This window comes from Paracidovorax konjaci, assembly GCF_900112675.1.
Lineage (GTDB): Bacteria > Pseudomonadota > Gammaproteobacteria > Burkholderiales > Burkholderiaceae_C > Paracidovorax > Paracidovorax konjaci.
Map to the genome: position 1 here is coordinate 171,532 of NZ_FOMQ01000002.1, position 57,038 is coordinate 228,569.

The window sequence follows — 57,038 nt, forward strand, 5'->3', positions numbered from 1 at the left end:
CCCTGCGCCACGGAGGCGCGCGGCGTGTCCGGCTGCAGGCTGCTGGGCTCATAGGCCACGCGGCCCTTGGGCACCTGCATCTGCATGTGCCCGTCGCGCTGCATGTTGTGGAAGGGGCACTTCGGCGCGTTGACCGGGATCTGCACGAAGTTCGGGCTGCCCAGCCGGGAGAGCTGCGTGTCGAGGTACGAGAACAGCCGGCCCTGCAGCAGCGGATCGTTGGAGAAGTCGATGCCCGGCGGCAGGTTGGCGGGGCAATAGGCCACCTGCTCGGTCTCGGCGAAGAAGTTGTCGGGCCAGCGGTTGAGCACCATGCGACCGATGGTCTTGAGCGGCACCAGTTCTTCGGGCACGAGCTTGGTGGCGTCGAGGTGGTCGAACGGGAAGCGCGAGGCCTCCTCCTCGGTGAAGAGCTGCACGGCCAGGTCCCACTCGGGGAAGTTGCCCGACTGGATGGCCTCGAACAGGTCGCGCCGGTGGAAATCGTTGTCGGCGCTCTGCAGCTTCAGTGCCTCGTCCCAGACGGTCGACTGGATGCCCAGGCGCGGGCGCCAGTGGAACTTCACGAAGGTGCTTTCGCCCTTCGCGTTCACCAGCCGGAAGGAGTGCACGCCGAAGCCTTCGATGGTGCGCAGGCTCCGCGGAATAGTGCGGTCGCTCATGGCCCACATGATCATGTGCAGGCTCTCGGGCATCAGCGAGATGAAATCCCAGAACGTGTCGTGTGCGCTCGCGGCCTGCGGGAAGGCACGGTCGGGCTCCATCTTCACGGCGTGGACGAGGTCGGGGAACTTCATCGCGTCCTGGATGAAGAACACCGGGATGTTGTTGCCCACGAGGTCCCAGTTGCCTTCGTCGGTGTAGAACTTCACCGCGAAGCCGCGCACGTCGCGCGGGGTGTCCACCGAGCCGGCACCGCCGGCCACGGTGGAGAAGCGGCAGAACACGGGCGTCTGTTTGCCCACCTCGGTGAGGATGCGCGCCGTCGTGTGCTGCTCCAGGCTCTCGGTCAATTCGAAGAAGCCGTGCGCAGCGCTGCCCCGCGCATGCACGATGCGTTCAGGGATGCGCTCGTGGTCGAAATGCGTGATCTTCTCGCGCAGGATGAAGTCTTCCAGCAGCGTCGGGCCGCGCACCGTGGGCCGCAGCGAATTCTGGTTGTCCGCGACGGGAATGCCCTGCTGCGTGGTGAGCACCGGGTGGTCGCCGCCCGCCTGCTGCTGCAATTCGCCCCCCTGTCCGCGCGTGCTGTCGCCGGCCGACGCGGCGGATGTGGGCCATGGCATCCGGGAAGCGCCGGAGTCGTCTTTGCGGGGAGAAGGGGCCGTGGAATTCTTGGGCATGGGAGATCCTTGTGGGCGCTCGTGGGGTGGTCGCCGTTGTGGGGAACAGGGATCTTTTCCCGCAGCCTGTATCGGATCTGTAGGACAAGCGCGCTTTGCCGGACCCGCTGCCGCGCACGGTACGCCGCCCTGCAAACACTGGCGCGTGGACGCGCTGTCGGCTGACAGTCCTGCTGCCGAGCGCTCGGGATACTGGCTGCGCATGCAGGCAGACCGTGCTGGCGGGGCCTGCAAGGCGGCCCGCGCAGCAGCAACCCGGCAGCGCACTTTTCCTACCCCATCGCCCACTACACAATGATCCGAATCAAGCTCCAGCTCGAATTGGAGTACCTGGTGAACGAAGGTCCGGGCGCGGACTTCGTCTTCAACATCCACGCTGCGCAGACTGCGAGCCAGAACGTCCTGGACGAGAGCCTGCAGATCAGCCAGCCTGCCGCCGTGCCGCAATTGCACACGGACGTCGCCACCGGAACGCGCTGCCTGCGGCTGCATGCCGACCCCGGCCCGCTCACCGTGGCCTATGCCGCCACGATCGACATGGACCACCACACCGCCGATCCGGCGCGCATTCCCGAAGTGCCGGTGCGCGAACTGCCGCCCGAAGCGGTGGCCTACATCCTGCCGAGCCGCTATTGCCAGTCGGACCGGCTCATCACGCTCGCCACGCGCGAGTTCGGCCACCTGTGGCAGGGCTACAGCCGTGTGCAGGCCATCTGCGACTGGGTGCGTGGCCATGTGGCTTTCCGCTCCAACACGTCCAATTCCGCCACCTCCGCCATCGACACCTTCGTGGAGCGCGTCGGCGTATGCCGGGATTTCGCGCACCTCATGATCGCGCTGTGCCGCGCGCTGAATATTCCTGCGCGCATCGCCACCGGCACCGACTACGGCGCCGACCCTGCGCTGGGCCCGCCGGATTTCCATGCCTATGTGGAAGCGTTCCTCGGCGACCGCTGGTATGTCTTCGACCCGTCGGGCACGGCCATCCCCATGGGCATGGTGCGGCTCGCCACGGGCCGCGATGCCGCCGACGTGGCCTTCGCGACGATCTTCGGCAGCGTGCAGTCGCAGGCGCCCAAGATCCGCGCGTGGGCGGTGCAGGATCCGGCGCGCGGGTTCGAACTGCCCCACCATTCCTCGCTCGCCCTGTCGACCGACGCGCCGCGCGGACACGGGCAGGGCGCCCCGGTGGCGCCCGTGCGCAACGGGCGCCGCACGGGAGTGTCGGGCCGCACGTCGGCCGCCATGGCCCTCTGAATCGCCGGAGGGGGCGCACCGGCCCCTCTCTGCGGTTCTGCAGATAAAAAGTGCTCCATGCCGCCGTATCCATTCAATAGTTTGCTATAAATAAGATAGCAATTGAATGCGCCAGCGGCCGGCGGTGGCGCAGGACTTTCAGCCTGCCTTGCGGAAGGTCAGGTTCACGCGGGCCGCGCCCCAGTCCGGGTGCTCTCCCTGCGGCACCGGCATCACGCCGTGGAAGCGCAGGCGGTCCACACCGCCCCATACCACCACATCGCCGTGCCGCAGCGCCACGCGCGCTGCCGGGCCTGCACGCTCGAATCCGCCCCAGAGAAACACCGCGTCCAGCCCGAGCGATACCGAGACGATGGGCGCCTGCAGATCCCTTTCGTCACGGTCCTGGTGCAGGGACAGGCGGGCGCCCGGCGCATAGCGGTTGATGAGGCAGGCGTCGGGCCGGAAGCCGTCGAATCCGGCGGCGGCCGCTGCGTCGTGGGCGAGCTGCTCGAAGCGCGCTGGCATGGCGGGCCACGGCTTCCCGCTGGCGGGGTCGTGGCGTGCATAGCGGTAGCCGCGCCGGTCGCTCACCCAGCCCAGCGCGCCGCAGCTGGTGGTGCCGACCGACATCGCACGGCCTCCCGGCGTCTCCATGTGCCGCCACGGCGCCGCTTGCGCGACGGCCAGCACGTCGGCCCGCAGGGCCTGCGCCTGCGGCCGCGCGAAGCCGCGCAGCAGCACCGCGCCGGGGCCGAGCGGCAGCCGCCCGGCGGGAGCAGCGGGGTCGTCGTCGGTGTCGAACAAATCGGGGGGCATGGCGGTGCGGAGGGCGGCAGTCTTCCACATGGCGCCATCGCCGGGGTCCTGCAAGGGTTCGTCGGCCCTGGCATGCTCTGCGGTGCCCTTTTTGAGGAGAATTTCCATGACCACCGCTTCGCCTTCCGCCGCCGCACCGCTCAAGATCGATTTCGTCTCCGATGTGTCCTGCCCCTGGTGCGCCATCGGCCTGCAGTCGCTGGACCGTGCGCTGCAGGCGCTGGGCGACACCGTCCAGGCCACGGTGCATTTCCAGCCCTTCGAACTCAACCCGCAGATGGGCCCGGGCGGGCAGGACATCGGCGAACACCTGGCCGAGAAATACGGCGCATCGCTCGAGCAGACCGCCCAGACGCAGCGCGCCATCGCCGAACGGGGCGCCGCACTCGGATTCACCTTCAACATGGACCGCCGCAGCCGCATCTACAACACCTTCGATGCGCACCGCCTGCTGCACTGGGCGGCCGAGGAGGGCAGCCCGGCGGCGCAATCGGCGCTCAAGCTGGCGCTCTTCCGCGCTTACTTCACCGAAGGCAACGACCCGGGCGACCGCCCGCTGCTGGCGCGCCTGGCGGCCGAAGCGGGCCTGGACGCCGGCCGCGCAGCGCAGGTGCTGGAATCGGGCGAATACGCCGATGCGGTGCGCGAGCGCGAAGCCTTCTACCAGCAGCACGGCATCCACTCGGTGCCGGCGGTCATCGTCAACGATCGCCACCTGATCCAGGGCGGCCAGCCTCCGGAAGTGTTCGAGCAGGCCCTGCGCAAGATCGCGGCGCAGGAGTGATGTGTGCCAGGCAACTGCCCCGGGGCAGTTGTCTGGAGGGGCGAAGCTGCGGCATTGGGGCGCCGGCCGGGGTGCCGACTGCTCGGCGGAAGGCCGAGGCCACTTAAGACTCCCCTAAGTCGGCTTTGGCACATTGGGGGCTCAGCAGCCGTTGTCTCTTCTCCCTCCCTCCTCCACGAAAGGCTGCTTTTCACCCGCTTCGGCGGGTATTTTTTTGCCTGCCGTTTCCGGAGCGGGGGGCATGGGCCCCCCGGGGCCGGGCCGCAAAGCCAGTGCGGGTGTGGGGAGGTGGGCCGGGAGCCCCGTCGCCACGGGGCTCTCGGATCGGATCATTTGCGCACGGGAATCGGCGTGGCGCGGTCCACCGGCACGGCCGTCACGCTGTTCTGCGGCGAGCCCTCGATGAGTTTGTCGGAATAGGTGAGGTAGACCAGCGTGTTGCGCTGCACGTCCACCATGCGCACGATGCGCAGCCGCTTGAACAGGAGCGACATGCGTTCGCTGAACACTTCCTCCTGGGGCTTCAGCGGCTGGGGGACGCTGATCGGGCCGACCTGCCGGCAGGCGATGGAGGCCTCGGCCCGGTCTTCCGCCAGGCCCAGCGTGCCCTTGATGCCGCCCTTGCGGGCCCGCGACACGTAGCAGGTCACGCCTGCGACGGCGGGGTCGTCATACGCCTCCACGATGATGTCGTGGTCGCGGCCGATCCACTGGAAGGCCGTATCGACGGTGCCGATCTTCTGGCCGTCCGCCCACGCGAGCACGGCAGCCCCCGCCAGCGCGCATGCGATGGCGGGGCGGGCGAAGCGCCTCGCGCTGCGCGCCACCGTCATGCCGCGGCCCCGTCGCCTTCGGCGCAGCGCCTGGCCAGGTGGGCGAGCGCTTCTTCCACCTGGTCCACGAGCACCAGGCAGAGGTCGCCGGGCTGCAGGCGGTCGAGTGCCGCATCGATCGCCACGAATTCGCCTCGGATCTCGTCGATGTATTTCGTGCGTGCGGCGTTGGAGAGCCCCTCGCGCAGCAGCGACATCACCTCGCCGTCGGCGCGGCCGCGCTGGGCTGCGTCCTGGTAGAGGATCACGTCGTCGAACGCAGCGCCCAGGATGACGGTCTGTTCGCGGATGTCCTCGTCGCGCCGGTCGCCGGCACCGCTGATCACCACGCTGCGCCGGTTGCCGGGCAGTGCGTCCACGGCGGCCACCAGCGCGCGCATGGCGTCGGGGTTGTGGCCGTAATCGGCGATCACCGTCGCGCCGCGGAAATCCATCACGTTGAAGCGGCCGGGCGCGTTGTCGCTGTCGTTCACGAAGCCCGAGAGCCCGCGGCGGATGGTCTGCCACGGCAGGCCCGCGCCCCAGGCGGCCGCCACGGCGGCCATCACGTTCTCGACCTGGAAGCCGATGCGGCCATTGCGCGTGATGGGGACGTCGCGCAGGTGCACCGTCTCGCGCCAGGAGCCTTCGGCCGCAACGATGGAGTCACCGTCCACGTACACCGAGCGGTGCCCCTGCGCGCGGTGCGTGGCCATCACGGGGTGGTGGCGGTCGCTCGCGAAATAGATCACCTTGCCGGGGCTGGAAGCGGCCATGGCGGCGACGATCGGGTCGGCGGCGTTCAGCACCGCATAGCCGTCCGGCGAGACGTTCTGCACGATGACGCGCTTGAGCACGGCCAGTTCTTCCACCGTGCTGATGTAGTTCAGGCCCAGGTGGTCGCCCGCGCCGATGTTGGTGACCACCGCCACCGAGCAGCGGTCGAAGCCCAGCCCTTCGCGCAGGATGCCCCCGCGCGCGGTCTCGAACACGGCGGCGTCCACCTCGGGATGCAGCAGCACGTTGCGCGCGCTGCGCGGGCCCGAGCAGTCGCCGCTGTCGATCTGGCGTCCGTTCACGTAGACACCGTCGGTATTGGTCATCCCCACGCGCAGGCCCTGCGCGGAGAACAGGTGCGCGATCAGGCGCGCGGTGGTGGTCTTGCCGTTGGTGCCGGTGACGGCCACCACGGGAATGCGCCCGTCCTGGCCGTTGGCGAACAGCCGGTCCACCATGGCCTGGCCCACGTTGCGCGGCTTGCCGTAGCTGGGCGAGAGGTGCATGCGCAGCCCGGGCGCGGCGTTCACTTCGACGAAGCCGCCGCCCTGCTCTTCGAGCGGACGCAGCACCGTCTCGGCCACCATGTCCACGCCGCAGATGTGCAGGCCCACCATCTGCGCGGCGGCCACGGCGCGTGCCGCCACGTCGGGATGCACGTCGTCGGTCACGTCGGTGGCGGTGCCGCCGGTGGAGAGGTTCGCGTTGTTGCGCAGGATCACGCGCTGGCCCTTGGCCGGCACGGAGTCGGGCGTGAGGCCCTGTGCCGCGAGCCGCGCCACGGCGATGTCGTCCAGCCGGATCTTGGTGAGCGAGGTGGCGTGGCCTTCGCCGCGCCGTGGATCGAGGTTGACTAGGTACACCAGCTCGCGCACGGTGCGCTCGCCGTCGCCCAGCACCTGGGGCGGCTCGCGCCGCGCGGCGGCCACCAACTGGTCGCCCACCACGAGCAGGCGGAAGTCGTGGCCGGGCAGGAAGCGCTCGACCATCACGGTGCCGTATTCGGCCGCGGTGCGGAAGGCCTCGTCGAGCTGGGCGCGTTCGGTGATGTTCACCGTCACGCCCTTGCCCTGGTTGCCGTCCTGCGGCTTCACGACCACCGGCAGGCCCACCTTGAGGGCCACTTCCCAGGCTTCGTCCAGGGTCTCGACCGGCTTGCCGAGCGGCACCGGCACGCCGGCCGCATGCAGCAGGCGTTTGGTGAGGTCCTTGTCCTGTGCGATGGACTCGGCCACCGCGCTGGTCGAATCGACCTCGGCCGCCTGGATGCGGCGCTGCCTGGAGCCCCAGCCGAACTGCACGAGGCTGCCGCGCGTGAGGCGGCGAAACGGGATGCCCCGCGCCACCGCCGCATCGACGATGGAGCCCGTGCTCGGGCCCAGGCGCTCGTCCTCGTCGGTCTCGCGCAGCCGGGCGATGGCGGCGTCGGCATCGAAGGGGCCGTGCTGCAGCGCCGCCTCGATCAGCGCCTGCGCGTCGGCGAAGGCCTGCCGGCCCACGGCTTCCTCGGTGTACTCGACCACCACCTGGTAGACGCCGGGGTCGGGGGTGGCCGACGTGCGGCTGAAGCTCACGGGGCAGCCGGCCTGCGCCTGCAGCGCCAGCGCGGCGGACTGCAGCACGTGCGCCAGCGAAATGTCGCTGTCGCCGCCTTCGGGGTGCAGCACGCCCACGGCCGGGAACAGGGCGCGCAGGCGGGCTTCGAAGCCGGCGATCTGGCCCATCGCGCGTTCGTTCTCGGCGCAGGTCACGATGGCCTCGATGGAGGTGTGGCGGCTCCAGAGATTGGGGCCGCGCAAAGCACGGATGCGGGATACGTCCATGGGGAAAATGCTCTCTTGGTTCTTCTCGGTCGGAAGGCGGGCGGCGGGCGTTCAGGCGCCGGTCAGGGCCGTGGCGTGTGCGGGCGGGCAGGGCGGCTCGGGCTCGAAGGTCTTGATGCCGGCACCGATGAGGTCCGGCGCGACGTCCAGTGCCCAGGCCGTGGCCACGATGGCCAGCAGCGTGTCGGGGTCGGTCTGCACCGCCTGGCGGCCGAAGGTGAGGTCGGCCAGCGGCGCCAGCACGTGCTCGGCCGAACCGGTGGCCAGCACCACGCGGCCGTTCTTCACGAACACCGCCCGGCCGCCGTCCTGGGCGCGGTGCTCGGCGATGGCCGGCAGCGTGCCGTCCTGCGCGTAGAGCACAACGGCGCCGTCGGAGAGCGGGGCCAGCTCCAGCACCTGCGGCTCGGCGGCATTGAGCACCGCTGCGCCGCCGGGCAGCACCACGTCCACCTGCGTGCGCAGCACCTTGTACATCTGGTCCTGGTCCTGCACGTCGAACTCGGCCAGGTCGTCCTTGCCGTCCATGTCGGTGACCACGCCCACCTGGCAGCGGTCGTACGCGAGGCCGTCGCGCAGGATGGTGCGCGCATCGTTCTCGATCACGGCGGCCTGCACCATCTGGTTCATGAGCAGTCGGTGCGCCGCTTCCCAGTGGGCGCTGTCGGTGGTGTCCACGCAGCGGCGGTCGAGGAACAGCCCCTCGCGGCAGGCCAGGCCCGTGTGCCGGCCGCCCAGGTGCATGAGCCATCCCACCACGCGGGCGATGGTGGAGGTGCCGCGCGTGCCGGCCACGCCCACCAGCGGGATGCGGCCGATGGTGCCCTCCGGCGCATCGTCCGCCGCGGGGAAGAGGTGCTCGGCGATCGCCTGGCCCACGGGGCGGGGCGCGCCGATGGCGGGCTTCAGGTGCATCAGCAGGCCGGGGCCGGCGTTCACCTCGACGATCGCGCCGCCCTGCTCCTGCAGCGGCCGGGCGATGTCCTGCGCCACGAGGTCGATGCCGGCGATGTCCAGCCCCACGACCTTGGCCGCCAGCGCGGCCGTGTGGGCCACGTCGGGGTGCACTTCGTCCGTGCAGTCCACGGCCACGTTGCCGTTGCGCTGCACCACGACCTGCCGCCCGGCCTCGGGCACGGAGTCGGCCGCGAGGTCCTGGCGCTTCAGCTCGAGCAGGACGGCGGGGTTGTCAGCCACCTCGATCAATTCGAGCGGGTACTCTTCCTCGTAGCCCCGGCGCGGGTCCGAATTGAGCTGTGCGTCGATGAGTTCCTGCACGGTGGAGCGGCCGTTGCCGGTGATGCTCACCACCTCGCCGCGCGCGGCGGCCACCACGCGGCCTCCGACCACCAGCAGCCGGTGCTCGTCGCCGGGGATGAAGCGCTCCACGATCACGTCGCTGCCCTCGGGATAGGCGGCGTGGTAGGCGGCTTCGATGTCTTCCTTCTTGCGCAGGTCCAGCGTCACGCCGCGGCCGTGGTTGCCGTCCGAAGGCTTCACCACCACGGGCAGGCCGATGTCCTGGGCAGCCTCCCAGGCCTCTTCGGGGCTGTTCACGATCTGGCCCTCGGGCACCGGCACGCCGCACGACTGCAGCAGGCTCTTGGTGAGGTCCTTGTCGCTCGCGATGCCTTCGGCGATGGCGCTCGTGAACTCGCTCTCGGCGGTCCAGATGCGGCGCTGCGAGGCGCCGTAGCCCAGTTGCACGAGGTTGCCGTCGTTGAGGCGGATGTGGGGGATGCCGCGATCGGTGGCGGCGGTCACGATGCAGGCGGTGCTGGGGCCGAGGTACTGGTCGTCCACTTCGGTGCGCACGCGGGCCACGGCCGCGGCGACGTCGAAGGGCTGGTCGTTGATGGCCGCCATGATGAGGCGGTGGCCCTGGTCCAGCGCCACGCGGGCCACGCGCTCGTCGCGGGCGCGGAACACCATGCGGTACACGCCGCGCTGGCTCGTGCTGCGCGTCTGCCCGAAGCCCGTCGGCATGCCCGAGAGGTTGAGCAGCTCGATCACGATGTGCTCCAGCACGTGGCCGCACCAAGTGCCGCTCTCCAGCCGCTGCAGGAAACCGCCGCGCTCGCCCACGCCGCAGTGGTGTTCGATGAGGGCCGGCAGCCAGCGCGTGAGTCGCTCGTTGAAGCCGGGAAGTGCGTTGGACGGGTGGTCTTCCAGCGCGCCGAGGTCCAGCCAGACTTCGAGCACCGGGCGGTACGTCCAGATGTTGGGTCCGCGCAGGTAGTTGATGCGCAGCAGTTGGATGTCGGGGAATGTCGTCGCCATGGGTTGCAGCGTAAAGGAAACGGGACCGGCAGGGCCGAGCGGAAGGGACAGTCGGGGGATTGTGCGCCAGCTTCGGGCGCTCAACTGCCGGGCTGTCCCGCGGGGTGGGAGGTGTCAGCGGAGAGCACCGCCGCTGCGTTAGACGCCGATGCCGACCGGCTGCCCGATGCTTCGGGGACAATGCCTGCCAGCACACGGGCGGGCTTCCCGGGCCACCCGGGACGGAACCACGAACCAAAATGCAAAATCACCATTCTGTGGACGCCTTCGGTGTCTTGACGGCCCCTGCCGGGGACGAACTGCGGGCGGAACTCGCTCCCGACGAAAACGTAACAGCGGCGCTGGAGGTTGACCTGAGCGCCTCCCTGCGGTTCACCAGCGGCCTGCTGGCGCTGACCGACCGGAGGCTGCTCTCCCGCGAGTCCGGCGGCCCGCTGCAGCAATGGGCACTGGCCCCGGGCCTGGCGCTGCGGTTGCTCGACCATGGCGGCGTCGGCACGCTCGAGCTGCACGATTCCGAGCGGCGCCTCGCGCTCTGGCGGTTCACGCTCGGCGCCGATCCGCAGGCCCTGCGGCTCGTGCAGAAGTTCGAGCAGCAGCTCGCCCGCCTCGAGCGCCCCGGCGCGCAAGGTACGGCCCCGGAGGGCGACGAAGAACCGCGCTGCCCCACCTGCCATGCCGTCCTGCCGCCCGACAGCGACGAATGCCCGGCCTGCGCCCGCACGCAGGCCCCGCCCACCTCCACCTGGGTGCTGCTGCGGCTGTGGCGCTTCGCGCGGCCGTACCGCAAGCAACTCGCGACCGGCTTCGCGCTCACGCTGGCCTCCACGGCCGCGACGCTGGTTCCGCCCTACCTCACGATCCCGCTGATGGATGACATCCTCATCCCCTACCAGAACGGCCAGCAGATTCCGGTGCACCTCGTGGCGCTGTACCTGGGCGGGTTGCTGCTATCGGCGCTGCTGGCCTGGGGGCTGGGCTGGGCGCGCACCTACATCCTCGCGCTGGTGTCGGAACGCATCGGCGCCGACCTGCGCACCACCACCTACGAGCACCTGCTGCGGCTCTCGCTCGACTACTTCGGCGGCAAGCGCACGGGCGACCTGATGGCGCGCATCGGCTCGGAAACGGACCGCATCAACGTTTTCCTTTCGCTGCATGCGCTCGACTTCATGACCGACGTGCTCATGATCCTCATGACCGCGGGCATCCTGTTCTCGATCAACCCCTGGCTCGCCCTTGTCACGCTGGTGCCGCTGCCGTTCATCGCCTGGCTCATCCACAACGTGCGCGACCGGCTGCGCACCGGCTTCGAGAAGATCGACCGCGTGTGGTCCGAGGTGACCAACGTGCTGGCCGACACCATTCCCGGCATCCGCGTGGTGAAGGCCTTCGCCCAGGAAAAACGCGAAGCCCAGCGCTTCCGCGACGCGAACCAGCACAACCTGGAAGTGAACGACCGGCTCAACAAGACTTGGTCGCTGTTCACGCCCACGGTCTCGCTCATGACCGAGATCGGCCTGCTGGTGGTGTGGGGCTTCGGCATCTGGCTGGTGGCGCACAACCAGATCACGGTGGGCGTGCTGGCGGCCTTCATCGCCTACATCGGCCGTTTCTATACACGGCTCGATTCGATGAGCCGCATCGTTTCCGTCACGCAGAAAGCCGCGGCGGGCGCGAAGCGCATCTTCGACATCCTGGACCACGTGAGCAACGTGCCCGATCCGGTGCAGCCCGTGGAGATGAACCACGTGCGCGGCGCCATCGCCATGCGCAACCTGGGTTTCCGCTACGGCAGCCGCTCGGTCATCAAGGGGCTGAACCTCGACATCCGCCCCGGCGAGATGATCGGCCTCGTGGGCCATAGCGGGTCGGGCAAGAGCACGCTGGTGAACCTCATCAGCCGCTTCTACGACGCGACCGAGGGCTCGATCCAGGTGGACGGCGTGGATGTGCGCCGCCTGCGCGTGGCCGACTACCGCCGCCACATCGGCCTGGTGCTGCAGGAGCCCTTCCTGTTCTTCGGCACCATCGCCGAGAACATCGCCTACGGCAAGCCCGACGCCACGCGCGACGAGATCGTCGCCGCCGCCCGCGCGGCCCATGCGCACGAATTCATCCTGCGCCTGCCGCACGGCTACGACTCGCTGGTGGGCGAGCGCGGGCAGGGCCTCTCCGGCGGGGAGCGCCAGCGCATCAGCATCGCGCGCGCGCTGCTGATCGACCCGCGCATCCTGATCCTCGACGAGGCGACCTCGGCCGTGGACACCGAGACCGAAAAGGAGATCCAGAAGGCGCTCGACAACCTCGTGCAGGGGCGCACCACCATCGCCATTGCCCACCGGCTCTCCACGTTGCGCAAGGCCGACCGCCTCGTGGTCATGGACCGCGGCGAGATCGTCGAGGTCGGCCCGCACGATGCCCTCATGGAAAAGCAGGGCGCCTACTGGCGCCTGTACGAGGCCCAGGCCCGCCGCGCCGAGGAAGACGCCGAGGCGTCGGGCCTCGTCGTGGTCGAAAGCGCGCTGCTGCACCCCTCGCACCCCGCCGGCCAGCAATGACGCCGTTCCTCCGTTCACCTTTCCTGGCCGGCGCCGTGCGCCGCGGATTCCGATGACCCCATCCTTCACCCCTCTCACCCTGGCGCTGGCCCGCAACGCCCACGGCCGGCTCGTGCTCACGCAGGCCGACGGCACGGTGCACGAGGCCGTCCCGGTGCGGGCGTTCCCCATCGCGGCGCCGCATGAAGGCCTCTCGCTCGTCGGGCCGGACGGCCATGAACTGCTGTGGATCGACCGGCTGGAGCAGGTCGATGCGCCGGCCCGCGCGCTGATCGAAGAAGAACTGGCAGCGCGCGAGTTCGTACCCACTATCACGCAGATCACCGCCGTCTCGGGATTCACCACGCCCAGCACCTGGACGGTGGAAACCGACCGGGGCACGGCACGGCTGGTGCTGAAGGCCGAGGAGGACATCCGGCGCCTGGGCAGCCGCAGCGCGCTGCTGATCGCCGCGGCCGACGGCGTGCAGTTCCGCGTGCCGGACGTGGGCGCGCTCGACCGTGCCTCCCGGCGCCTGCTGGAGCGGTTCCTGTAGTGGCCTGGCGCCGCGCTGTCCGCGGCAGCGCGGAATGGCAGAAGATAGGGGTAAACCCTTAAATCGGTGCAAAGGTGAAAAAAGGGCTTAATTCACCCTTCTTTTTGCCGTTATGGATGTACGAGACGGGGTTAGCTCCCCCCGGCCGAACCCCTGCAACCACCGGAACCTGCCATGCAAATGCCACCTGTCGATCGATCGCCGCACTGGCGTCCTCAGGGCGCCGATTTGTACTCCACCGGCGCTTCCGGCGCGGTGCCGGTCCGGCCCGTGAACGGGGTGATGCCGGTGGAATCCACCGACCGCCTGGGCGAGGGCGTCACCATCCGCGAGCCCGAGAAGCCCTCGGACGCCGACCCCTCCAACCGCGACTGGACCGAGGTCAAGAAGAAGGAAGAAGCCGAGGAGCCCAAGGAGCCGCCGCCGGAGCCCATCTACAAGCAGCTCCTGGAGTTCATCCAGTCCATGTGGCGCGCGAGCGGCACGGCCATCGACATGGCGCAGGAGGTGAACAAGAACTCGCTGCAGGAGCGCATGTCGCAGCAGGCCAAGAACGAACCGCTGACCTATTCCGATCCCAAGATCAAGCGCACCGGCGGTTCGTGATGCCGCAGAGTGATTTGCTATAAAAAATATAGCAAACTATTGAATGGATCCGGCGGCATGGAGGGGTTTTTGCCCTGGATGCTGCGGCGTGCCCGCAGCGCCCGTCACTGGGTGGCGGCCGGTGCGGAGGCCGCCGCCGCCGCAGCCGCAGCCCGGGCCTTGTCGCGCTCGGCGCGGTACTTGATCGCGAAGGCCCGCACCTCTTCGTACGACACATAGCCGTCGTGGTCGGTGTCCGCATCGTCGAAGGCCCCAGCCAGCCGCGGGAACAGCGCCACCTCCGAACGGCTGAGCTTGTTGTCGCCGTTGAAATCCAGCATCTTGAATTCGCGCATGGCCTTGATCTCGCCCTTCGAGAGCGGGGCGCTGGCGGCGGAAGCCGGTGCCGAGGCGGGCGCAGCGGCCGCGCGCGGTGAGGCCGTCGCCTGTGCGTGGGCCGGCGCAGCCGCCACCAGGGCGCACAGCACCCCCGCGGAGACCAGCAGGGCCGCCAGGGCCTGGTGCTGGGGGCTGCTCTGCCAGCCCGTCAGTGCCCGAACGTGCGGCTCGCGGCCGGCAGCCGGACGACGGGAGCGTGGCGCAGGGCGGGATGCATCGGCCGTGGAGACGGCATCGGCAGAAAAGGCGGTGGAGGTGCGGGGCAGCAAGGTGTGGCGGATGGCGTCGTACATGCGGGGCATGGTGTCACACATGGGCGCGGCGGCGGCGGTTTGCAATCGGCGCGCGCAGGCTTTCACGCACGGTTGCAGGGGTTTGCACAACTTTGCCCCCTGCCGGCCTGCGCGGGCGTCAACGAACCGGCGCCAGGCCTGCCGCACCGGCGGGGACCGAAGTGCCGGCCGTGGGCCCTGCAGATACCCGCGGCACGTTGGAGATGCCGCTGGTGACGTGGCCGGCCGGCACATGGCGCGCGGCCGAGGTCACGTGGCCCGTTTGGTCGTCGAAGAAGAAATCCGGTTCGAACTCGCGCAGGAAGCCGCCTTTTTCGAGCCCGCCGAGGAACATGGCCTCGTCCACCGCGATGTTCCAGCTCATCAGCGTCTGAATGGCGCGCTCGTGCGCGGGCGCGCTGCGGGCCGTGACCAGCGCGGTGCGGATGCGCATGCCCGTCTCGCTGCCCGCGGCGGCCTGCTGGAGGCGGTGCAGCGCGGCCAGCAGCGGCTTGAACGGGCCGTCGGGCAGCGGCTGCGCCACCTTGTCGGTCTCGTGCCGCTGGAACGCGGCCAATCCTTCGCTCTGGAAGACGCGCTCGGCCTCGTCGGAGAACAGCACCGCGTCGCCGTCGAAGGCGATGCGCACTTCGTTGGGGTTGGCATGGCTCGCCTGCACCGATTCCGTCAGCACGCGCGCGGCCGGGTAGCCCAGCGCCAGCGCCTCGCTCACATCCTTCTCGTTGGCCGAGAGGAACAGGTGCGCGCCCAGCGGGCGCAGGTAGCGGAACGGATCGCGCCCCTGCGTGAACACGCCGCGCTCCAGCGATACCCGGGCGGCCTTGGCCGAGCGGAAGATGCGCATGCCGCTCACCGGGTCGTTGCGCGAGAGCACCACCACCTCCACGCGCTGGTGGCCCGGCTCGTTGAACGCGAGCAGCTTCTTCACGAGCGAGAAGGCCACGCCCGGACGCGCCGGCACGTCCAGCCGGTCGAGCTGCAGCTGCATGTAGGCCTGGGGGTGCTCCGCGTCGAAGAGGCGGTTCTCTTCCTCGAAATCGAACAGGGCGCGCGAGGAGATCGCGACGACGAGCTTGTCTTCCAGCGTGATCGGCATGGTGGTGGGCGCGGCAGGGTACGGTGGCGCGGCGGTGCGTGCGGACGCGCTATTTCACGAACTGGTTGAGCTGGATGATGGGCATTAGCACGGCCAGCACGATGAGCATCACGATCACGCCCATCGCCAGGATGAGCAGCGGCTCCAGCACGGTGGCCAGCTGCATCGCGCGGCGCTGCACTTCGGCCGAGAGCTGCGCTGCGGCGCGCTGCAACATCAGGGGAAGCTGGCCCGTCTGCTCGCCCAGACGCGCGAACATCGACACCAGCCCGGGGAAGCGTTTTTTCTGCGCCAGCGCGGAGGCGAGCGGCGCGCCTTCGCGCACCAGCACCAGCGCATCCAGCGCATCGGCGCGCATGGCCGTGTTGTTCAGCGTTTCGGCGGCGGCCTGCAGGGCCTTCAGGATCGGCACGCCCGCGCCCGCGAGCATCGACAGCGTGCCGGTGAAGCGCGCTGCGTTGTAGCCGCGCGAGAGCCGGCCCACCACGGGCAGGCCCAGCCAGGCCGCATCGAACCGCTCACGCAGGCGGGGCTGCGCCAGCGCCGAGCGCAGCCCGAAGGCCGCCACCACCAGCACGCCCAGCCCGGCCCAGCCGTAATGGCGCACGGCATCCGAGATGGCCATCATCGCCACCGTGAGGAACGGCAGCGCGCGCTTGCCGCCCGCGAACACGGCGGCCACCTGGGGCACCACGTAGCCCACCAGGAAGAGCACGATCACGATGGCCACGGCCGTGACGATCGCGGGATACAGGGCCGCCCCGACGAGCTTGGCTTTCAGCGCCTGGCGCTCCTCCAGGTCGTCGGCCAGCCGCTCCAGCACCAGGCCCAGGTGCCCGCTGGACTCGCCCGCGCCGATCACCGCGCAGTAGATGGAAGAGAACTCGCGCGGATGGGCGGACAGCGCCCGCGCGAAGGTCGAGCCCGCATTCACCTCGGCGCGCAGCGTGGCCAGCAGGTGGCGCTGGCGGTCGTCGTCCGACTCTTCGGCCAGCGCGGTGAGCGCACGCTCCAGCGGCAGCCCCGAGGACACCAGCCCCGCGAGCTGACGCGTCCAGATGGCGAGGCGCGTGGCGCCGAACACCGGCCGCGTGAAAAGCCGCTGCCCCAACGACACGTTGCCATCGACCGCCACGCCCGTGCCGGCGCCCAGCGCCTCCACGGCCAGCGGCACCAGCGCCTGGGCCCGCAGCAGGCTGCGCGCGGCCTTGGCGTTGTCGGCTTCGAGGGTGCCTTTGCGGGTCTGCCCCTGCGCGTCGAGGGCTTCGAAGGAAAAGGCGGGCATGCGGAGGCTCGGTCAGGAGAAGGAGTGCGGTCGATCGGGCGGAAGGAAGGGGCCTTGCACGCAGGCGCGGCGGACCCTGGGGCGAGATGGTAGCCGCTGCCGATGTCGGGCCGCCCGCGCTGCCGGTGCGCCTGCCCTGGCGCGCCGTCAGGCGGCGGCGCTGGCCTGCGCGACGATCTCCAGCGAGCGCAGCCGCAGCGCGGGGTCGTACACGTCGCTCACCAGCATGAATTCGTCCGCGCGCGTCGCCTCGGCCAGTTCGTGCAGGCCGCTGCGGACCGTCTCCGGGCCGCCCACCACGCCTGCCGCCAGGAAATCGCCGATGGCGGCGCGCTCCTGCGGCGACAGCGTGGCCGCGTAGCCTTCCACCGGGGGCTGCAGCAGGCCGCGCCGACCGGTCAGGATGCCCAGCACGCGCTGGTAGGTGCTGCTTGCGAGGTATTCGGCCTCGGCATCCGTCGGTGCGGCGATCACGGGCACGCCCACCGCCACGTAGGGCCGCTCGAGCACCGCCGAGGGCCGGAACAGCCGGCGGTACAGATCGAGCGCCGGGTGCAGCAGGCGCGGCGCGAAATGCGAGGCGAAGGCGTAGGGCAGCCCGCGCTCTGCCGCCAACTGCGCGGAGAACAGGCTGGAGCCCAGCAGCCAGATCGGCACCTGCGTGTCTGCACCGGGCACGGCCACGATGCGCTGGCCCGGTTGCGCGGGGCCGAGCAGCCGCTGCAGCTCGGCCACGTCGCGCGGGAAATCCTCTTCCGTTTCCACGCGGTCGCGGCGCAGCGCGCGCATGGTCGGCCCATCGGTGCCGGGCGCGCGGCCCAGGCCCAGGTCGATGCGGCCCGGGTACAGCTCGGCCAGCGTGCCGAACGCCTCGGCCACGACCAGCGGCGCATGGTTGGGCAGCATGATGCCGCCCGAGCCCACGCGGATCGACCGCGTGCCGCCCGCGATGTGCCCCACCAGCACGGCCGTGGCGGAACTGGCGATGCCCGGCATGTTGTGGTGCTCGGCCAGCCAGTAGCGCTGGAATCCCAGCGACTCCACATGCTGCGCCGTGCGCAGCGCCACCTTCAGCGCATCCGCCACGCTGCCGCCCTCGCGCACCGCGACGAGATCGAGCATGGAGAGCGCCGGCCGCCTGCGGGTGCCGTCGCCCGCGGGAGGTGCTGCAAAGGGAGAGGAAGGGGTGGAGGGGCCGTGGGAGGGCGGGATCATCGTCGTCATGCGGTCCATTGTGCGGCGCGTGCCAAAACCGCTGCACGCTTGCGGGCAAGCCGGCCGGCGAGCGGATGGGGCCACCAGCAGGCGCAGCGGCTGGCCTGCCCGGCCGTTCGCGCCGATAATCCGCGCCAGCCCGGCACGGCGGTGTCCGAAGGCGCTTTCGCTTTCTGCCACGGGAGCGCAGCAGGCGCTGCCGGCGCCGTCTTCCCTCATTGTTTCTCGTTTTCTCGTGTGGGGTTGGCGCTCTTCACCCGATCGCCGTGCACAGAGCCGCAGGCTCCGGACCCCGCATCTCCTTTTTCTCTGCTCCCTCTTCCTCGACCATGGGATTTTTCAGCCGACTGTTCCCCGCCCGGGCCGACGGCCGCCCCGTACCGGAAGACTGGACCTCTCTGCCCGACAGCAATGCGAGCGAACTGGTCCTGATGGGCGACGAGGCCCGCAAGCTCGTGGCCGAGATCGACATCGACGACGCCATCGCGAGCCATGAGCGCTGGCTGCCCTGGCTGGAGCAGGTCGTGCTGCACGGCGCGCGCGCAGAACACATGCGGCCCGAAGCCATCCGGGACCCCCTCAATTCCGAACTGGGCCAGTGGCTGGAAGGCCCCGGGCGCGTGGCCCTGGGCCATTACCCCGCGTTCGACATGATGGCCCGCCGCCACCGCTACTTCCACCAGCAGGCCGCGGAGCTGGTCCTGTCGGCCGAAGCCGGGGACGGCGCCCAGGCGCAGCAGGCCTTCAAGGGCTGCCGGCATGCATCGCGCCAGGTCGTGATGCTGCTGCAGGAACTCAAGCGAGGACTGGGGCGCGCGCGGCCATAGAGGCCCTGGCGCAGCGGCCAGGACCTGCGGGCCCGGGAGCTACCCTGTCCACCCTGTCCTTCAACGCTGCTGCTGCTGGCGCATCGGCATGCGGTCGATTTCTGCAAACACCGCCTGCAGATCGACATCGGCGCCTTCGCGCATCTTGACGCCGCCGTCTTTCCCCACGAGGACGAAGGTCGCCGGCCCCCGCGCATCCAGGCCGAGCGCCTGCAGCAAGGCTGCGGTACTTGCGGGTGCCAGCCGCCGATCGTTGCGCATGCCCTGGCCCGCGACCACGGTGAAGAGCGCCATGTCGCGTTCGCGAAACCCTTCGCGCATGGCCGGTTCTTTCAGCGCGGACCGCACGCGGGCGAGCAAAGGATCGCTTTCCCTAGGCACGACGACGATGACGGGGCGGGCGTTCCAGCGCTCGGCGGACAACGGGTTGCTGTCGGCGAGTGCAGCAACGCCTGGCACTGCGAGGCAAACGGCGAGGGCGGTGCGTGCGAGGAGTGCGGGTTTCATGCGGGCAGTGTGGGTGGAGGCCGATGGGCTGCGCGTCGGACATCTTCGCCGGGAGGTAGGCTCTCTAAGGGACAGAATTTGAATTCACGCGCCCGTGGGGCGCGACACAGGACAGCGACGGGTCCGATGACGGCACTCGCGTTTCAATCCACGCGCCCACGTGGGGCGCGACGCCGTCTTTATAACCGCGCGTCGCTCCACTGTTTTTCCCGCACTTTTTGCGAACCCTCAGCGGGTATGGCCTCACCTGCGCGATGGACCCATTTGAAACCTGGAATGCCTTGCCATATCAGGCACTTGCATGAACGCGAACCTCCCTGGGGAAGGACGATCGCTTCCGGTTCGCACGCAAGCTGGAATGGCGTTCGTTCTTGGCGACAGCCGAGGAGGTTGAGAAACATGGAGCCCCGCAGCGGCGCATGGCTGCAGAGCGGGGAATTGGCGGCGTGCCCTGTGCTAAAGCACCAGCGGACCGTTCAGATCCAGGACGGGCTTGGCGCCCACGTGCTCCACCCTGCGCTGCCAGTCGTTGCCCAGGTAGTAGAACCGCAGGCTGTCCTGGGCCGGATCGATCGCCTGCAGCAGCCTGGCCTGGAGTGCAGTCCACTGGGCCGCGTCCACTTCGATCTCGAACACCGAGAACTGCACGCGTTGACCGAAATCCAGGCAGGCCTTGGCGATGTGCCGCAAACGTCTGGCGCCGGCCTTGTCTTGGGAGCGGACATCGTAGCTGACGAGGACCATCATGGTGCGGAGCCTCCTTGGCCGGCGAAGTGCGTGCTCGTCATTTCCACAGGAAGGGCGGATAGGCATCCAGGTCGCCGCGCAGGTGGCGGGCCAGGAGCTGGGCCTGAATGAACGGGAAGAGCCCGATGGGGGCTTTTTCTTCCAGGAAGGCATGCCGCAGTTCTTCGCGCTTGCGTTCCTGGTAGGCCGTGAGCACGGTCTTGCGCGACTCCTCGCGCAGCAGCACGGCGCCGTTGTCCATCGTCTGGAAATCCGCTTCACCGATCTGCCGCAGGTTGATGAGCGACAGGGCCAGGCGGTCGGCCAGCAGGGGACGGAACTCCTCCAGCAGGTCCAGCGCGAGACTCGGGCGGCCCGGCCGGTCGCGGTGCAGAAAGCCCACGGCCGGATCGAGCCCCACGCTTTCAAGGGCCGAGCGGCAGTCGTGCGTGACCAGCGTGTAGAGAAAGGAGAGCAGGGCGTTGACGGCATCCAGCGGCGGGCGGCGGCTGCGCCCCTGGAAGCGCATCGCCGTGCCCGGCACCCGGATCAGGTGGTCGAACACGCCAAAGTACGCCTGCGCCGCCTCGCCCTCGCTGCCGCGCAGCAGATCCACCGATGCCTCCATGGCCAAACGGTCCGTGATGCGGCCGAGCCGAAGGTGCGCGTGCGAAAGCGCCTTCTCGTCGGCCGGCGGCAGCCTGCCGCCGTGGTCGCGCAGGGCGCGGCCCAGCACGGCGCGCTGGTTGTGCAGCTTGCCCTGCAACAGGTTGCGCACGACGGCTGCGCACCGCACCGGGTCGTCGCTCACGCGGTATTGCTGCCGGCGCAGCAGCACGTTGCCGGAAACAGGGCCTTCCACCCGCGCCAAAAATTTGCCGTGGGGGCTGAGGAAGGATGTGGTGATACCCTGCTCCGCGCAGTAACCCAGCAGCGGCGGAGAGACGAGCACGCGGCCGAAGCAGACCAGGCCTTCCAGCATGTGCACGGGCAGCCGTGCGCGCACCGCCTGCTCCACTTCCATGACGATATTGGCGCCATCCTTGTGCAGCCAGGCGCCTTCGGTGGTGACGTAGAGCGTGTTCAGTTGCCGGCGCATGCGGTGGTGTCTCCGTCGGTGGTGGACGGCGGCGCGGCTGACGGGGCCAGATGCCGCGCGAGCCAGTCGTTCACGCTGCTGCCCCGCGCCAACCAGCGGGGCTGGCACAGGTCGATGAGCGAACAGGCGTCGCAGCGCCGGGGTTCGTAGACCGCACCCGGCGTGGTGCCGCTGTCCAGCATGGCCCGGGTGGCTTCGATGGTGTCCAGCGTGATGCGCCGCAGCGTGGCATCGAAGGCCACCTCCTTGCGGCGGCGCGTGGCGCCGTAGAAAAGCGCCCCGGCCGGAACGGGTTGCTCCAGCATGGCCTCCAGGCACAGCGCCTGTGCGCACAGTTGCACCTCGTCCGCCCGATGCGCCTTGGGGCGGCCGCGCTTGTATTCGACGGGCACGGCCTGCTCCTGTTCGTTGCCCGGCGAGTCGTGGAACTCCACCACGTCTGCGATGCCGGCAATGCGCAGCGCCGGATTGGCCAGCGGCATCGCCGTCACCGTGCGCACGCCGCGGCGGCGTTCACCCCGAGGTTGGTCCGCCCGCTCGTGCAGCAGCCGTCCCTCGGCCGTGTGGCGGCTCTCTGCCCACTGCTGCTCCACGTGGATGAGTGCGCACTGGCGCGGGCAGTAGAGGTAGTGCTGCAGGGCGGACAGGGGAAGAAAGTCGTCATCGGCTTCCATGGCTTTCCTGCAGTGGCTGCTGAGGGGGGGCGGGAGGCGCTGCGTCAGAGCCGCTCGTGAACTGCCACGCCCGCCGGAATGGCGGATCGGTCGATCGATACGCGGTAGTCCGAGAAGCGGCGCGGCGCGGCGGCTTCGTCTTCCGGCTGCGCGCGTTAGATCTTCACGGCTTCGAACAGCACGTGTGCCGGCGCGTTGCCCATGGCGCTTTCGTGCTGGAAGACGATGAGCTTGCGTGCAGCCATCTCGCCGCGTGCGGCGGAGCGGTCGTGCTCGAACATGTTGGCCAGCGCATTCCAGAACAGTTCCAGATCCGCGTCAGAGAAGCCCGTGCGTTCCGCCAGCTTGGCGGAGATGAAGCCATGGGCACGGTAGAGGCCGTAGGGAATGATGTGCTTGCGGCCCATGGTGCGGTTGTCGCCGCTCTGGGCTTCGGCCTCTTTCTCGGTGGTGACGGCCATGCGGGTGATGGAAATCTCCAGTGGAACCACCGGATCGATCGACGTGGCGAACGCCATCTGCACAGGGCCGCGCACCTGCCCGGCGTTGACGCCCGTGGTCATCACGGCGCCGAAGGTGCGCACGTCGAAGAAGTTGGCGCACATCCACGCGGTGATCTCGCGGGCCTTGGCTTCGTCCTTGGGCAGCTTCTTGAACTGCTCCTTGGCATCGGGGGGAATGCCCAGTGCCTCCCATGCCTTTTGGTGCTGCTGGTTGAGGATGGCCTTTTCCTGCATGTAGATCGCGTGGCCCGCGGTATCCGCCTTGTCCAGGCCCACGAAGTTACGGATCTTGCGCTTCAGGCACACATCGGTCACGAGGCCCCGGTTGGTTTCGGGATCGAGACGCGGCAGGTTGCCCGCATCCGGGTCGCCGTTGGGATTGCCGTTGGTGATGTCGAACAGGTAGACGAACTCGTAGCGGTGGGCGATGGCGGTCATGCGGGGGCTCCCTCGGTGGTATCTGCGTTGGAATCGTTGGCGGTGGTGTTCTGGTCGGAGCCCGCCTCGCCCTTCACGAAGCGGCTTTGCGACTGGTGGTAGTAGCCGATGGCGAAACGGCCCTGGTCTTCGATGCGCAGGCTGCGCGGGAACTGCTCCGGCAGGCCATCGACGATCTCCCGGATGTCCTTTTCCAGGGTCACGGCCAGGCCCGGCTTGTCCTTGCGCAGCTTGCCCAGGTGGTTCTGCGTGTTGCGCAGCAGCACCGGAAAGACCGATGCGGGCGTGGCCGATGCCGCGCCGTAGTAGCGGTCGCGGATGGTCGCATTGACCTGGCCGCCGAGCGCGCTGCGCTGCACGGCCTCCAGCACGGCGAACAGGCGGCCCAGCCGGTAGCCCGGATTGTTGGATTGCTTGTCGAGACTCACGGGAACCTCCTCCTTGTGGATTGGAATATTGATGCCCAGCCGCCTTTCCCGGGCCAGGATGCCTTTGCAGATCGCCGCGCGCAGGCCCGAGAGATTGCCGTCGGAGCGGATGCGCATGAGGGTGTTCGCCAGCAGGCTGCGCGGATAGGGTCGGCCGCTCAGCACCGATCGCATGAATTCGCCCACCAGGTTGTTGAAGGCGTCGTCCATCTTGGGCATGGCGCCCTCGCGGTTGGGCACCGTCGCCAGCACGACGCGGCGCGCGGCCGGGGCGGTTTTCCAGGGCACAGGGTCCAGCTCGAAATCCTGGGCGTGCTGCGCCAGTCGCCGGGCGAAAGCGCCCAGCGTGCCGGTTTCCCAGAACCGGATGGAAATGCGCGAGGCATTCGGCGCGAGGCCCAGGACGTACATGCGCGTGCCGTCTTTCAATTTCGGGTCCAGCTCGCTCAGAGGGCGGCCTTTGGCCACTTGCGCGAGCACGTCGCGTACGCGAGCGGCCTCCTTAGAGTCGTCGGGCGGAACGTCGAGCAGGGATTCGAACGTCAGCTCGGCTTCCTGGGCCTCGCCGGCATCCTCGGTGTCGGCCCAGAACACCACGCTGGCATCGCCGATCTGGATACGCTGGTGGTTGTGCTCGCTGCGCCGCAGCAGGTGGTTGAGCACGGTGGTGTAGGCGAACGCGGCCTGTTCGGAAACGGGCGCGTTCTCTCCCTGGCTATTGCCGTAGGAGGTGAACGATTCCAGGTTGAACGAGACGATGGAGGCACCCGAGCTTTGTGCGCCGTTCACGCCCTTGACGGCGGGGTGCAGGCGGGCGACGGGCATGCGCTCGCCGGTCACGAGGCATTCCGCCAGTGCGGGCGCGGAGCCGTCGCTGCCTGCCAGCAGGCGGGCACGCGCAGTCTGTGCGGCGGGGCGTTCGTGCAGGTAGGACTTTTCGCCATCGAGGCGGAAGACGATGTTGGCGTCGAGCATCTCTTCCGTGAATGGCGCTGTGGCAAAACGCTCGGGGGTCCAGGTCGAAAGGAAGGCAACAAAGGCCTTGAGCCCTGCATCGTCCGTGTCCACAAGGCATTCCTGGTGCAGCGCCTTGAAGGCTTCGTGTTCCTTGTCCGCGCGCTTGCTGGTCGCGCTGGCGCCCAGCACGTAGCTGGTCTTGTCCCAAAGGAAATTGGATTTGATGCCCACCGTGCGCTTTTCCGGCTGGGGCACGTTCAATGTGCGCGGCAAAGGCTTCTTTCCCGAGGTGTCGCGGATGTCGTTCACGTCCACCACGCGGCCGTCCGGCGCCAACAGGATCTCGTAGCTGATCTTTTCAGGGCTGTAGCCGAAGGGGGAGAGTCCCTCTTCGCCGCGCGCCAGCAGGCGCTGGTAATTGGTGGTGAGGGCCTGCAGGATCATGACTTCACCTCTTCGCTCTGCCATGGCGGCACCTCGATCACACCGCCCACCATCTGTGCGCGGAAGAACCGGGGCGCCATGCCGTGGTCGAAATCGATGTCGTGCAGCGTCCAGCCCAAATCGCGCGGTTCCATGAGGCTTTCATGCACGGGCGGGACCGGGTCACCATCCTCCAGCAGCTCGAAGCTGGCTGGAAACTCCCGCACGCCCATGCAAGGCTGTTGGAAGCACTGGCCTTTGCGCGCGCGGCGGTTGAAGATGTCGAGGTGCTTGCCCACCGAGTCGTCGGGGCCGGCCTTCGGCGTCAGATCGAAATGCGCTTCGATCACATAGGCCACGTCGCGCAGGATGGTCGCCGCGCGTTGCTGGCGGTCTTCATCGACGTAGTTCGCCAGGCCCGCGGGCGTGCGGGCCTTCATGGCCTTGGTCACGCTGGCGGGGGAGAGCTTGCCTCCCACCTCGTTGCGCCGGATGGACTCGAAGCGGATCGGGTGGAGTACGTGGATGCGGTCGACGGACCAGCGCAGGGCGGGCTTCCAATGGATCGCCTCCAGGATGCCGCGTGCGGCGGACGGCGTGATCGCGTCGTACGAGACCCGTTCAACTTTCATTTCAGGTCGAGTAAAGCAGGCACGGTCGCCCCAGATCCTCAATCTCACTCCATAGGCCATGGCCCCTCCATGTATCGGTTTGCGTTCATCTTCTGCCTCTCTCAGTGGCCCTACCAGTTGAGGCGTTCGCCTCGGATGAAAGTAGGGTCGTCCCAGTGCAAGCCAAAGCGCCTGCTGTAGATGTCTGGATTCACTAGCTCCATGAATTGCTGCCCCCACTTTTCCGGCTTCACGGGCGCGATGGCCCCAGCCTTGAACAGCGCATCGAACCCTTGTTGCGGCAACTGCACCACGTATGGCTGCAGCTTGCGCGCCAGACCCACGCTGCCCTCCGCAAACTCCAGATCCTTCAGTGCCTGCCGGGCCACGTCGTCATACGGCACGATCACCGGCATCTGCACGCTGTCGATCATGCGGAACTTCGCCGCCAGGGTTTCCATCGGCAGGTTGTCCGGGCGGCTGGCCTTGAGCAGGCCCATGAGATCGGGTACGTCGAGTTCCTCACTGCCCTTTTGCCAGTACAGCAGCGCGAAATAGCGGGCGATGGCTTCGGGCGAAAGCGGGCTGTCCGCGCACTGGCGCAGCACTTCGCGCGCGGCCTGTGCGTATTGCATCAGCTCGGGCGGCGGTGACCAGTCTTCGTTGGCATTGGCGAACACCAGCACTTCGCTGGCATCGAGGCTTCTGCGGCCTTCACGGTTGCAGCGGCCAGCGGCCTGGGCGATGGAGTCCAGGCCCGCCTCGGCGCGGAGAACGGTGGGAAAGTCCACATCCACACCCGCCTCGATCAGGCTGGTGCTGACGACCCGGCAGGGAACCTTGTCCTTGAGCATCTGCCGCACCTCATTGAGCACCGCACTGCGGTGCTTGGCGCACATCAGCGTGGTGAGGTGCCGCGCCCCCGGCAGGTCGGCCATGGCCTCATAGACGGCCCGCGCATGGCGGCGGTTGTTGACGATGCACAGCACCTGTTCGCGCGAGCGCATGTGGGCGGCCAGCGCCGCGTCGTCCAGCGTGCCGATGTGGCGCACCCGTACCCGCTCCAGTTGTTGGAAGAGCTGCGTGGGCTCCGGCGCCAGCTCGCGCACTCCGGTCAGGCCGCCGTCGAAGGCAGGGGCCTCCAGCGCGGGCTGCGTGGCCGTGCAGAGCACGACGCTGGTGCGGTAGTTGCGGGCCAGTTCGTCGATGGTGGCGACGCAGGGCTTGAGCAGTCTCAGCGGCATGGTCTGCGCCTCGTCCAGCACGACCACGCTGCCGGCGATGTTGTGCAGCTTGCGGCACTGAGACGGCCGCGCGGCGAACAGGCTTTCGAAGAACTGCACGGCCGTCGTGACGACGATGGGCGCGTCCCAGTTCTCCATGGCCAGGCGCAGCTTCTGCGCCGATTGGTATTTCTCCGGGTCGCCCCGGGGCGGCTGGCGCTCGATGAAGGCACTGTGGTGCTCCAGCACGGCGGCTCCTCCGAGCGGGCCGAGTGCCTCGCGGAACACGGCCGCGTTCTGCTCGACGATGCTGGTGAAGGGAATCACGAAGATCACACGCCGCAGCCCGTGGCGGATGGCATGGTCCAGCGCGAAGGCGAGCGAGGCCAGTGTCTTGCCGCCGCCCGTCGGAACCGTGAGCGAAAACAGGCCCGGGTCGCATTCGGCGCGCTGGCGCACCTGGCGCAGGATGTCGGCACGCAAGCGGTTCACGCCGATCTCGGGGTCGCTCCTGGCGGTGAGCCGGGCCAGGTAGCCGTCCAACTGCTCGCGCAGTGCGTGCAGCGACGGATAGGCCCCGCCTGCGGAGCGGTGGTCGGTGCCGCCTTCGGCCTGGAGATAGAAGCGTGCGGTGTCCAGGAAGTCGGCATCCACCAGGCAGGAGAACAGCATGCGGGCCAGGAAGGCGAGCTGGAACGGGTGCCGGTCCGTCGCCTGCTGGCGGTTCTGGCTGAAGGGCTTGAAGCCTGCCGGTGCGCCCAGCCGAGCGGGCAGGGCGATGTCCTGCTCCCATGCCGGGTGCAGCGCTGGCAGGTCTGCAGAAAGTCGGTCCGCCAGCGCAGTGCGCTCTCCTTCGCCGCGTCCATTGGCCAGCCCGGCGTGGTGGCCCGCGATGCCGTAGGCCATCAGCTGCCCCATGTGTCCCAGCCGCTGCCGGGCAATGCGCGCTCCCCAGGTGGAATGGTCCACGCGCAAGGGGCTGCCGCGCAGCCTTGCCTGGAAGGGCTGGGTGTATTTGCCCAGATCGTGCAGCCATCCGATGGCCTGGCCCAGTGCCTGGGCATTGAACACGGCGGCGGACTCGCCCGCCATGCGGCCCACGGCATGCAGGTGGTCGGGCAGTGTCTGCCAGTGGCTTTCGGCCTTCCCGTCCACCGAATGCGCATAGAAGCCTGGGGCGGTGGGCGGTGCCGGCGTGCCGGCAGGGGGCGAGGCCGTGGAATCGGCCGGGGCGCAGGCAAGCCCGCCGTCGGGCGTGTCATCTTTCACAAGGATTCCCTCTCTCTATGGTTTTCTGTTGCACCGTTCTGCCCGGCCGTGCCGGATGCGGTGCTTCGCCGCATTGTGCTCAACGGATGAGCCGGTGTCACCCGTAGCAGGCGCTTCGTGCGGGAATCCCCTGACCCAGGTCATGCCGCCTGCGTCCAGCGTAGGTACCTAAGTCCCGCCTAAGCCTTCTCTAAGCCCGCCCTAAGTCTCGCTCCCCACACTCCCCTCCATGCCACAACCCAACGAAAGGTTTGCCATGAACAAGATCCTCTCCACGCCCCGCCGACTCACCCTGGCCCTCGTGGTCGCTGGCGCCATGGGGGCGACGGGCGCGGGGCTCGTCACCAACCTGCATTCGAGCCATGCGGCGCAGGCGCCCGCACCGGCCATGGGGCCCGTGGCCACGGCAACGGCTTCCCCCGCGCCGGCGCCGGTGGCGGGCGTGGCGATGCCGGATTTCGCGCAGATCACGGCGCGCAACGGGGCGGCGGTGGTCAATATCAGCGTGACGGGCACCACCAAGACTTCGTTCAACGGCGCGGGCGGCAGCGACGACGACGATGACGACACACCCTCCACGCAGCGCCAGCAGCAGCACGGCGCGCAGGGCATGGACCCGGACGATCCATTCTTCGAATTCTTCCGCCGCTTCGGCATGCCCGGCGCGGGTGGGCGTGTGCCCCAGCGCGAGGTGCCGATGCGCGGCGAGGGCTCGGGCTTCATCGTCAGCCACGACGGGCTCATCATGACCAACGCGCACGTGGTGAAGGGCGCGAGCGTGGTCACGGTGAAGCTCACCGACCGCCGCGAGTTCCGCGCCAAGGTGCTGGGCTCCGATCCCAAGACCGACGTGGCGGTGCTGAAGATCGATGCGAAGGACCTGCCCGTGGTGCAGTTGGGCAGCACCAGGAACCTGGCCGTGGGCGAGTGGGTGCTGGCCATCGGTTCGCCCTTCGGCTTCGAGAACAGCGTGACGGCGGGCGTGGTGAGCGCCAAGGGCCGCGCGCTGCCCGACGACAGCTTCGTGCCGTTCATCCAGACCGACGTGGCGGTGAACCCCGGCAATTCGGGCGGCCCGCTGTTCAATGCGCGGGGCGAGGTGGTGGGCATCAATTCGCAGATCTACAGCCGCTCGGGCGGCTACCAGGGCGTGTCGTTCGCGATCCCGATCGAGGTGGCCGCGAAGGTGAAGGACCAGATCGTCGCCACCGGCAAGGCCAGCCATGCGCGGCTCGGCGTGTCGGTGCAGGAGGTGAACCAGGCGTTCGCCGATTCGTTCCAGCTCGACAAGCCCGAGGGTGCGCTGGTCGCGGGCGTGGAACCCGGCGGGCCCGCCGACAAGGCGGGGCTGAAGTCGGGCGACGTGATCCGCCGCATCGACGGCCAGCCCATCGTGGCCTCGGGCGATCTGCCGGCCTTCGTGGGACAGTCCGCCCCTGGCAGCACCGTGCGCATGGACGTGTGGCGCCACGGCAGGCAGGAGGAGATCACGGCCACGCTGGGCGATGCGAGCGACAAGCCCGCGAAGCTGGCGCGCGCCGAGCAGGCGGTGGGCAAGGGGCAACTGGGCCTGTCGCTGCGTCCGCTGCAGCCGCAGGAGCGCAGCGAGGCTGGGGTGAGCGCGGGCCTGGTGGTGGAGGCCGCGCGCGGCCCCGCGGCCCTGGCCGGCGTGGAGCCGGGCGACGTGCTGCTGTCGATCAACGGTTCGCCCGCGCAGAACATGGAGCAGGTGCGCGCCGCGATGGCCAAGGCCGGCAAGTCGGTGGCGCTGCTGATCCAGCGCGACGGCGACAAGATCTTCGTGCCGGTGCCGCTGGGCTGACCCGCCGCGGCGCCTGCGCGCCCCGGAATCCCCCGGCCGGACCGCGGGGCATCGGCCCGCATTGGGCGGGCCCATGCCCCCGCGGTTCGGCCGGCTCCTACGCGGGCCGGGCGGGGGCTGCCGCTATCCTTCGCGGATGCCGACGAGAGACCCCCGCTCCGCTTTCGCTTTCTCTTTCTCTTTCTTTTTATTTTTCTTTTTCTTTTCCTGCGTATCGCTCGCCGGCCCCGCGGTGGCGCTCTCCCGGTCGAGCGCCTGTGCGGGCCGGCGCTGCCATTGCGTTGCCTGAAGGACCATGCCATGCGCCTGTTGCTGGTGGAAGACGACACGATGATCGGCGAGGCCGTGCACGATTTGCTGCGCGCCGAGCACCACGCGGTGGACTGGGTGCGCGACGGCGAGATGGCCGATACGGCGCTGCGCACGCAGACCTACGACGTGGTGCTGCTGGACCTGGGCCTGCCGCGCCGCGACGGCCTCACCGTGCTGCGCGATCTGCGCACGCGCAAGGACCGCACGCCCGTGCTGGTGGCCACGGCGCGCGATGCGGTGGCCGAGCGCGTGCAGGGCCTGGATGCCGGCGCCGACGACTATGTGCTCAAGCCCTACGACCTCGATGAGCTGCTCGCGCGCATCCGCGCCCTGGCACGCCGCGCCGCGGGCCGCGCCGAGCCGGTGTACGAGCACAAGGGCGTGAGCATCGACCCCGCCACGCGCGAGGTGGCCGTGAACGGCGAGCCGGTGGTGCTGTCCGCGCGCGAATGGGCCGTGCTGGAGCCGCTCATCGCGCGGCCGGGCCGCGTGCTCTCGCGCGCGCAGCTCGAAGAAAAGCTCTATGGCTGGAAGGACGAGATCAGCAGCAACGCGGTCGAGGTCTACATCCACGGCCTGCGCAAGAAGCTGGGCGCCGAGCTGGTGCTGAACGTGCGCGGCGTGGGCTACATGGTGCCCAAGGCATGAGCGGCGCGGCCGGTGTCCCCGAACCAGAGGGCGGCGCGCCGGAGGGCGCCGCCGCGGCCCCGCCGCACGCGCCGGGCCGCCGCTGGGACCGCTGGATGGACCGGCTTTCCGCGCGCGCGCCGCATTCGCTGCGTGCGCGGCTGCTGTGCTTCCTGCTGATCGCCATCGCCTGCGCGGCGGTGCTGCAGTTCGGCATCGCCTACCGCTCCGCGCTGGCCGAGTCCGACGCGATCTTCGACTACCACATGCAGCAGATGGCCCTGGCGCTGCGCCCGGGCGTGCCCGCCGTGCCCGAGGGGGCGCCCGGCCCGCTGGTGCACGAGGACGAGAACACCGAATTCGTGGTGCAGATCTGGTCGGCCGACGGGCTGCGCGTGTTCGAGTCGGCCGTGGGCGCGGCGCTGCCGCAGCGCGCGGTGCTGGGGTTCTCGAACGTGCGCGCGCACGGCACGACCTACCGCGTGTTCTCGGTGCAGACGCGCTCGCAGGTGATCCAGGTCGCGCAGGACATGGCCGCGCGCCGCGCGATGGCGCGCGGGCTGGCCTGGGGCACGGCCGGGCCGATCGCACTGCTGGCGCCGCTGCTGGCGCTGGCCGTCTGGTGGGCCGTGAGCGGCTCGCTCGCGCCGGTGGAGCGCGTGCGCCGGCAACTGGCGAAGCGGCAGGCGGACGACCTCTCGCCCGTGACCGCGGGCGCGCTGCCCGACGAGGTGCGGCCGATGGTGGACGAGCTGAACCTGCTGTTCGAGCGCGTGCGCCGCGCCTTCGAGGCGCAGCAGCATTTCGTGGCGGATGCCGCGCACGAACTGCGCTCGCCGCTGGCGGCGCTCAAGCTGCAATTGCAGGGCCTGCAGCGCGCGGGCAGCGAGGAGGCGCGCGCTCTGGCCGCGGTGCGGCTGGCGGCCGGCATCGACCGGGCCACGCGGCTCGTGGAGCAGTTGCTGGCGCTGGCGCGCCAGGAGGCGAGCGCCGCCGCCGGCACGCCGCCCGCGCCCGTGGCGCTGGCCGACCTGGCCCGGCAGGCCGTGGCCGATGCCACCCCGGCCGCGCAGCAGCAGGGCATCGATCTGGGGCTGGCCACGGCCGACGGCGCGCCGGTGAAGGGCTATGCGGAGGCACTGCGCATCCTGTTGCGCAACCTGGTGGACAACGCGGTCAAGTACACGCCGGCGGGCGGCGTGGTGGACGTGCACGTGCGCGCCCTGGCCGGCGCGCAGGGCGCGGGCGCCGTGGAACTGGTGGTGGAAGACAGCGGCCCGGGCATCGGCGAGGACGACCGCGAGCGCGTGCTGGGCCGCTTCTACCGCGCCCCCGCGGCCGAGGGCGCCGCACCGGTGGCGGGCAGCGGCCTGGGGCTGGCCATCGTGCAGTCGATCGCGCGGCTGCATGGCGCCGAGGTGGCGCTGGATGCGTCGCCGCGCCTGGGCGGGCTGCGCGTGGCGGTGCGGTTCGCGGCGGCGCCGCCGCAGGCCCTCGCGGGCGCGCCCGTGCCCGCGCCGGAGGCCGGCGCTTGACGCGCTTCGCGCTCCTCTCGGGCCTCGGGCATGCGGTGTTCGTGGCCGTGGGGTTGCTGATCTACGTGATGGGCACGCGCATCGGCCGCCAGCGCCGCCATCCTTCCGCGGCGGTGGCCTGGGTGCTGGCGATCGTGGCGTTCCCGTATGCGGCGGTGCCGCTGTTCCTGATGTTCGGCTCGCGCAAGTTCGTGCGGCCCGTGCGGCGCACGGTCAGCGTGCTGGCGGCGGAGCCGGTGGAACCGGCCGGGGCGCCGACGCCCGTGCCGGGCCCGGCCTGGGCCACGCGGCTGCTCGCGGGCCTGGAGCTGGCGCCGCCCGTGCGCAACGCGCGCATCGGCTTCCATGGCCAGGGACCGCAGGCACTGGAAGCGCTGCTGGCCACCATCGCGTCGGCGCGCCACAGCCTGGATGTGTGTACCTTCGTGTTCGGCGACGACGCGGTGGGCGAGCGCGTGGCGCAGGCGCTGCGCGACGCCGCAGCCCGGGGCGTGGCCGTGCGGCTGCTGCTGGACGCGGTGGGCAGCCTGGGCATGCCGGCCGGGCTGCGGCGCGCGCTGAAGGACGGCGGCGTGCAGGTGCGCCGCTTCATGCCGCTGCTGCACAACCCGATGCGCGGCCACACCAACCTGCGCAACCACCGCAAGCTGGTGGTGGCCGATGGCGAGCGCCTCTGGAGCGGGGGCCGCAACCTGGCCTGCGAATACTTCATGGACCGGCCGCGCCTGCCGGCCTGGGTAGATCTGAGCTACGAGATCGACGGGCCGCTCGCGCTGCAGGCCGCCGCGCAGTTCGCCGCCGACTGGCAGGCCGCGAGCGGGCGCATGGCGCGTGCCGTGCTGCCGCGCCCGCTGCCGGCCGGCCCGGCGGGCGGCGCCCCGGCGCAGTGGGTGCCCAGCGGGCCGGACCATGCGGACGACACGGTGCATTCGCTGCTGCTGGCCGGCGCCTTCCACGCGCAGGAGAGCATCGTGGCGGTGACGCCGTATTTCGTGCCGGACGATGCGCTGCTCGATGCCTGGTGCCTGGCCTGCCGGCGCGGCGTGCGCGTGCGGCTGCTGGTGCCCGCGCGCTCCAACCACCGGCTGGCCGACTGGGCGCGCGCCCGGGCGCTGCGCGAGCTGGCACAGGCCGGCGCCGAGGTGTGGCTTGCGCCCGGCATGGTGCACGCCAAGGCGGTGGTGATCGACGGCGACCTGGCGCTGTCGGGCTCGCTCAACCTCGATGCGCGCAGCCTGTTCCTCAACTACGAGGCGATGACGGCCTTCTACGGGCCGGCCGAGGTGCAGTGGCTCGCCGGCTGGTGCGATGCGCAGATCGCGCGCGCGCAGCGCTTCCACGCCCGCCGGCCCTCCTGGCTGCGCGACATCGCGGAGGGCATCGTGCGGGCGGTGGGGTTCCAGCTGTGAAGCCGTTTGCTATTGTTTATATAGCAAACTATTCAATGAATACGGCGGCATGAGGGCGATTTATCTTTGAACTGCGTTGCGTGCGGCGCAGGCGGCGCACGCCGATCGCCACGCCCGTGGCGCTGAGCGCCAGGCCCCCCAGGCTGCCTGCGAGCATCAGCGCGTCCCAGAGCGGGCGCCGCTCCAGCAGCGGCGCCCAGTCCCAGCTGTGCAGCAGGGCGAAGAGCCAGCGGCTGGCGCGGCGGTGCGCGTCGAGCCGGCCCAGCACGAGGCCGGTGGCCGGGTCCACGTGCACCCAGGTGGCGTGCGCATCGCCGAACACCGCGCGCAGCACCGGCAGCGGCCGTGCCGGGCCGCCGGTCATGGTGTGTTCTGCGCGGGCGTAGTGGTAGAGGTCGTAGCGCTCGATGCGCTCCACGCGCAGCAGCGGCGCGGCGACGAGCTGCGCGATGGCGGCCTGCAGCGCGCCGGCCTCCAGCACGGCCGGCGCGCCGGTGGCGGCGTCGGCCACGCGCACGGACTGCGGCGACGCCCCGGAGGCCAGCACCAGCGTGCGGCCCGCCGCGCGCACCCAGCGCAGCTCGCGCAGGCCGGGCCCGCCGCCCGCCAGCAGCACGGGCAGCGGTGCGGCGGCAGCCGCGGGCAGCGGCGGCGCGGCGCCCCGGTAGGCCTCGGTGCGCAGGGGCGGGGCGCCGCTGTCGAACAGGCGCCAGGGGTTCATCGACATGAGCCCGCTGAAGATCCACGCGATCGTGGCGGCCGCGAACAGCAGGCCCAGCACGTGGTGCCAGCGCATGGCGCCCGGCGCGTAGGGCGAGCGCGCGCCGCTGCGGTAGCGGCCGCGGAAGCGCCAGCGCAGCAGCCCGGCCACGGTGCCGGCCAGCGCCGCGGCCACGCCCGCGATGGAGAGCGTGTCCACCACGGTGCTCCAGTACGGGTCCAGCGCCGTGCCGCGCAGCGGGTACAGCCAGTGGATCCAGGCGCCCGCGTAGTTCCAGACGCGCTCGGTACGGCTCGCGTCGCGCACCACTTCGCCGGTGGTGCCGGAGACGTAGAGCACGGTGCCGGCCGCGTCCGCCAGCCGTACGCGGTGCAGCGGACGGTGCGCATCGAGCGCGCGCGAGTGGGTGAACGCGTCTTCCTGCACCGTGCCGCCGTACGACGGTTGCGGCGCACCGGGGCCGCTCCATGCCCGGGCGCTCGCCATCGCGCGGGCCTTGTCCACCGCACGCAGCGCCTCGCCCGTGGCGGCATCCACCACGGTGGCGGCGTCGCGGGAAGCGGCGCCCGCGCGCCGCGCCAGGTACACCGGCCGGCCGCCGCTCGCGGCGGCCAGGCGCAGCTCTTCCAGGTCGTGCAGGCCCGCCAGCCCGGAGCGCGCCAGCGCCTCGGCGGGCGGCAGCAGCGCGGCGTCCGCGCGCAGCGGCGGCAGGTGGGCGAGGCGTTCGGCATCGGTGAGCTGCGGGTAGCCCACGTACATCATCACCATGCCGGAGGCGAACCACATCGCGAAGAAGGCGCACATCGCCACGCCCAGCCAGCGGTGGGTGAGGTAGAGGGCGCGGCGGGGCGTGGGGAGGCGTGCCATGGCGGTCTTTCTGCGCCGGTGCCGTGCGGCGCGCGTCAGAACGCGACCTGCAGCGACACGTCCAGCGTGCGCGGCGCGCCCAGGTAGAGCTGGCCGCTGCGCGCCTCCTGCGCGTAGACGCGGTCGGTGGCGTTGCGCAGGCGGCCCGTGAGCGTGGCGTGCGGCGCGAGCTTCCAGGCCAGGCCCAGGTCCAGCAGCGTGGCCGCGCCGGCCCACTGCGTGTTGGCGGCGTCGGCATAGATGCGGCCCACGTGCCGCAGTCCGGCGCTGGCCTGCAGCTGCGGCGACACGGCGTAGGCCAGCCAGAGGTTGGCCACCGTCTCGGGCGTGTTCATGGGCGTGCGGCCCGCGAGCGAGACGCCGCCCTGCACGAAGTTCTCGTAGCGTGCGCGCGTGTGCATCAGGTGGGCCTGCGCCTGCCACCGGTCGGTGAGCCGCAGGCCCGTGGCCAGCTCCAAGCCGCGCGAGGACTGCTCGCCCACCAGCAGCGTGGCGAGCGGGTTCGCCGGGTCCTGCGAGGCGATGTTGCGGCGCGTGATGCGGAACACCGACACCGTGGCCGTGCCGCGGCCCTGCCAGAAGTCGAACTTGCCGCCGGCCTCGGCCTGCCGGCCCGTGGTCAGCTCGCTGTTGTTGCGCACGTCGGCGAACGAGGCGGTGGACAGCGAGCCCGACGGCGGGTCGCCCGCGGTGGCCATCTGCGCGTAGAGGCTCGCGCCCGGCGCCACGTCCCAGACCACGCCGAGCCGGCCCGTGGTGGGGTGGTAGCGGCGCTCGAAGAAGGCGGGGCTGGCGTCGGTCACGGCGCGGCGGTTGGTCACGTCCAGGTCGATGCGTTCGTGCCGCAGCGCGGTCACCAGGTGCACCGTGGGCACGAGGGCGGTGCGGTTCTCGGCGTAGAGCGCCAGCGTGCGCACGCGGTTGTCGCGGTCGGCCCGGAAACCGGGCGCCATGCCGGGGGTGTCGAAGAAGCGGCCGGTGTCGGGCGCGTACGGGTCCACGCTGCCCACCGTGCCCGCCAGGCTATTTGGAAAGCGCGTCTGCCGGTTCACGCTGAAGTCCACGCCGAAGGCCCAGTCGCTGCGCCGCCCGGCGATCTGCCCCTGGGCGGTGCCTTCGGCACGGTTGCCGATGACCTGGTGATCGTGGCGCTGCAGGTAGGTGCCGCTGCGCACGACGCGTGCGTTGGCGGCGTCGAACTGGTAGGTCTCCACGTTGCGGTAGTCGCGCAGCGCGTCGTACGCATAGAGCGTGTTGCGCAGTTGCAGGTTGCCGGCCGCCTGCCATTCGGTCACCGAGCGCAGCCACTGCACGCGGTGGCGGTAGAGGCCGTCGATGCTGTTGTAGTTGGCGAAGCGCGTGCCGGGGTCGATGCGCAGCGCGCCCGTGGCGGGGTTGAGCGCGGGCGTGCCCCAGTAGGGGCTGCGCACGTTGTCCTTCTGCAGTTCGTAGGCCAGCAGGTGCGTGAGGCCGCCGCCCAGGTCGGTGAGCAGCGAGGCCGCGAGCTGCGTGGCGCGCGTGCGCGTGCCGGGTGTCCAGCTGCCGGCATCGCGGTGGCTGAGGTCGATGCGCGCGAAGTGCTGCGGGCCCGGCTGCGCGGCGTCGCCCGCGATGCGGCGGTTGATGCCGGCGGAGGCTTCCTTCAATCCATAGGAGCCGAGCCGCACGCGGCCTTCGGCGAAATCGTGGCGCTCGGGCGTCTTGGTGATGTGGTTGATCGATCCGCCGATCGCGCCCGCGCCGTAGAGGAAGCTCGACGGCCCGCCGATGGCCTCCACGCGTTCGTAGATCCAGCTATCGACCGCCCGCGTAGCGCTGCCGTACTGCACCGTGATGCCGTTGTAGAGCTGCGTGACGGCGTTGCCGTTGAAGCCGCGGTAGCTCGCGGCCATGGAGCCCGGCGCGTTGTGCACCGTGACGCCGGGAATGGCCTGCAGGATCTCGTGCGTGTCCTGCGCGCCGCGCGCCTCGATGGTGGCGCGGTCCACCACGGTCACGGCGGCGGGGGTCTCGCGCGGCGTGAGGCCCAGGCGGCTGCCGGTGGCCACCGGCGTGTCGAGCGGCAGCCGGCCCATCGGCTCGCCATCGGCCGTGCCGGACACGGTGACGGGCGCGAGCGTGGGCGCGGCGGCGGGCTGCGGCGCATCGCCCTGCGCCCAGGCGGCGCACGGCAGCAGGGCCGCGCAGGCCAGGGAGCGCAGCGGCCGGCTGCCTGGCGCGCAGGGGGAGGGATCCTGGGAGGAGAAGAAGGTGAACGATCGGGTCATGGCAGGGCGCGGTGGTCCGGCGCGCGCGCCGCCGTCCCCGCGCGTGCGGCCCGCCGGCTCCCGGTGGCGGCCCTTGGAAGGCGCGCGACGGAAGGCGTGCGGAGCCCTGCGCGCGGCAGAACCCATGCGGCATTCGCGCCCCGGAGGGACGAACGGAAGGAAACCGGGAAAAAGGGAGCGAGGGACGCGAGCCTGCCGGGCGCCGGAGCGGCGCCTCAGGCCCGTGCGCCGTGGGCCGGCGGGCCACGCGCGGGCAGCGGGCCCGCGGTGGCGGCGGCGATGCGCGCCGCCGGGATGGACTGCACCGCATGGCCCAGCGGCAGCGGATGCGGCAGGAAGGCGCCCGCGGCCGGCGGCGGCGGCGCGCCGGGCAGATGGCACAGCGGGCAATCCATGGCGGTGCCGCCCATCTCCACGGGGCCGTCTTCGGTGTGCACGTAGAGCTGGATGGTGCCCATGCTGGAGCACACCAGTTCCATCACGCGCGGGTGCACCATCGGCGAGAGCACGCCCGCCAGCAGCACGCACGCGAAGCAGCCCAGCACCCAGCGGCGCAGCGCACGGGCGGTCGGCTGGAGCAGGGCGTAGGGGAGGGCCACGGGGGTGCTGGGATGCGTGCGCCCTGGATCGGGCGTGCGGATTCTAGGGGATGGCCTGCCCGCGACGATCCGCGCCGGCGAGGAGGGGCTCAGCGCCGTGCAGGGACGTCGGGCCCGAGAAAGCGCTGCATCGCCTTGTCGTAGTGGTGGCGGTTGGCGTGGTAGCCGGTTCCAATGGGCCCGTAGGGTTTGGGCCGGGTGCCGTCCAGGCCGTCCTGGTCGGTCAGCCCCAGCCGAAGCCGCACCAGTCCGGCGGTGGAGAGGCCCACCCCGTGCAGGCGGTCCATGAGGGATTTGCGCGGGGCCGCGGCGTAGTCCAGGCTGATCGCGATGCCGCGTGGCTGCTTGAAGTCGTAGGCATGGGGGGCGTCCTTGACCGCATGGGCCATCTGGGCCCGGCTGAGCAGCATGGGATCGAGCAGTGTCAGCGCGGGCGGCGGCAGGTGCGGTGCGTGGGCCTGCAGCGTGGCGGCGAACATCTGCGCGCTGCCGCCGCCCAGCGAGAGGCCGCAGAGGGGGGATACCTCGACATCGTCCCGGTCGGCGAGGGCCTTGGCGATCATCGCCGCAGCCTCGCACGCCAGGCGGTACACCCGCCCGACCCCGCCTTTCAGCGTCGTGCCGCTCTGCTGCGGTGCTTCGTCCGGCAGCCCGTCGAAATAGATGCCGATCCGGTGCAGCGGCCCGTCGCGCCCCGGCACTTCGATCCGCTCCTGGCGGATGGTCATGTGCGTCTTTTCGGCCAGTCTTGCCAGCCAGTCACGGTCCGATGACGACAGGGCGGCATGCAGCAGCGCGTCCTGCGGCATGTTGAGCACGTGCATCCGGTCGTACTCCGAGAAGACGCCGAAGTCCACGCGCTTCAGGTGTTCGCGCAGCGCGTGCACGACCTCTTCGGTTCCGGCCTGTGCGCCCTGAGGCAGCAGCCTGCAGGCCACTGCCAGCCCCCGGATGTCCTGCTCCGGCAGGGACGCGATCGTGGCGTGGGGGGCGTTTCGCAGGTCGATGCGCTTCGGCAGGGGCTGCGGGGGGGCCTGCGGCGATGGCTGCGGGGAGGTGTCGCCACCCAGCGGCGACGTCCATGGGGATGCGGCATGGCTTTCTTCTTCCGCCAGCCCGCCGTCGAGGCCCAGCAGCAGGCGCGTGTCGGGGTCGAAGAGATCCTGCCAGGCGGCTTCCGCGCCGGCCGTCGCGCGGTAGTCCAGCTGGATGTTGTCACGGCCGATGGCGGGGCCCGATGCGAGCTGGCGGTGGCCCGCGAGCGATGCCGACTGCGAGCGGTAGTCCACCGGGATATCGTCGCGCGCGATGGCCGCCCATGCAGGAGGATTGCCGCTGCCGGAAGTGCCGTGCGCGATGGCCGCATCGAAATCTTCGAGCGGGATCGGCGCTGGATTGCGTCGCACGATCGGCCGTTGGCGTGCCAATGGGCGCGATGGGCTTTCATCCGCGGACGCGGAGGACGCCGTGCTGCCGTCCCGCGGACGCAGCGGCGTTGCGGCTGCCGGGCGCGACGACCGGGCCGCTGGATGCGGGCCGGCAGGGGCCGGCTCTTCACGGGAGTGCCGCTGGCGGGACGATCCACTGGCCTGAGAGCTGAGGGGAGAAGTTGTCATGGGGGGATGTCGGGCGATGGCTTGCAGTCTGCAGGCCTCCGGTGCGCGGAGGGCCGCAGCGGGCGAACCAATGCGCGCCCTGGCGAAGCGGTGGGCCGCCAGCCGCCGGTGGCGCGATGCAGTCAGAGGACGAGGAACGCGCCCGCCGCCACCGCCGTGGGCACCAGCGCACCCAGCAGCAGCCCGCCCGCACCCACCGTCTCGTCGGCGAAGCCGCGCTTGAGCAGCGCCACGCCGGCCGGGTTGGGCGCGTTGGCGATCACCGTCAGGCCGCCGCCGGCCACGGCCCCGGCCACCAGCATGTACTGGCTCTGCGGACCGATGCCCGCGATCAGCGAGCCCAGGTACGTGAGCGCCGCGTTGTCGGTCACCGCCGTGAGGCCCAGCGCGCCGAAGAACAGCGCCAGGGGCTGCAGCCCGGAGACGATGGGCTGCAGCCACCACTGCTGCATGCCCCCCAGCACCACCAGCCCCGCAAGGAAGAAGGCCACGAGCAGCGCCTCCTTGAGGATCAGCGGGCTCTGGTGCTTTCCGTAGGCCTGCGTGAAGCCCAGGAACAGCAGGAACAGCGCGAGGAAGACCACCGGGTGGTGCGCGAACACCACCACGCCGGCCAGCAGCGCGATGTGGATGGCGGCCACCAGCGGCGGCACGGGCGGGTGGTTGTCCGCAGAGGCGCTGCCGCCCCGGGCCGCCGCGCCGCCCTGCGCGGCCTGCAGCAGGTGCGGGCGCAGCATCCAGGTCGCGAAGCTGGCGTTGCACACCACGGCCAGCGCCGCCTTCCAGCCGAAATGCGTGAACATGAACGCGCTGTCCCACTGCCAGGTGGCGGCCACCATCAGCACCGGCGGCGCGGCGTACGCGGTGAGCGTGCCGCCGATGGAGACGTTCACCAGCAGCACGCCGAGCGCCACGTATTTCACGCGTTCGGGAATGGCCGGCCGGAAGGCCACGGGCGCGAGCAGCAGCGCCGCGAGGGTCATCGCCGCGGGCTCGGTGATGAGCGAGCCCAGCAGCGGGACGGCCGCCAGCCCGAGCCAGGCGAGCGCCACCGGCTGCGCCGCCGGCACGCGCCGTGCTACCGCGCCGACGGTGCGGGTCACCGTCTCCAGGATGGGGCGCGACGCGGCCACCACCATCACGACGAACACGAACAGCGGCTCGGTGTAGTTGCGCGACTCGGCATAGGCCAGCGCCGGGGCGCCGCCCTGCAGCAGCGCCAGCGCGGCGATGAGCACCATGGCCCAGAAGCCGAACACCACCTCGACCTCGCCCAGCAGGTGGAAGAGGCCGGCATGGCGTGGGAAGCGGTGGGAGAGCCGCTCGAATTGCTTGACGGAAAAGGTGTGCAGCAGCGCCACGGCGAACAGCGTGGCGGAAACGGTCTGGGCGAGGGATGAGGTGTCCATGGGTGGGCAGGAGGTCGTGGCAATGCCGCGCGGCGGCCCGACCAGCGCGAGGAACCTGCCGTCTTCCGGCCGGTGGACCCCGTGGAGGTCACCGGCCCCGGAAGGGCACCCAGAAGGGAAAGTTTAACGGCCCCGGAGCGCCGCATCCCGCCGCAGCTCCGGTCCGCCGCCGTGCGGCCGGCTCAGAGCCGGAACGCGGCGCGCAGGCGCTCGCCCGCGTAGGCCTGGGCCTGGCGGGCCTTCTCCAGCACCGCCGCGGCGCCGAAGAACTCGTGCGCCACGCCTTCGTAGTCGCGCCGTTCCACCGGCACGCCCGCGTCGCGGAGCGCGTCTTCCAGCTTGGCGCCATCGCTGCGCAGCGGATCGATGCGGGCGTTGATGATCGTGACCGGCGGCAGGCCCTTGAGCTGCGCATCGATGAGCGACAGGCGCGGATCGGCCAGGTCTTCTTCGGAGCGCACCAGGTGGTCCACGAACCACTTCACCATCGCGCGGTTGAGCGGCTTGGCGATGGCGTTCTCGAGGTACGACTCGGTGTTCAGGCTGGTCTGCGCCACGGGGTAGACGCTCAGCACGTGGCGCGGAGCGGGCAGGCCGGCGTCGCGGGCCGCGATGGCGGTCGCCACGGCGAGGTTGCCGCCAGCGCTCTCGCCGGCCAGCGCCAGCCGGGCCGGATCGCCGCCGAGGGTGGCGGCGTTGTCGGCAACCCATTCATAGGCGGCGAGCGCATCGTCCCAGGCCGCGGGGAAGCGGTGCTCCGGTGCCTGGCGGTAGTCGACCGACACCACGATCGCATTGGCCTCGCGCGAGAGGCCGCGCGCGCCACCGTCATACACCTCCTTGTTGGCGATCACCCAGCCGCCGCCATGGAAGTACAGCACCACCGGCAGCGGCCCCGGGGCATTCTGCGGTGTGTAGAGCGTGGCGGGCAGCAGGCCTGCCGCACCCTGCACGGAGATCTGCGTGGCCACGATGCCCGGCACCAGCTGCGCCGGGTCGGTGGGGCGCCCCTGCTCGCGCAGCAGGTGGTTCACCGCGTCCGCGGCGGTGGGCTGGCGGCGCGCCTCGGCCACTTCGAGCTTTTCGATGGCCTTGGGGCCCAGCGCTTCGTGGGCGCGCGCCAGCGCCAGCTGGTCGTCGTCCGCACGCACGGCGGCGACCGCGTTGGAGATGGCATTGAGGATGGGGTTGGGCTGGCCGCGGTCGTCGTCGCTCATGGGGAGGTCCTTGGGTTGGAAGAAAGTAAAAAGGCAGTGGAGGGAAAGGCAGAGGAGAGAGAACGGGGGAAAACGTGCGCGATTCGATGGCGGGGCACGAAGGAAAGGCACCCGCGCCAGCCCACTTTAGGAAGCGGCGATGCCGCGGCGTGTGGGACAGGCGCGCGGTGCGGCGTGGGCGCTGCGGGGGTACAGGTGGGGTGCGGCAAAAACCTCTAGCGCGACGGGCTGCAGGCTGACACGGCCGGGCTGCGGCACGGGCGATGCTCCAGCCACGTCACCACTGGAGGTTTCCATGAACAAAACCATCGTCGCCATCGCCGCAGCCGCATTCACCGTCCTCTCCGCAGGCACTGCCACCGCCCAGGTCGGCAAGGCCGCCTCCGAGGCAGCGGACTCCGCAGAGCACAAGATCGACCAGAAGCGCGCCGAGAGCGATGCGAAGAAAAGCGGGCCGGTCGGCAAGGCCGTCAACAACGTGAAGGCCGACTACCACCAGCACCAGTCCGAGCGCTCGAAGGAAAAGGCAAAGGAATCGCTGAAGAAATCCACCGAGTAAAGACGCTCGCTCCCCATCCCCCGAAGCCCGCCCCGCGCGGGCTTTTTCGTGCGCGGCGCGGGCGATGCGCTATGGTGCCGGCCCATGCAGCGATCCGAACCAGAACGGCCTCTCCCGGCAAGCCGGCCCCGCGGCGCCGAACGCCTCGCCCTGTACGCGGGGGCCCTCATGGCGGCGTCATGGTGCGGCGTCTCCGCGGCGAAGGGCCCGGCGGTGCCTGCGCCTTTGCCGCCACCGGCCTTGGCCTCGGCCTCCGGACCCGACTCCCCCCCTGCGACGGCCGAAGTGCGCGGGCGACTGGAGGCCCATGAGTGGGTCCTGTCCAAGGTCTACGACGACGCAGGGCACGAGCAGGCCGGCTGGCGGATGGCCGGCATGGATGGCGGGCCGGCCATGCGCATGGGGTTCTATCGCCATGGCAACGTGACCGCCATGGTGTGCAACTTCATCAGCCTGGACTACGCATTGGCCGGCAACGACGGCATGCGGATGGTCGGGCGCATGCAGACCATGGCGGCGTGCAGCGTGCAAGGCCTGATGGACCTGGAAGCGCGCGTGGGCCGTCAATTGCCCCAGGTCCGGCGCTATGCGTTGGCCACGGGCGTGGACGCGGGCCCGCGTCTGGAGCTTCGGTTCGCGGATGGCAGCCGCTGGGAACTGGAAGGCCGGGACAAGCCGCTACGCCCGTAGAAGCTTGCGTTGGGGTGTGCCACAGGCCTTCTTCGCCGCAAGAAGACTGCCCGCGCCGGGGGCGCACCGGAGAACGGCGCGCTGACCGCACGCCGGATCAGCAGCGCAGGCGGAACTGCTGGTCCCGTGCCTCGCGGCGCTCGTCCCGGATTCGGTCCAGGTCGTAGTACCTGCTGCCGGCCCGGCCCATCCTGTCGAGTTCCTTCACCTGCTGGTCGAGCGCCTCGCATTCGCCGCGCCGCGACGGCTGCGCGGCCTGGCTGCTGTTGTACGACCGCTCGGGTGGTGCCGTGAGACTTTGCGCGGCATTCCGCTGCGCTTCTGCCGTGGCCACCTGGTGTTCCCAGGCCAGGTGGCCGGGCACTGTCTCGGTGCGGTCGATCCACGCCCCGTGCTGCTGGCAATGCCGTTGGGACCAGAACCTGCCTCCGCCCTGGCTCTGGCAGAGATAGAGGGTGACGGGCTTCGGCGATTGCGGGCCCGCGGATTCGATCAGGGGCGACGTGTCCACCACGCGTGCGCCCTTGCAGGGCTCGTGGCTGTACGAGTTGCCGCACCGGTAGACCTGGGCGGAGGCGCCGGCAGCCCAGAGGCAGGCCACCGTGAGAAGAGCGAGGCGAAGCAGGGCGATCATTCGGGGAATGTAGCGATGGCGCCTTGCCAGGGGCTTGCGGCGGCGGCGCCCCGGACGCATGCGTGGTCCCCTCGACAGGAATCGAACCTGTATCTAGCGCTTAGGAGGCACTCGTTCTATCCATTGAACTACGAGGAGAACCGCGGATTGTAAGGCCGGGCGGAAGGCGCCCCGCGGCGCATGGAGCGCGCGCATGCCCGGTCGAAATTCGGCTGGAGAACTGTTGGTATATCCAGTATGCTCCGCCCATGCCTTTCGACCAGATCGCCATCGCCTGCTTCGGTGCCCTTGCCGTGTGGCTCTCGCAGGCCCGCACGGTGCGGTGGCGGCGGTGGGCCTGCGTGTTCGGGCTGCTGGGGCAGCCGTTCTGGTTCTGGGCCAGTTGGCGCACGGGGCAGTGGGGCGTGTTCGCCGTGTCGGTGCTGTATGCACTGGCGTGGATGCGCGGGTTCTGGGTGCACTGGCTGTCTCCGCGTGCAGCGCTGGAGGTGTCGCCGTCGGTGGGCACGATCCAGCTGGCGCCGGGTTCGCGGCATTGAAGCGAAAGCAGGCAGGCAAGCGGGAGTGCTCCCTTTCCCCGAATGCCTGCAGGCTGTTTTGCTATATTTTTAATAGCAAAAAAATCAATGTTTCCGGCGGCATGGATGGGTTTTCATGCCTGAATAGGGCCTTCGGGCTTCAGGCGCCTGCCGCGGCGGCTGCGGGCAGGGCGCCGGCAGCCGCCGCCGCCGTCAGTCGTAGCGTAGCGTGTAGATCAGGTCCACCGCGCTCTGCACGCCCGTCTGCCCGCGCAGCGTGAGGCGCTGGGTCAGGTCGTAGAAGATGTAGAGCGTGCCCAGTGCGCCCGAGAGGCTGCGCTCGTAGGTCACGTACAGGTCCTTGGAGAGCCGCTTGCCGAAGGTGAGCGCGGCGCCCGAGGCGTCTTCGCCGGAGCTGCCGGAGTTGGGCCCGCGGAAGCCGATCTCGTCGAGGCCCAACCGGTTGGCGAAGTTGCCGGCGCCGCTGTTGCCGCCGCCCCCGCCCAGCAGGGCGAGCGCGGCCTGCTGCAGCAGCGCGGCCTCGGCGCCGCCGGCCGCGGCGCTGCGGCCCAGCACCACCCAGGAGAGCTTCTCTGCGTCGGGCAGTTCGGGGTCGGAGTAGAGCGCCACGCGCGGCGCCTTGGCCGAGCCGGTGACCTGCACGCCGGCCCGCACGCTGATGTTCGGCCGGATGGCCAGCACGTCGAGCGCGGGGTTGTCGTAGGGGCCGTTGAAGCGCGCGAGGCCGGTCTCGACGTTGAGCGACTGGCCCCAGGCGCGGTAGCGGCCTTCGACGGTGCGGACCTCTCCGGTCACGCGCGGCGGGCCGCCGGCCACGGTGGCGCCGCGGATCTCCAGCTCGCCCGTGAGGCGCGTGGTGATGCCGTGGCCCTGCAGCGCGAAGTCGTCGCCGAGGTTGAGCGTGAGCGCGATGTCGGGTGGGCGCGCGGCTTCCACGCGGCCGGCGCGGGCGCCTTCGCGCTGCGCGGCTTCGGCGGTGGCGCGGTCCTTGGCGGCCGAGCGCACGACGACGTCGCTGCCCAGGCTGGGCGCGCCGGCCTCCGGCAGGATGATGGTGGCGCGGTCAGCGGTGAGCTTGCCGCGCAGCGAAAGCTGGCCCTGGCGCAGTTGCGCGCGCACCTGCCCCGAGACGCTCACCTGCCGGTCCGCGCGCACCAGCACCTGCAGGGCGCGCGCTTCGGCATTGAAGTCCATGGCGATGCCCGAGCCGCCCGCCGCGGCGTCGCCCTGGCCCAGCCCCGCCCATGACACGGAGCCGGTGCCCGAGAGGGTGCCGCCATCCTTGGGCGCGGAGGTGCGGTTGCCGCTGAAGCCCGCGATGCGCGCGCTGCTGCCGGGGCCGCCGTTCACGCGGAATTCGGTGATGTCGAGCCGGTCGCCGCGCAGCGCGGCGCGCAGGCGGCCGTTCTGCAGATCGACGCCGTCCAGCAGCGACCGCACGGCGAGCTGGTCGGCGGCCAGCGTGCCGCTCCAGCGCGGCGCGGTGCGTGTGCCCGAGAGCGCCACGTCGGCATCGAGCGTGCCCTGCACGCGCCAGCCCGGGGGCGCCAGCGTGGACCACACGCCGACGTCCGGCAGGCGCGCGCGCACGGTGGCCGCCACGGGCGCATCGGCCGGCCACTGCCAGCCGCCGCCTTCGCGGCCCAGGCGCGTGCTGGCCTCGGCCTGGACCTGGCCCGCGCGTTCGCTGTCCCACTGCAGCCGCGCGCGCACGGTCTCGCCCTCGGTCTGCAGGCGCAGCTCGGCGGCGCGCACGCCGGCCGGGGTGCCGGGGCCTTCGCGCGTGTCGGTGGCCGTGGCATTGGCGGCCTGCGTGCGGCCCATGCTGGTGCCCGAGGTGCTGCCGGCGCTGGGGCCGCTGCTGCGCACCACGGTGGCGGTGGGCGCGCTGCCGGTCAGCAGGCGGATGTCGCCCGAGGTGCGGCGCAGGCCGGCCGAGGCGCGCAGCGTGTCGCCTGCGTCCACGTCCCAGTCGCCATCGAAGACCAGGTTGCCCCGCAGGCCGATGCGGTCCAGGGCGTCGCTGCCCTGGGCGAAGGCTTCGGCCCAGGCCATGGGCAGGCCCTGCAGCTGGCCGCGCGTGCGCAGTTGCATGCCGCCGGCCTCGGTGCGCGCGAAGCGCACGGGCTCCCAGCGCAGGGTGGCCTCGCCCGGGGCGGGGCCCGAAACGCGCGCCTGGCCGCCCGTGGTCTCGACCAGCAGGGCGGGCGCAGTGCGCGTCGTCACGGTGAGCGGCTGCGCGAACTGCACGGTCCAGGGGCCGGGCCGCTGGCCGTCGCGCGCCTGCAGCCGCAACTCGTCGATCTGCGCGCGCCACTGGCCCGCCGCCGGGGCACCGGCGGAGCCGCGCAGGCGCAGGTCCAGCCGGCGCTCGTCCATGCGGGCCTCGCCGTCGAGCGCCAGGGTGGCGTTGGGGACGGAGCCGGCGATGTCCGCGCGCACGGCCGTGAGCCGCACGGTGGCCGGGCCCGCGCCGGTGCCGGGCCGGGGCGGCAGCGCGACTTCCCAGCGGGGCGTGGTGAATTGCGCGTTCAGATCGAAAGGCCCGGGCGCGGTGGCCGCGGCACCCGCGGGGCGCGCCAGCAGGCCCGCGGCCTGCAGTTGGCCCTGCAGCGATTGCCAGCCGCCGTTCCAGCGTGCGCCGAGCCGGGCCTCGCCCTGCAGCGCGGCACCGCCGAGCGCGGTGCGCAGGCCGGGCACGGATTCGATCCAGCGCTGCACGCGCTGCGCGTCGGCCACCCGCGCGTCGAGCGAGCCGGCGCCTGCGCGCGGCGCGATGCGTCCGTCCGCCTGCACGGTGGCGCCCGGCACCGAGGCCTGCAACTGGCCCTGGGCGGACTGCGCGGCCGTGTCGATGCGCAACTGGCGTCCGCTGGCCTGCGCTTGCAGTGCTTCGAGCTGCAACTGGGCGAGGGTGAGCACCGTGCCCTGCCAGGTGCCCTCGGCGGCCAGGCGGTCGATGCGCAGGGGCACGCCGGTTGCTTTGGAGGCCGTCGCACGGCCCGCACCGCCCGCCGCGCGGATGTCGGCCGAGAAGCGGACGAGGGGCGGTGGTTCCGCCGCCGCAGTGCCGGTGGCAGCGCCGCCGCTGCCGGAGGGCGCCGAGCCCTCGCTGCGGGCGCGCGCCCGGCCGGCGAGCGGGGTGGCGTCCAGCGTGCTCATCACCGCGTCGGGGCGCACGCCGCGCAGTTCCAGGTCGCCCTGCAGCGCCTTCGTGGCGGGCGTGAAAGCGCCTTCGAGCACGACGGTGCCGCCGCCCACGCGCGCGGTGGCCTGGGGCACGGCCCACCGGCTGCCGTCGAAATCTGCGCGCGCGTCGATGGATTCGACCGGCAGGCGCCCGCGGTCCCACGGACCGGGCAGGGCGTTGTCGAGCTGCGCCGACAGGGCCCAGCCCGTGGCGGGCTGCACCGTGGGCGGCACGGAGGGGGCGGCGGCAGGCCCCGAGGCCGCGGAGGCCGGCAGGGACGGCTGCGGTGCGGCGGCCGGACCCGTCGCGGGCGCCGGGTTGGCGGCCAGGCGGCCGCTCAGCCGCGTCGTCGGCGCCTGGGGCCAGAGTGCGGCCACGTCCAGCGCCCGCACCTCGGCCCGGGCCTGCAGCAGGGGTTGCGGCGCCCAGGGAGCGACGCGGGCCTGCACATCGGCCTGCATGGGCTCGGCGGCGGGTGTCGCCTTGGCTGCCGCAGCGGCGCTTGCGGGGGCTTTGGATGCGCCGTTGCTGCGGCGTGCGGCGCCGGAGGCCGCGGGCGCCGGGGCCGAGGCACCGGGTTGCGGCGCCGATGCTGCGGCCGATGCCGCCACGGCCTGCAGGCGGCCCGTGGCGTCCAGCCGCGCGGCGGCCGTGGCCAGCGTGCCGCGCACTTCGGCGTGGGCGGTGGCTTCCAGGTCGGCGCCGCCGCCCGGCGACGGCGTGCGCACGGTGCCGTCGGCGGTCAGCTCCAGCGCCATGGGCGCCAGGGCCTGCAGCGTGGCGCTGGCGGTGTAGCGGCCCTGAGCGAGTTCGAGGCTGTCCAGCGTGGCGCGGTGCTGCTCTCCGTCGAAGCGGTAGCGCCCCGCGAGGTTGCGCACCGTGACGGGGTTGTCGGCGGCCCAGGTGATCTCGTCCACGCGCAGCGGCACGTCGATGCGCAGGGGCAGCACCAGTTGCTCCAGCGGCTGGAGGGGTTCGTCGGGCTGCGGCTCGGCCGGCTTGCGCGGCGTGGCGACGACGCGCGCGGCATGGACTTCGCCGAGTGCGAGTTCGCGCTTCAGCAGCGGCGGCAGGCTCCAGCCGATGCGGGCATCCTGCACTTCGACGGTCAGCGTGGGGCTGCTCCAGCGCAGCCAGCCGATGCGGCCGCCCGCGCGCACGGAGCCTTCGACATCGCGGGTTTCCAGCGTCTGGCCGGCGGGCAGGTAGCGGGCGGCCTGCGCCAGCGCGGTGGCCAGCGAGCTGCCGGTGCCGCTCCACCACCAGGCGGCGCCCAGCAGGGCCGCCACCAGGGCGAAGAGGGCGACGAGCGTCCAGAGCACGATGCGCCAGGCGCGGCGCCGGCGCGCGGGAGGGCGGGGGGCCGCAGCGGCGGCGTAGGGATTGGGTGTCTGGTGCGTGGCCATCGGAGCGCAGGAAAACGGTCGGGGAGCGGCGGGCGCCTGTCAGAAGCTGAAGCCCAGGCGCAGGTGCAGCCGCAGCGCCTTGGCCTGGACGCCATAGGCGACGTCGGCCTGCAGGGGACCGACGGGGCTGCGCCAGCGCAGGCCCGCACCCACGCCCACGCGCGGGTCCAGGTCGCCCACGCGGTCGGCCACGGCGCCGGCATCCACGAAGACGGCGCTCTCGAAATCGGTGCGGTTGCCGCGCACCGTGATCGGGCGCTGCCATTCCACGCTGCCCACGGCCAGGTAGCGGCCGCCGTAGAGCGTGTCGTTGTCGGTGCGGGCGCCGATCTTGCGGTAGCCGTAGCCGCGCACGGTCGTGTCGCCGCCCGTGAGGAAGAGCTGGGTGACGGGGATGTCGGCGCCTTCGCGCGCGATCACCGCGCCGCCCTCGGCCCGCAGCGACAGCCGGCTGTTGCGCGCGATGCCCTCGCCCATGTCCACCCGGCCCATGGGCACGAAGGACTGCCAGCGCAGCCGCGCGCGCACGAACGGGTCGCGCTCGGGCCGCAGCGTGGTGCCCACGCCCAGTTCCGCGGCGATGCCGTAGCCGCGCGTGGGCGAGGTGTCGTTGTTGAAGTAGCGGCCCGTCCAGCCGTAGTTCGCGCTGATGGCGCTGCTCGACGGCGGCGCCTCCGGGCCCCGGCTCTTGGCGGTGTCGTACTGCAGGAAGTAGCTGCGGTCGATGTGGCCCGCGCTCTTGGTGCGCCCGCCGCGCAGCCGGCCGCTGTCGGTGTCGTAGCTGCCGGTCTCCTCGCGCTGCAGTTGCCCGCCAGTGAACCAGCGCCAGCCGTTCTCGTCCGGCAGGTCGGTCCATTCGGTGGACAGCAGCCGGTTCTTCTGGTCGATGGAGATCTTGCTCACCGCGCGCCAGCCCAGGCCGGGCATGCGGTTGTGGATGTGGTCCAGGCTCAGGCGCGCGCCGCTGTCGGTGGAGATGCCCACGCCGAAGATCACCTTCTGCAGCGGCGATTCGCGCACCTGCGCGGTGACGGGCGCGGCCTGCGGGTCGGCAGCGTCGGGATCGAGCGCGAGGAACACCGCGTCGTAGTAGCCGCTGCTGGCCAGGCGCGCCTGCGCGTCGAGCAGGTCCTTTTCGGAATACTCCGCGCCCGTGGGCAGCCGCGCGATGCGGCGTGCGCCGTCGGGGTCGTAGCGCTCGCTGCCCTGCACGCGCAGCGCGCCGAAGCGGTAGGGCGGGCCGGGGGCATACGTGACGCCCAGCCGGGCCTCGCTGCGGTCGGCGTCGATCTCGGCGCGGCTGGTGTCGATGCGCGCGGTGGGGTAGCGGCGCGCCTGCAGCTGCCGCAGGCCGTCGGCCTTGGCGCCGTCCCAGGCGTCCTGCGTGAAGGGCTGGCCGGGCTGCAGTGCCCAGGAGCGCTGGATGCGTTCCTTGCGCCGGGCGAACTCCGGCGATTCCGCCTCGGGGCCGGTGAAAGCGATGTCGGCGCTCGCCACCATGGTCCTCGGGCCGGGCTCCACGTCCACCGTGATGGAGCGCGGCGCGGAGGCACCGGGCGTCTCTTTGAGCGCGATGGTCAGCGTGGGGCTGAAATAGCCCATCGTGGCGAGCAGTTCGCGGGCATTGGCCTCGGCGGCGCCGAGCAGGCGCGAGAGTTCGCTGGCCTGCAGGTCCGGGAGCTTGCGAAAGCGCTGCAACTCCATGTGGCGCGTGAGCAGGTCGCGAACGGCGTCGGGGCCGCGCACGTCGAGCGTGAAGGCCTCGGCCCCCGTGCCGGCGTCGCCGGCATCGGAAGTGAGGGTGGGGGTGTTCTCGTCGCTGTCCGCCTTGTCGCGGGCGCCGGGCAGCAAGCTGCAGCCCTGGAGCGCCACGAGACTCAGAAGCAGCAACGCCGGCCAATGGGCCGGCGCTGTGGTCAGGCTGGGCATGCGGTTTATTTTGACAGCCGCCGCATGGTCTCTTCGAGCCCTTTGAGGGACAGCGGGTACATCCGCCCCCCCATCAACTGTAGGATGAGGCCGATACTTTGCCGATACTGCCAGACGCCCTGCGGTTCCGGGTTGATCCAGGCATGTTTCGGGAAGGCGTGCGTGAGCCGCTGCAGCCACTCCGCGCCGGGCTCTTCGTTGTTGTATTCGACGCTGCCGCCGGGCTGCACGATCTCGTAGGGGCTCATGGTCGCGTCGCCCACGAAGATCAGCTTGTAGTCGCGGTTGTACTTCCGGATGATGTCCCAGGTCGGGAACTTCTCCGCGAAGCGGCGCCGGTTGTTCTTCCACATGTAGTCGTACACGCAGTTGTGGAAGTAGTAGAACTCCAGGTGCTTGAACTCGCTCTTGACGGCCGAGAACAGCTCCTCGACGCGCTGCACATGCTCGTCCATCGTGCCGCCCACGTCCATGAGCAGCAATACCTTCACGTTGTTGTGCCGCTCGGGCACCATGCGGATGTCGAGGTAGCCCGCGTTGGCCGCCGTGCTGCGGATGGTGTCCGGAAGGTCCAGCTCCAGCTCGTTGCCTTCGCGTGCGAAGCGGCGCAGGCGGCGCAGCGCCACCTTGATGTTGCGCGTGCCCAGCTCCTGCGTGTCGTCGTAGTCGCGGAAGGCGCGCTGGTCCCAGACCTTCACGGCGCTCTTGTTGCGGCCCTGACCGCCGATGCGCACGCCCTGCGGGTTGGTGCCGCCGTGGCCGAAGGGGCTGGTGCCGCCGGTGCCGATCCACTTGCTGCCGCCCTCGTGCCGTTCTTTCTGCTCTTCGAGGCGCTTCTTGAGCGTCTCCATGAGTTCGTCCCAGCCCATCTTCTCGATCGCGGCCTTCTGCTCGGGCGTCAGTTCGCGTTCGAGCACCTGGCGCAGCCAGTCGGCAGGGATCTCCTTGCGGAAGTCGGCCACCAGTTCCACGCCCTTGAAATAGGCGGCGAACGCGCGGTCGTACTTGTCGAAGTGCTTCTCGTCCTTCACGAGCACGGTGCGCGCGAGGTGGTAGAAGTCGTCGATGCTCCAGCCGTCCTCGGACTTGGGGCCCACCACGCCGGCCTGCAGGGCTTCGAGCAGCGCGAGGTATTCCTTGACCGACACCGGCAGCTGGCCGGCGCGCAGCGCGTAGAAGAAGTCGATCAGCATGCAGGGCGCTCCGGTTCGGGAAAAAAGGGCTCTATGTCGGCGGATTTATTGATGATGTTGCTCTAAAAGGTATAGCAACTGTGCCTTCGTCTCGGGCCATTCGCCGGACCTGAGGCTGTACATCACCGTGTCGCGGATGGTGCCGTCGCGGCGCAGCGCGTGCCCGCGGATCACGCCGTCCTTGCGCGCACCCAGCCGCTCGATGGCGCGCTGCGAGGCGAAGTTGAAGTTGTCGGTGCGCCAGCCCACGACGTGGCAGCCCAGGGCGTCGAACGCGTGCCCCATCATGAGCAGCTTGGCCGTGGTGTTGACGTGGGTGCGCTGCACGCGCTTCGCGTACCACGTGTAGCCGATCTCCACGCGCTTCACCGCGGGCAGGATGTCGTGGAAGCTGGTGGTGCCCAGCACGTCGCCGCTGGCTTCCTCGACCACCGCGAAGGCGAAACGGTGGCCCTGGGCACGGCCTTCGAGCGCGGCCTCGATGTAGGCGCGCGTGGCGCCGGGCTCCGGCACGGAGGTGATGCGCAGGGTCCACAGCTCGCCATCGGCGGCCGCGGCCGCCAGGCCGGGCTCATGCGAGAGGGCCAGGGGCTCCAGCCGCACGCCGCGGTCCGACAAGGTGACGGGTTCGACGAAAGAGGCCATGCATCACTCCGTATGCGCGCCGCGCCGGCGCAGTGCGCGGCGCGCCAGTTGCAGTCCCAGGCCGCCGCCCAGCCCGGTCATGGCGATGCCGATCAGGCTGGCGGCGCCGTAGCCGGGCGCGAACACGTCGAAGCCCAGCCAGCGCGCCAGGCCGAAGCCGGCGAGCGCGCCCAGCACGAAGCCGGCCGCATCGGCCAGGCCCTCGGCGAGCAGTCTTGCAGGGGAGGCCGCCATGGGCATCACCGGTGGCGCTGGTTCATGAACACCAGCTTCTCGAAAAGCGACACGTCCTGCTCGTTCTTGAGCAGGGCGCCCACCAGCGGCGGGATCGCGACCTTGTCGTCCCCGCTCTGCAGCGCGGAGAGCGGGATGTCCTCGGCCACCAGCAGCTTGAGCCAGTCGATCAGCTCGCTCGTGGAGGGTTTCTTCTTCAGGCCCGGCAGGTTGCGCACGTCGTAGAAGGTCTTCATCGCCGCGGAGAGCAGTTCGCTCTTGAGCGTGGGGAAGTGCACCGCCACGATCTGGCGCATGGTCTCGGCCTCGGGGAACCGGATGTAGTGGAAGAAGCAGCGGCGCAGGAACGCGTCGGGCAGTTCCTTCTCGTTGTTGGAGGTGATGAAGACCAGCGGCCGGTGCCGGGCGCGGATGAGTTCGCGCGTCTCGTAGCAGTAGAACTCCATGCGGTCGAGTTCGCGCAGCAGGTCGTTGGGGAATTCGATGTCGGCCTTGTCGATCTCGTCGATCAGCAGCGCCACGGGCGCATCGGCCGTGAACGCCTGCCAGAGCACGCCCTGCACGATGTAGTTGCGGATGTCCTTCACGCGCTCGCTGCTCTCGGCATCGCCCAGCTGGCTGTCGCGCAGGCGGCTCACGGCGTCGTACTCATAGAGGCCCTGCTGCGCCTTCGTGGTGGACTTGATGTGCCACTGCAGCAGCGGCAGGCCCAGCGTGCGCGCCACCTCCTCGGCCAGCAGCGTCTTGCCGGTGCCGGGCTCCCCCTTGACCAGCAAGGGCCGCTGCAGCGTGATGGCCGCATTCACGGCGAGCTTCAGATCCGGCGTGGCGACATAACTCTCGGAGCCTTGGAATTTCATGGCGTTGGTGAAGCGGTGAGGGTAATCGTTGATAAATGGCCGGAACGGGCGCTGGCTATAATCATTTTGGCCCCCCGAGCACCGACAAACTCCATTGGATTGTGCGCGCAAAATGAACAAGAAGTTGTCCACGATATTCGCCGTCGCTGTCGCTTGCGTGACCGCCGCGGCACACGCCCAGGGCACCCAGGGAGACGCCAAGGCCGGAGAGGGCAAGATCGCGATGTGCATCGGCTGCCATGGCATTCCCGGCTACCAGGCCAGCTTTCCCGAAGTGCACAAGGTGCCCATGATCTCCGGGCAGAACGGCCGCTATCTGGCCGCTGCGCTGGAGTCCTACCGCAAGGGCGACCGCCGGCACCCCACCATGCGCGGCATCGCCGATTCGCTCTCCGACCAGGACATCGCCGACGTGGCGGCCTACTATGCCGCCCAGGTGCGCCCCGGCGGTGTGCCCGCGAAGCCGGCGCGCGAGCCGAGCGCCCAGGTGGCGCAGCTGCTCCAGAAGGGCGCCTGCGTGTCCTGCCACGGAGAGAACTTCTCCAAGCCCATCGATCCGTCGTACCCCAAGATCGCGGGCCAGCATCCCGATTACCTCTTCGTCGCGCTCAAGGCCTACAAGGCCGAGAAGAACCCGGCCCTCGGGCGTTCCAACGCCATCATGGCGGGCATCGCCAAGCAGTTCTCGAATGCCGAACTCAAGGCCCTGTCGGGCTATCTGGGTTCGCTCGACGGTGAATTGCAGGTGGTTCCGCAATCGCGTTTCCGCTGAATCCCTCCGCCTCCTGGACATATTCCAGGGTATTCACCCATTTTCAAATGGGTGAATATGCGTTTGCGGGTTAGGAAATATCCATATTGGGCAGATAACTCCGCCGCGGCGTGAGCCGGCGGTTAATGCCCCGGTTCAGCCGCCCCGTGGCCTGCGATTCCGTGCCCGCAAAGGCGCCGTGGATGGAGCGCCAATGGCGCGGGCCGCTTCGGCCGCGCCGCGCCCTGTGCCCACAGCCCTCAGGTGCCGTCCGACAGGCTGATCTGGTCCAGGGGCGCGGGCCGCCCGAAGTGGTATCCCTGCGCATGCGTGCATCCCATGGCGCGCAGACGTGCGGCTTCGGCGGCGGTCTCCACGCCTTCCGCGACCACGGTGACGGCAAAGCCCTTGGCCATGCTGAGCACGGCCGTGACGATGGCTTCGTCCTGCGGCGAGTGCAGCAGGTTGCGCACGAAGCGCTGGTCCACCTTGATGCAGTCGAAGGGCAGGCGGCCCAGGTAGGCGAGCGACGAGTAGCCGGTGCCGAAATCATCGATGGCGATCTTCACGCCCAGCGCGCGGATCGCCGCGAGCCGGGCGCCCGTCACGCCGTCGTCTTCCAGCAGCACCGATTCGGTGAGTTCCAGCGTGAGGTGGCGGGGCGGCAGACCGCTGTCCTGGAGGATGCGGTGCAGCGTTTCCTGGAAGTCCGACTGGATGAGCTGCCGCGCAGAGACATTCACGTGGATGTCGAAATCCTCGGGCAGATGCGGCAACCGGTGCGCGATGGCATGCGTGGCGGTGCGCAGCACCCATTCGCCCAGCCCGAGGATGAGGTCGGACTCTTCGGCCACCGGGATGAACACGCCCGGCGGTACCAGGCCGCGGCTGGGGCTGTTCCAGCGCAGCAGGGCTTCCGCGCCGATGATGCGGCCGGAGCGCAGGTCCACCACGGGCTGGTAGTGCACGAGGAACTGCTGCTTCTCCAGTGCCTGCCGCAGCTCGATGGCCAGGCGCGCGCGTTCCCGGGAGCGTTCCATCATGGCCGACTCGAACGCCACGCACTGGCTGCGGCCCAGGCGCTTGGCCTCGCCCAGCGCGATGCTGGCATTGCGCAGCCATTCCGCCAGGCGCTCGCTGGTCAATGCGCCTGCCACCAGGCCCACGGAGGCGGGCAGCAGCACTTCGTCCTCGCCCACGGAGAACGGGGTGGCGAAGACCTCCTGCACGGCCCGGCCGATGGCCTGCGGCGCCAGCGCATCGCCGTCGAGGTACAGCAGGGCGAATTCGTCGCCGCCCAGGCGCGCCGCCAGGACCGTGCCGGGCTGCGTGGCGCGCAGGCGCTCCGCGATGGCCTGCAGCAGGCGGTCGCCGGTGTCCAGGCCCATGCTGTCGTTCACGGCCCGGAAGGCATCGAGCCCAGCCAGCGCGAGAACGGCGCGGCGCGCCTGCGGCCATGCGGCTTTTTCGATCAGCCCGCGGCGCGTGAGCAGGCCCGTGAGCGGGTCGCCCAGGAGCTGTTCGCGCAGTTGCTGGAAGGAGTGGCGCAGCCGCCCGGCCATGTCGTTGAAGGCCTGCACCAGCGCGGTGGTTTCGCGCAGCGGGCTGGAGATGCGCAGTTCGGTGTCCCAGTCGCCGCCCGCCATGCGCTGGGCGGCGCGGGCGGTCATGAGAATCGGCGCGGCGATCCGCTGGATCGCCCACAGGCCGAGCAGCAGCCCGAAGGCCGCCATCAGCGCCGTAGCGAGCAGCACCTGCCGCGAAGCCGTGCGCGTGTCGCCCAGCAGGTCCGATTCCGGAAGCGCGACGACGATGCGCCAGTGGATGCCGGCCACGCCGGTGAACGGCGTCACGCGGGCGAAATAGCGTTCGCCCTCGGTGCGGTACGAGAACGCGGCGGCGTCCCCGTCGTGCGTACCGGCGGGCAGGCCCTGCGCGGCGCCCCGGATGGCGTCATTCGGGCTCTGGGTGGCGAGCACGCGGTCGCGTTGCTGGTTGCCCGGTACCTCCGGCAGCACCACGCTGCCCGGTGCCGATTGGGCGACGAGCCGGTCTTCCGCGTCGAGCACGAAGATCTGTCCGTGGCCCAGCAGCGGCTCCTGGTGCAGGAACCGGTTCAGGGTATCGAGCCGCACCTCGGCCTGCACCACGCCCACGAGCTGGCCGCCGGCCACCACCGGGGAGGATGCCGCGATGATCACGTCGCCGCGCTCGCCCGCCGTGGTGTAGATGTCCGACCACTGCGGGCGGCCCGAACGCGCCACGGGGGCATACCAGGGGCGCACCCGGGGGTCGTAGCCGGTCACGGAGGCGGACAGCGTGTCGCGCGCCTCGCCCGCGCCGTGCACCTGCAGCCGGCCCTGCGTGCTGCGGTCCTGCAGCACCAGTTTCAGGCCGTCGTCGTCGCGGCGTATGCCCGCGTATTCGCCGTCGCGGCTGCCGAAACCCAGCAGGCTGATCTGCCGCTCTTCGCTGTAGA

Annotated in this window: 45 protein-coding genes, 1 tRNA gene and 1 pseudogene (2 of these 47 only partly in view); 14 read left to right on the top strand and 33 right to left on the bottom strand. The window is 70.6% G+C overall.

From position 1 onward, the window contains the following. Positions 1-1,286, bottom strand: partial view of a catalase gene (locus tag BM144_RS03370; protein ID WP_092949831.1) — the 5' portion only. Its footprint begins 799 nt before the window's first position; the window shows 1,286 of its 2,085 coding nt (coding positions 1-1,286); it begins with the start codon at positions 1,284-1,286; its stop codon lies beyond the left edge, outside the window. Positions 1,287-1,637: 351 nt separating this feature from the next. Here BM144_RS03370 and BM144_RS03375 point away from each other — a divergent pair, with 351 nt between their 5' ends. Continuing rightward, positions 1,638-2,600, top strand: a complete 963-nt coding sequence (locus BM144_RS03375; RefSeq protein ID WP_092949833.1) for a transglutaminase-like domain-containing protein — start codon at positions 1,638-1,640, stop codon at positions 2,598-2,600. Positions 2,601-2,738: 138 nt separating this feature from the next. Here the strand turns inward: BM144_RS03375 and alkB are convergent, their stop codons facing one another. Next, a complete protein-coding gene (gene alkB / locus BM144_RS03380) occupies positions 2,739-3,398 on the bottom strand; it encodes a DNA oxidative demethylase AlkB (protein WP_092950109.1) in 660 nt (219 codons plus the stop codon). 106 nt (positions 3,399-3,504) lie between these two features. Here alkB and BM144_RS03385 point away from each other — a divergent pair, with 106 nt between their 5' ends. After that, complete coding sequence (locus tag BM144_RS03385; protein WP_092949835.1) at positions 3,505-4,182, top strand: DsbA family oxidoreductase; 678 nt, start codon at positions 3,505-3,507, stop codon at positions 4,180-4,182. A 329-nt stretch (positions 4,183-4,511) separates the two neighbouring features. Here the strand turns inward: BM144_RS03385 and BM144_RS03390 are convergent, their stop codons facing one another. The 3 genes from BM144_RS03390 to BM144_RS03400 are packed head-to-tail and all read right to left on the bottom strand — an operon-like array spanning position 4,512 to position 9,874. Beyond that, on the bottom strand, positions 4,512-5,015 hold the full coding sequence (locus tag BM144_RS03390; protein WP_092949837.1) for a CreA family protein: 504 nt from the start codon (positions 5,013-5,015) through the stop codon (positions 4,512-4,514). Then, positions 5,012-7,594, bottom strand: coding sequence for a cyanophycin synthetase (gene cphA, locus BM144_RS03395; RefSeq protein WP_092949839.1), 2,583 nt, complete (start codon positions 7,592-7,594; stop codon positions 5,012-5,014). The genes BM144_RS03390 and cphA overlap by 4 nt, the downstream gene beginning before the upstream one ends. Positions 7,595-7,645: 51 nt before the next feature. Continuing rightward, positions 7,646-9,874, bottom strand: a complete 2,229-nt coding sequence (locus BM144_RS03400) for a cyanophycin synthetase (RefSeq protein ID WP_092949841.1) — start codon at positions 9,872-9,874, stop codon at positions 7,646-7,648. A 239-nt stretch (positions 9,875-10,113) separates the two neighbouring features. Here BM144_RS03400 and BM144_RS03405 point away from each other — a divergent pair, with 239 nt between their 5' ends. The 3 genes from BM144_RS03405 to BM144_RS03415 all read left to right on the top strand — a co-directional run bounded on the left by BM144_RS03405 (position 10,114) and on the right by BM144_RS03415 (position 13,576). Beyond that, positions 10,114-12,435 (top strand): cyanophycin metabolism-associated ABC transporter, encoded by a 2,322-nt coding sequence (locus BM144_RS03405; protein ID WP_092949843.1) that lies wholly within the window; start codon positions 10,114-10,116, stop codon positions 12,433-12,435. Between the two features lie 52 nt (positions 12,436-12,487). Further along, complete coding sequence (locus tag BM144_RS03410) at positions 12,488-12,970, top strand: cyanophycin metabolism-associated DUF1854 family protein (protein WP_092949845.1); 483 nt, start codon at positions 12,488-12,490, stop codon at positions 12,968-12,970. Between the two features lie 174 nt (positions 12,971-13,144). Next, complete coding sequence (locus BM144_RS03415) at positions 13,145-13,576, top strand: hypothetical protein (protein WP_092949847.1); 432 nt, start codon at positions 13,145-13,147, stop codon at positions 13,574-13,576. Positions 13,577-13,680: 104 nt separating this feature from the next. On the opposite strand, the gene BM144_RS23765 is transcribed toward BM144_RS03415, so the two are convergent. From BM144_RS23765 to BM144_RS03435, 4 genes are all read right to left on the bottom strand, one after another. Continuing rightward, a complete protein-coding gene (locus tag BM144_RS23765; RefSeq protein ID WP_434802640.1) occupies positions 13,681-14,256 on the bottom strand; it encodes an EF-hand domain-containing protein in 576 nt (191 codons plus the stop codon). Positions 14,257-14,365: 109 nt separating this feature from the next. After that, positions 14,366-15,343, bottom strand: coding sequence for a 5'-nucleotidase (locus BM144_RS03425; RefSeq protein ID WP_092949849.1), 978 nt, complete (start codon positions 15,341-15,343; stop codon positions 14,366-14,368). A gap of 49 nt (positions 15,344-15,392) precedes the next feature. Next, positions 15,393-16,628 carry a type II secretion system inner membrane protein GspF gene (gspF, locus tag BM144_RS03430; RefSeq protein WP_092949851.1) on the bottom strand — a complete coding sequence of 412 codons (1,236 nt, stop codon included), beginning with the start codon at positions 16,626-16,628 and terminating at the stop codon, positions 15,393-15,395. A gap of 147 nt (positions 16,629-16,775) precedes the next feature. After that, a complete protein-coding gene (locus tag BM144_RS03435) occupies positions 16,776-17,750 on the bottom strand; it encodes an LLM class flavin-dependent oxidoreductase (RefSeq protein WP_092949853.1) in 975 nt (324 codons plus the stop codon). Between the two features lie 422 nt (positions 17,751-18,172). Between BM144_RS03435 and BM144_RS03440 the strand changes: the two genes are divergently transcribed. Further along, a complete protein-coding gene (locus tag BM144_RS03440) occupies positions 18,173-18,670 on the top strand; it encodes a CZB domain-containing protein (RefSeq protein WP_092949855.1) in 498 nt (165 codons plus the stop codon). A 60-nt stretch (positions 18,671-18,730) separates the two neighbouring features. Here BM144_RS03440 and BM144_RS03445 read toward each other — a convergent pair whose 3' ends face one another. The 8 genes and pseudogenes from BM144_RS03445 to BM144_RS03480 form a co-directional block, all read right to left on the bottom strand. Beyond that, complete coding sequence (locus BM144_RS03445) at positions 18,731-19,177, bottom strand: DUF4174 domain-containing protein (protein WP_092949857.1); 447 nt, start codon at positions 19,175-19,177, stop codon at positions 18,731-18,733. A gap of 456 nt (positions 19,178-19,633) precedes the next feature. Next, the gene (gene cas2 / locus BM144_RS03450) at positions 19,634-19,924 is read right to left on the bottom strand and encodes a CRISPR-associated endonuclease Cas2 (RefSeq protein ID WP_092949859.1); all 291 of its coding nucleotides are present in this window, start codon (positions 19,922-19,924) and stop codon (positions 19,634-19,636) included. Positions 19,925-19,961: 37 nt separating this feature from the next. Continuing rightward, positions 19,962-21,002: a type I-C CRISPR-associated endonuclease Cas1c gene (cas1c, locus tag BM144_RS03455; RefSeq protein ID WP_092949861.1), complete on the bottom strand. Its 1,041-nt coding sequence runs from the start codon at positions 21,000-21,002 to the stop codon at positions 19,962-19,964. Continuing rightward, positions 20,987-21,676, bottom strand: a complete 690-nt coding sequence (cas4, locus tag BM144_RS03460; RefSeq protein WP_092949863.1) for a CRISPR-associated protein Cas4 — start codon at positions 21,674-21,676, stop codon at positions 20,987-20,989. Before cas4 ends, cas1c begins: the two co-directional genes overlap by 16 nt. 44 nt (positions 21,677-21,720) lie before the next feature. After that, positions 21,721-22,617 (bottom strand): annotated as a pseudogene (gene cas7c / locus BM144_RS03465) (type I-C CRISPR-associated protein Cas7/Csd2). Then, positions 22,614-24,470: a type I-C CRISPR-associated protein Cas8c/Csd1 gene (cas8c, locus tag BM144_RS03470; RefSeq protein WP_245783513.1), complete on the bottom strand. Its 1,857-nt coding sequence runs from the start codon at positions 24,468-24,470 to the stop codon at positions 22,614-22,616. The pseudogene cas7c and the gene cas8c overlap by 4 nt, the downstream one beginning before the upstream one ends. Further along, complete coding sequence (gene cas5c, locus BM144_RS03475) at positions 24,443-25,117, bottom strand: type I-C CRISPR-associated protein Cas5c (protein WP_092949867.1); 675 nt, start codon at positions 25,115-25,117, stop codon at positions 24,443-24,445. The genes cas8c and cas5c overlap by 28 nt, the downstream gene beginning before the upstream one ends. Positions 25,118-25,167: 50 nt before the next feature. Further along, positions 25,168-27,528 carry a CRISPR-associated endonuclease Cas3'' gene (locus BM144_RS03480; protein ID WP_245783514.1) on the bottom strand — a complete coding sequence of 787 codons (2,361 nt, stop codon included), beginning with the start codon at positions 27,526-27,528 and terminating at the stop codon, positions 25,168-25,170. A gap of 256 nt (positions 27,529-27,784) precedes the next feature. On the opposite strand from BM144_RS03480, the gene BM144_RS03485 reads away from it, so the two are divergent. Beyond that, positions 27,785-29,350 carry a Do family serine endopeptidase gene (locus tag BM144_RS03485; protein ID WP_092949871.1) on the top strand — a complete coding sequence of 522 codons (1,566 nt, stop codon included), beginning with the start codon at positions 27,785-27,787 and terminating at the stop codon, positions 29,348-29,350. Between the two features lie 123 nt (positions 29,351-29,473). On the opposite strand, the gene BM144_RS23075 is transcribed toward BM144_RS03485, so the two are convergent. Then, positions 29,474-29,647 carry a hypothetical protein gene (locus tag BM144_RS23075; protein WP_175525935.1) on the bottom strand — a complete coding sequence of 58 codons (174 nt, stop codon included), beginning with the start codon at positions 29,645-29,647 and terminating at the stop codon, positions 29,474-29,476. A 3-nt stretch (positions 29,648-29,650) separates the two neighbouring features. Here BM144_RS23075 and BM144_RS03490 point away from each other — a divergent pair, with 3 nt between their 5' ends. The 3 genes from BM144_RS03490 to BM144_RS03500 all read left to right on the top strand — a co-directional run bounded on the left by BM144_RS03490 (position 29,651) and on the right by BM144_RS03500 (position 33,233). Then, complete coding sequence (locus BM144_RS03490; protein WP_092949873.1) at positions 29,651-30,310, top strand: response regulator transcription factor; 660 nt, start codon at positions 29,651-29,653, stop codon at positions 30,308-30,310. A gap of 95 nt (positions 30,311-30,405) precedes the next feature. Then, positions 30,406-31,824, top strand: a complete 1,419-nt coding sequence (locus BM144_RS03495; RefSeq protein ID WP_092950111.1) for an ATP-binding protein — start codon at positions 30,406-30,408, stop codon at positions 31,822-31,824. Next, positions 31,821-33,233 carry a phospholipase D-like domain-containing protein gene (locus BM144_RS03500; RefSeq protein WP_092949875.1) on the top strand — a complete coding sequence of 471 codons (1,413 nt, stop codon included), beginning with the start codon at positions 31,821-31,823 and terminating at the stop codon, positions 33,231-33,233. Before BM144_RS03495 ends, BM144_RS03500 begins: the two co-directional genes overlap by 4 nt. Before the next feature lie 28 nt (positions 33,234-33,261). Here BM144_RS03500 and BM144_RS03505 read toward each other — a convergent pair whose 3' ends face one another. From BM144_RS03505 to BM144_RS03530, 6 genes are all read right to left on the bottom strand, one after another. Beyond that, positions 33,262-34,821 (bottom strand): PepSY domain-containing protein, encoded by a 1,560-nt coding sequence (locus tag BM144_RS03505; RefSeq protein WP_092949877.1) that lies wholly within the window; start codon positions 34,819-34,821, stop codon positions 33,262-33,264. A gap of 35 nt (positions 34,822-34,856) precedes the next feature. Next, entirely contained in the window at positions 34,857-37,088 is a 2,232-nt protein-coding gene (locus BM144_RS03510) for a TonB-dependent receptor (protein WP_092949879.1), read from the bottom strand. 215 nt (positions 37,089-37,303) lie between these two features. Further along, the gene (locus BM144_RS03515; RefSeq protein WP_434802641.1) at positions 37,304-37,687 is read right to left on the bottom strand and encodes a DUF2946 family protein; all 384 of its coding nucleotides are present in this window, start codon (positions 37,685-37,687) and stop codon (positions 37,304-37,306) included. A gap of 89 nt (positions 37,688-37,776) precedes the next feature. Further along, entirely contained in the window at positions 37,777-39,093 is a 1,317-nt protein-coding gene (locus tag BM144_RS03520; RefSeq protein WP_139225624.1) for a polycystic kidney disease 1-like 3, read from the bottom strand. Positions 39,094-39,425: 332 nt separating this feature from the next. Further along, positions 39,426-40,712, bottom strand: a complete 1,287-nt coding sequence (locus BM144_RS03525; RefSeq protein WP_092949883.1) for a putative Na+/H+ antiporter — start codon at positions 40,710-40,712, stop codon at positions 39,426-39,428. Between the two features lie 182 nt (positions 40,713-40,894). Next, on the bottom strand, positions 40,895-41,929 hold the full coding sequence (locus tag BM144_RS03530) for an alpha/beta hydrolase (protein ID WP_092949885.1): 1,035 nt from the start codon (positions 41,927-41,929) through the stop codon (positions 40,895-40,897). A gap of 295 nt (positions 41,930-42,224) precedes the next feature. Between BM144_RS03530 and BM144_RS03535 the strand changes: the two genes are divergently transcribed. Both BM144_RS03535 and BM144_RS03540 read left to right on the top strand, forming a co-directional pair. Next, complete coding sequence (locus tag BM144_RS03535) at positions 42,225-42,488, top strand: hypothetical protein (RefSeq protein WP_092949887.1); 264 nt, start codon at positions 42,225-42,227, stop codon at positions 42,486-42,488. 240 nt (positions 42,489-42,728) lie between these two features. After that, on the top strand, positions 42,729-43,178 hold the full coding sequence (locus tag BM144_RS03540; RefSeq protein ID WP_175525937.1) for an META domain-containing protein: 450 nt from the start codon (positions 42,729-42,731) through the stop codon (positions 43,176-43,178). A gap of 97 nt (positions 43,179-43,275) precedes the next feature. Here BM144_RS03540 and BM144_RS03545 read toward each other — a convergent pair whose 3' ends face one another. Together BM144_RS03545 and BM144_RS03550 are read right to left on the bottom strand one after the other, a co-directional pair. After that, positions 43,276-43,812, bottom strand: coding sequence for a hypothetical protein (locus BM144_RS03545; protein ID WP_092949891.1), 537 nt, complete (start codon positions 43,810-43,812; stop codon positions 43,276-43,278). Between the two features lie 63 nt (positions 43,813-43,875). Then, positions 43,876-43,950: transfer RNA gene (locus BM144_RS03550), tRNA-Arg, on the bottom strand. A gap of 110 nt (positions 43,951-44,060) precedes the next feature. On the opposite strand from BM144_RS03550, the gene BM144_RS03555 reads away from it, so the two are divergent. Further along, on the top strand, positions 44,061-44,351 hold the full coding sequence (locus BM144_RS03555) for a hypothetical protein (protein WP_092949893.1): 291 nt from the start codon (positions 44,061-44,063) through the stop codon (positions 44,349-44,351). Between the two features lie 192 nt (positions 44,352-44,543). On the opposite strand, the gene BM144_RS03560 is transcribed toward BM144_RS03555, so the two are convergent. Genes BM144_RS03560 through BM144_RS03585 form a run of 6 tightly spaced genes read right to left on the bottom strand, consistent with a single transcriptional unit; the run spans position 44,544 to position 53,808 of the window. After that, positions 44,544-48,947: a translocation/assembly module TamB domain-containing protein gene (locus BM144_RS03560; RefSeq protein ID WP_092949895.1), complete on the bottom strand. Its 4,404-nt coding sequence runs from the start codon at positions 48,945-48,947 to the stop codon at positions 44,544-44,546. 39 nt (positions 48,948-48,986) lie between these two features. Further along, a complete protein-coding gene (locus tag BM144_RS03565) occupies positions 48,987-50,876 on the bottom strand; it encodes an autotransporter assembly complex protein TamA (RefSeq protein WP_092949897.1) in 1,890 nt (629 codons plus the stop codon). A 5-nt stretch (positions 50,877-50,881) separates the two neighbouring features. Further along, positions 50,882-52,069: a vWA domain-containing protein gene (locus BM144_RS03570; RefSeq protein WP_092949899.1), complete on the bottom strand. Its 1,188-nt coding sequence runs from the start codon at positions 52,067-52,069 to the stop codon at positions 50,882-50,884. Positions 52,070-52,114: 45 nt separating this feature from the next. Next, on the bottom strand, positions 52,115-52,714 hold the full coding sequence (locus BM144_RS03575) for a GNAT family N-acetyltransferase (protein WP_092949901.1): 600 nt from the start codon (positions 52,712-52,714) through the stop codon (positions 52,115-52,117). 3 nt (positions 52,715-52,717) lie between these two features. Continuing rightward, positions 52,718-52,948, bottom strand: coding sequence for a hypothetical protein (locus tag BM144_RS03580; RefSeq protein WP_092950113.1), 231 nt, complete (start codon positions 52,946-52,948; stop codon positions 52,718-52,720). 5 nt (positions 52,949-52,953) lie between these two features. After that, complete coding sequence (locus BM144_RS03585; RefSeq protein ID WP_092949903.1) at positions 52,954-53,808, bottom strand: AAA family ATPase; 855 nt, start codon at positions 53,806-53,808, stop codon at positions 52,954-52,956. 112 nt (positions 53,809-53,920) lie between these two features. Between BM144_RS03585 and BM144_RS03590 the strand changes: the two genes are divergently transcribed. Beyond that, entirely contained in the window at positions 53,921-54,580 is a 660-nt protein-coding gene (locus tag BM144_RS03590) for a c-type cytochrome (RefSeq protein WP_092949905.1), read from the top strand. A gap of 239 nt (positions 54,581-54,819) precedes the next feature. On the opposite strand, the gene BM144_RS03595 is transcribed toward BM144_RS03590, so the two are convergent. Further along, positions 54,820-57,038: the 3' portion of a bifunctional diguanylate cyclase/phosphodiesterase gene (locus BM144_RS03595; protein WP_092949907.1), read on the bottom strand. 325 nt of this gene lie beyond the right edge of the window; the window shows 2,219 of its 2,544 coding nt (coding positions 326-2,544); the start codon falls outside the window, past its right edge; it ends in the stop codon at positions 54,820-54,822.

Bases quoted from the DNA above. Each gene is read 5' to 3' on its own strand.
- BM144_RS03375 (WP_092949833.1), top strand. From the start codon at position 1,638: ATGATCCGAATCAAGCTCCAGCTCGAATTGGAGTACCTGGTGAACGAA.
- alkB (WP_092950109.1), bottom strand. From the start codon at position 3,398: ATGCCCCCCGATTTGTTCGACACCGACGACGACCCCGCTGCTCCCGCC.
- BM144_RS03385 (WP_092949835.1), top strand. From the start codon at position 3,505: ATGACCACCGCTTCGCCTTCCGCCGCCGCACCGCTCAAGATCGATTTC.
- BM144_RS03390 (WP_092949837.1), bottom strand. From the start codon at position 5,015: ATGACGGTGGCGCGCAGCGCGAGGCGCTTCGCCCGCCCCGCCATCGCA.
- cphA (WP_092949839.1), bottom strand. From the start codon at position 7,594: ATGGACGTATCCCGCATCCGTGCTTTGCGCGGCCCCAATCTCTGGAGC.
- BM144_RS03400 (WP_092949841.1), bottom strand. From the start codon at position 9,874: ATGGCGACGACATTCCCCGACATCCAACTGCTGCGCATCAACTACCTG.
- BM144_RS03405 (WP_092949843.1), top strand. From the start codon at position 10,114: ATGCAAAATCACCATTCTGTGGACGCCTTCGGTGTCTTGACGGCCCCT.
- BM144_RS03410 (WP_092949845.1), top strand. From the start codon at position 12,488: ATGACCCCATCCTTCACCCCTCTCACCCTGGCGCTGGCCCGCAACGCC.
- BM144_RS03415 (WP_092949847.1), top strand. From the start codon at position 13,145: ATGCAAATGCCACCTGTCGATCGATCGCCGCACTGGCGTCCTCAGGGC.
- BM144_RS23765 (WP_434802640.1), bottom strand. From the start codon at position 14,256: ATGCCCCGCATGTACGACGCCATCCGCCACACCTTGCTGCCCCGCACC.
- BM144_RS03425 (WP_092949849.1), bottom strand. From the start codon at position 15,343: ATGCCGATCACGCTGGAAGACAAGCTCGTCGTCGCGATCTCCTCGCGC.
- gspF (WP_092949851.1), bottom strand. From the start codon at position 16,628: ATGCCCGCCTTTTCCTTCGAAGCCCTCGACGCGCAGGGGCAGACCCGC.
- BM144_RS03435 (WP_092949853.1), bottom strand. From the start codon at position 17,750: ATGCTCGATCTCGTCGCGGTGCGCGAGGGCGGCAGCGTGGCGGATGCG.
- BM144_RS03440 (WP_092949855.1), top strand. From the start codon at position 18,173: ATGGGATTTTTCAGCCGACTGTTCCCCGCCCGGGCCGACGGCCGCCCC.
- BM144_RS03445 (WP_092949857.1), bottom strand. From the start codon at position 19,177: ATGAAACCCGCACTCCTCGCACGCACCGCCCTCGCCGTTTGCCTCGCA.
- cas2 (WP_092949859.1), bottom strand. From the start codon at position 19,924: ATGATGGTCCTCGTCAGCTACGATGTCCGCTCCCAAGACAAGGCCGGC.
- cas1c (WP_092949861.1), bottom strand. From the start codon at position 21,002: ATGCGCCGGCAACTGAACACGCTCTACGTCACCACCGAAGGCGCCTGG.
- cas4 (WP_092949863.1), bottom strand. From the start codon at position 21,676: ATGGAAGCCGATGACGACTTTCTTCCCCTGTCCGCCCTGCAGCACTAC.
- cas8c (WP_245783513.1), bottom strand. From the start codon at position 24,470: ATGGCAGAGCGAAGAGGTGAAGTCATGATCCTGCAGGCCCTCACCACC.
- cas5c (WP_092949867.1), bottom strand. From the start codon at position 25,117: ATGGCCTATGGAGTGAGATTGAGGATCTGGGGCGACCGTGCCTGCTTT.
- BM144_RS03485 (WP_092949871.1), top strand. From the start codon at position 27,785: ATGAACAAGATCCTCTCCACGCCCCGCCGACTCACCCTGGCCCTCGTG.
- BM144_RS23075 (WP_175525935.1), bottom strand. From the start codon at position 29,647: ATGGTCCTTCAGGCAACGCAATGGCAGCGCCGGCCCGCACAGGCGCTC.
- BM144_RS03490 (WP_092949873.1), top strand. From the start codon at position 29,651: ATGCGCCTGTTGCTGGTGGAAGACGACACGATGATCGGCGAGGCCGTG.
- BM144_RS03495 (WP_092950111.1), top strand. From the start codon at position 30,406: ATGGACCGGCTTTCCGCGCGCGCGCCGCATTCGCTGCGTGCGCGGCTG.
- BM144_RS03505 (WP_092949877.1), bottom strand. From the start codon at position 34,821: ATGGCACGCCTCCCCACGCCCCGCCGCGCCCTCTACCTCACCCACCGC.
- BM144_RS03510 (WP_092949879.1), bottom strand. From the start codon at position 37,088: ATGACCCGATCGTTCACCTTCTTCTCCTCCCAGGATCCCTCCCCCTGC.
- BM144_RS03525 (WP_092949883.1), bottom strand. From the start codon at position 40,712: ATGGACACCTCATCCCTCGCCCAGACCGTTTCCGCCACGCTGTTCGCC.
- BM144_RS03530 (WP_092949885.1), bottom strand. From the start codon at position 41,929: ATGAGCGACGACGACCGCGGCCAGCCCAACCCCATCCTCAATGCCATC.
- BM144_RS03535 (WP_092949887.1), top strand. From the start codon at position 42,225: ATGAACAAAACCATCGTCGCCATCGCCGCAGCCGCATTCACCGTCCTC.
- BM144_RS03545 (WP_092949891.1), bottom strand. From the start codon at position 43,812: ATGATCGCCCTGCTTCGCCTCGCTCTTCTCACGGTGGCCTGCCTCTGG.
- BM144_RS03555 (WP_092949893.1), top strand. From the start codon at position 44,061: ATGCCTTTCGACCAGATCGCCATCGCCTGCTTCGGTGCCCTTGCCGTG.
- BM144_RS03560 (WP_092949895.1), bottom strand. From the start codon at position 48,947: ATGGCCACGCACCAGACACCCAATCCCTACGCCGCCGCTGCGGCCCCC.
- BM144_RS03565 (WP_092949897.1), bottom strand. From the start codon at position 50,876: ATGCCCAGCCTGACCACAGCGCCGGCCCATTGGCCGGCGTTGCTGCTT.
- BM144_RS03570 (WP_092949899.1), bottom strand. From the start codon at position 52,069: ATGCTGATCGACTTCTTCTACGCGCTGCGCGCCGGCCAGCTGCCGGTG.
- BM144_RS03575 (WP_092949901.1), bottom strand. From the start codon at position 52,714: ATGGCCTCTTTCGTCGAACCCGTCACCTTGTCGGACCGCGGCGTGCGG.
- BM144_RS03580 (WP_092950113.1), bottom strand. From the start codon at position 52,948: ATGGCGGCCTCCCCTGCAAGACTGCTCGCCGAGGGCCTGGCCGATGCG.
- BM144_RS03585 (WP_092949903.1), bottom strand. From the start codon at position 53,808: ATGAAATTCCAAGGCTCCGAGAGTTATGTCGCCACGCCGGATCTGAAG.
- BM144_RS03590 (WP_092949905.1), top strand. From the start codon at position 53,921: ATGAACAAGAAGTTGTCCACGATATTCGCCGTCGCTGTCGCTTGCGTG.